Here is a 57,437-nt window from a genome sequence, read left to right as displayed (position 1 = left end):
AGCTCGGCAGCCCGGCGTAGTGGACCACGCGGACGTCGTCGCGTGCCTCCAGCCAGGCGGCCACCTTCTCCGCGTTGGCGACGTGCCGCTCGATGCGGAGCGACAGCGTCTCGATGCCCTGGGACAGGAGGAACGCGTTGAAGGGGGAGATCGCGGGGCCCAGGTCGCGCAGGAGCTGGACGCGTGCCTTGAGGACGAACGCGAGGTTGGCGCCCAGCGGGGAGCCGACGCCGAGGTCCCGCGCGTAGACGATGCCGTGGTACGACGGGTCGGGCGTGTTGTAGTTCGGGAACCGTTCCGGGTCGGCCGCGAAGTCGAAGGACCCGCCGTCGACGATGACGCCGCCGATGGCCGTGCCGTGCCCGCCGAGGTACTTGGTCGCCGAGTGCACCACGATGTCCGCGCCGTGCTCCAGGGGGCGGATCAGGTAGGGCGTGGCCACCGTGTTGTCCACGATGAGCGGTACCCCGGTCTCGCGGGCCACCGTGGCGACGCCCTCGATGTCGAGCACGTCCGAGCGCGGGTTCGGGATGGTCTCGCCGAAGAACAGCTTGGTGTTTGGGCGGACGGCGGCGCGCCACGCGTCGAGGTCGTGCGGGTCCTGGACGAAGGTGGTCTGGATCCCCAGCTTCGGCAGCGTGTAGTGGAGCAGGTTGTACGTTCCGCCGTAGAGGCTCGCGGAGGCGACGACGTGGTCACCCGCCTCGGCGATGTTGAGGATCGCAAGCGTCTCGGCTGCCTGGCCGGAGGCGACGAGCAGGGCGCCGACGCCGCCCTCGAGGCTGGCGACGCGGTCCTCGACCACCTGCTGGGTCGGGTTGCCGATGCGCGTGTAGATGGGGCCCAGGTCCTGCAGGGCGAAGCGCGCGGCGGCGGTACCGGCGTCGGGGAAGACGAACGACGTGGTCTGGTAGATCGGCAGCGCGCGGGCGCCGGTGGTGGGGTCGGCGGTCTGGCCGGCGTGGATCTGGCGGGTCTCGAACGACCACTGGGGCTGCGTCATGGCTCTTGCTCTCCTGGCGTGAGGTCTTCGGTAGGGACGAGACGTGCCGCGGCACGAGCCCGGGAGGGGGCCTGCGCTCAGGGAGACGAGCCGCGGCGGCTGGGGAGCGCGCACGCGGTGCGCGGCCGGACGGGTCCGGCACGCGGGCAGGCGAACGTGCGCTGAGGTCAGCAACACATTCGACGAGTCATGGGCTTGACGGTAGACGGGCGCGTCGATCGCCGAAAGAGGCGTCTTAAATCCTGAGATTCGAAAATGAGACGGCGTGTCGCTTGCCAATGGCGCCCTTGTCGGACTCTTCCGGTCGCGGAAGTCGGGTGCCCGGGTGAACCTGGGGCGAGGAGCGAGGCGAGGAACGTCCGGGCGTCGTATGCGTCAGGGCTGGTCAGGAAGGTCGAGGGGGTAGACATGGGCACGAACCGGGTGCGACGACGGTTGGTCCTGATCGTGACGCTCACCGTAGGCCTGACCCTCCCCTGGGGCACCGTGGCCTCCGCCGACACGCCCAGCGAGGACGACCTCGCCGCCGCGCAGGCCCAGGTCGCGGCGGGCGAGCTGGACGTCGCCGGGGCCGACGCCGCCCTCGACGCCCTGCGCGCCGAGCTCGCCGCCGCCCAGCTCCGCGTCCAGGTCGCGGGCGAGGACCACGCCCAGGCCCAGGTCGCCCTCGAGGCGGCCACCGCCGCGGCCGACCAGGCCGCGGACGACGCCGTCGCCGCGCGCGCCGGTGAGGTCGCCGCCCGCAGCGCCCTTGCCGAGGTCTACCGCAGCACCGACCGCGCGGGCGGCCTCTCGGGCGTGGCCCTCCTCCTCGACGCCCAGGACGTCGCCGACGTCGTCAGTCGCGACGCGGCGTCGCGCGCCGTGAGCCGCAAGCTCGGAGCGGCCCTGCGGACCTACCAGGACGCGCGCGCCGCCGCCGACTCCGCCGAGTCCCGGTGGGTCGCCGCGAGCGAGATACAGCGGGAGGCGGCGGCCGCCGCGGAGCGCTCCTATGACACGGCCCGGCTCGCCGCCGCCGACCTCGAGGCCCGCACGGTCGCCGCCGAGCAGCAGCGCACGGAGCTGGTCGAGCGGCTGGCCGAGCTGCGCGCCACCACGGTCGAGATCGAGCGTCGGCGGGAGGCCGCCCGAGCGGCCGAGGCCGAGGCTCGGCGGGAGGCGGAGGCCCGGGCGGAGATCGAGGCCGCGGCGGGTGAGGGGGCGCCGGCTGAGGGGGCGGCAGATCCCGGGCCGACGGCGGAGCCAGGCCCGGTCGTGGACGGCGCCGAGGCTCCGGCAGGGGAGGCGCCGGCTGCTGCGCCTGCTCCTGCTCCGGCGCCCGTGCCGGCTCCTGCTCCCGCGCCTGCTCCCGCGCCTGCTCCGGCTCCTGCTCCGGCTCCTGCTCCTGCTCCGGCTCCACCCCCGGCCCCCGCCCCGCCCACCAGCGGTGTCTCCGTCGGAACCGCCGCCCAAGGCGCCACGGCGGTCTCGTGGGCGCGGTCCAAGATCGGCACGCCCTACCAGCTGGGCGCGACCGGGCCGGACGCCTACGACTGCTCGGGCCTGACGTCGGGCGCCTGGTCGAGCGCGGGAGTGTGGATCACGCGCACGTCGCGGTCCCAGTACCTTGCCGTCGGCAAGATCGGCTACGACGCGCTGAGACCCGGCGACCTCATCTTCTATGCGACGAACCGGAGCGACCCGTCGACGATCTACCACGTGGCGATGTACTCGGGCGGCGGTCGCATGATCGAGGCGGTCTACCCCGGGACCCCGGTGCGCGAGACCGCGCTCCGGCTGTCGAGCGCGATGCCGTATGCGGGCAGGCCGTAGCCCACGGCGGGTAGCGTGAGGCCATGCTCGGATCAGTCATCCACGGACCGCGGGACGTACGCGCGGACGACCTGCCGGAACCTACTGTCCTCACCTCGAACGACGCCGTCGTGCGGGTTGTCGCCGCCTGCGTCTGCGGCTCCGACCTGTGGCCGTACCGCGGCGTCACCCCCACCAGCGAGCCCCACGGCATCGGGCACGAGCTCGTCGGCGTCGTGGAGGCGCTCGGCGACGACGTGACGAGCGCGAAGGTGGGCGACCTCGTCGTCGTGCCCTTCTCGTTCGGCTGCGGCGAGTGCCAGTCGTGCCTCGCGGGCTTCCCGTCGGCGTGCGACCGCGTGACGTTCTACGGCGGACAGGATCGCGACGGGCTTCCCGTCGAGGGCGCCCAGAGCGCGCGGGTCCGCATCCCGTTCGCGCAGTCGACGCTCGTGCCGGTCCCGCTCGACGTCGACGAGGCGGAGGCCGAGGGGCTCATCCCCTCGCTGCTCACCCTCGCCGACGTGATGTCCACGGGCCACCATGCGGCCGTGTCGGCGCGTGTCGGGCAGGGCTCCACGGTCGTGGTGGTGGGCGACGGCGCCGTGGGCCTGTGCGCGGTCGTCGCCGCGAAGCGGCTTGGTGCGTCGCGCATCGTCATCATGAGTCGGCACGCCGACCGCACGGCGCTCGCGCGGGAGCTGGGCGCGACCGACGTCGTCGCGGAGCGCGGCGAGGCGGGGATCGCCGCGGTGCGCGAGATCCTTGGCGGCCTCGCCGACTGCGCGCTGGAGTGCGTCGGCACCGACGTGTCGATGCAGCAGGCGCTCGGCGTGGTGCGGGGCGGCGGTTCGGTCGGCTTCGTGGGCGTGCCGAACGGCGGGGCGGAGCTGCCCATCGGGCAGATCTTCCGCAAGAACCTCACTGTGGGCGGCGGGATGGCGCCGGCCCGCTCCTACATCGAGGAGCTGCTGCCCGACGTGCTGTCCGGCGCGATCGACCCCGGCCGGGTCTTCGACCTCACGCTCCCGCTGTCGGAGGTTGCCGAGGCGTACGCGGCGATGGACGAGCGCCGGGCGACGAAGGTGCTCCTGCGCCCGTGACCGGGGTATGCGGGTTGGAGGCCGACGGCGGTCCTGTGGATGGAGTGGTTGTCCACATCTTTGCAGGTCAGCGAGCGAAAAGAACGCGTGTTCGATAGGCTTGAGGGGTCGGGCAGGGGGTCCGGCGGGGCCGCTCTTGCGGCCCGTTCTGGGTCGCTGGGGGGTGGTCGTGGTGGTGCTTTCGGCAACGAGTGTGCCCGACGGCGCCCGCTCGGGCCCAGGTGCTCCCGGCACGCCGCTGGACGGCCTGGACGGCCTGGACGGGCTCGACGCGCTGGACGGGCTTGGTGGGGGTCCGGGGCTCGCGGCGGCCCTGGCCGCCCTGTGCGGCGCGGACACCGGCGGCACCGACGCCGGCGGTGCGGACGGCGGTGATTCGGCCCTGGGGCGTCTGGACGACGTGGTCCTGCTGGATGCTGCGGCGGGGTGGTCGCGGTTGATCGGGTGGGCCACGACTCGTCAGGCTGCGGTCGCGGGTGAGCTCGGTCGGCGGCGGGGCTGGTCGGTCCCCAGGGCCCAGGCTGCGGTGGAGCTCGGTGCCCGGCTCGGGGTGCCGACGTACAAGGCGGACAAGGTCATGGCCCGCGGCGCGGGCCTGGCCCGCCACCCTGCCGTCGGGGTGGCGCTGGTCGCGGGGGTGGTCGACGTGGTCAAGGTGGACCTGCTGCTGACCGCGGGCAGCACGATGACCGTTGAGCAGCGGGTCGAGGCGATCGCCGAGGTCCTGCCGCAGGCCGGGGAACGGTCCCGGTCCTGGGTGCGGGACCAGATGCGGGCCCACGCCCGCCGTCACCTGACCCCCACTGAGGTCGTCAGGGCCGAGCGGGACCGGCGGGCGGTGTACCTGGACCCGGTCGAGGGCGGCACCACCGCGTGGCTCACGGCCCGGCTGCCCGCGACCGACGCGGTCGCGGTCTGGGAGGTCCTGGACACCGCCGGGCGGGCCATCAAGCGCGCCGGGCGCAAGGACCGCACCCTGGACCACGCCCGGGCCGACGCGCTGGTCGCGATCCTGACCGGCCACCTGGTCGTCCCGACCACCCCCACCTGCGCCCCCACAGCACCCGCGCCCGCAGTGCCCACGGTGCCCGAGCCCACGGTGCCCGAGCCCACGGCGCCCGCAACACCCGAACCCGCAGCACCCAAGACCGCAGCCCCCGAACCCGCGGCGCCCGAACCCACGGCGCCCGCGGTGCCGGGGTTCGCCCCCGGTGTGCCGCGTACCACCCTGCCCGCCCCCGGCACCTCGAGCCCCGGCCCCGCGAGCCCCGGCGCCTCGGACTCCGGTGACTTGGGCTCCGGCAACCTGGTCGCGGGTGGGTGCGTGTGCGGGGGGTGCCTGTGCGACGCCACCAAGGTCACCGTCCTACCGGTCCGCGCGTCCGTCCACGTGACGGTCGCGGCCTCGACGCTGCTGGGCCAGGACGACGAACCCGGGTTCCTGGCCGGGTTCGGCCCGCTGGACGCCGAGACCACCGCCCGCCTCGCCCAGGACGGGACGTGGCAGCGGCTGGTCACCGACCCCCTCACCGGGATCCTGACCGACTACTCCACCCACGCCTACGTCCCCGGCCCGGTGCTACGCGCCGCGGTCACCGAACGCGACCGCACCTGCCAGTTCCCGCAGTGCGACCGCCCCGGCACCACCGCAGACCTGGACCACATCGACACGTTCGACCACACCCTGGACCCCGCCACCCACCCGCCCGGTACCCCGGGGCAGACCCGGGCGGGCAACCTGCAGGTCCTGTGCCGCCGGCACCATAACGTCAAGACGCATCATGGCTGGTCGGCGACCCGGGACCAGGGCTCAGGGCTCACCGTCTGGACCGCCCCGACCGGCCATACCTACACCCACCCCGCCCCGCAGACCGCCACCACCACCGCCACCACGCTCACGCGCAGAGCGGCACCCAGCCTGCGCGCCCACGACAACGCCCGGCTCAACGGCCCCACCACCAACATCTCCACCGGTGCTACAGCGGCACCGCCACCGGACTCAGGCGGACCACCCTTCTGAGCTGCCGGGGCCCGGGTGCGACGACGGCCCCGGGTCGCCTCCTGTGCGGGAGGTGACCCGGGGCCGCCGTCGGACGACTCAGTCTTTGTGACGACTCAGTGCTTGGTGTTGTAGCCCGTGTCGATGGCGCGCTGGATCGAGCGCTCGATCTCGGCCTCGGCCTCGGTGCGGCCGACCCAGTGGGCGCCCTCCACCGACTTGCCAGGCTCGAGGTCCTTGTAGACCTCGAAGAAGTGCTGGATCTCCAGACGGTGGAAGTCCGAGACGTCGTCGATGTCCTGGCGCCAGGCGGCGCGCTGGTCACCCGTGGGGACGCACAGCACCTTGTCGTCGCCGCCGGCCTCGTCGCGCATGCGGAACATGCCGAGGGCGCGGCAGCGGATCAGGCAGCCGGGGAACGTGGGCTCCTCCAGGAGCACCAGCGCGTCCAGGGGGTCACCGTCCTCGCCGAGGGTGCCCTCGATGAAGCCGTAGTCGTCCGGGTACCTCGTGGAGGTGAAGAGCATGCGGTCCAGCCGGATGCGACCCGTCGCGTGGTCCACCTCGTACTTGTTCCGCTGACCCTTCGGGATCTCGATCGTGACGTCGAACTCCACTGAACATCCTCCAGTTTTGGCTGCACTGCGCGGGAACAGTCTGCCATGCGAACAGAATGTCGGAGCGCGGACGCCAGCCCCTCCCGCGACCGATAAAGTGATAAAACGCACTGTGCGCGAGACCGTCTGATCCGCGGTCCGGGGGTACACCACGGCACATTGCCTGCACTAGAATCAGGTATGGCCGTCGCATGACGATCGAGAGGATGCCCATGGCGTGGGGGTCGCGCTCCGGCGCCACCGTCCTGGTGGTCTGCGCGCTGCTGGGTGGATACCTGACGGCTGACTCGATGGACGTGGTCCCCGGCATGCTCACGACCGCCGCGCCGTGGCCTGAGCCCGCGCCGTTCCCCACCGCGCCGGGCGCCGTCGAGGGACCGGAGCTGGCGCAGTCCGTGCAGACCCTGCCGGCGGACGCCCCCATGCCGGACGCCGCAGACATCCAGACCCTGGTGGACGGTGTCGCCCGCGACACCAGGCTCGGCTCGCGCGTGGGCGTGGTCGTGCTGGACAGCCTCACCGGTGAGGTGCTGGGCTCGGCCGCGCCGGACCAGCTCATGATCCCGGCCTCCACCCAGAAGGTCCTCACCGCCGCCGCGGCACTCACCCTGCCGGAGCTCGCGGAGCGCACCCTCGACACCCGGGCGGTGCTCGCCGACAACACGCTCTTCCTCGTCGGCGGGGGCGACATGATGCTCTCGTCCGGGGTTGGTGACCCCGCCGCGGTGAACGGCCGCGCGGGCCTCGCGAACCTCGCCGACCAGGTCGTCGCCCACCTGTCCCTGGCCGGGCGCACCGAGGTGCGCCTGGCGGTCGACGACACGCTCTTCTCCGGCCCGCCGGTGGCGGCGACGGTCAACCCCGCGAACGTCGCGGCGGGCTACATCTCGAACGTCTCGGCCCTCGGCGTGAACGTGGGCCTCCTGAAGGACACGTACGACGACAGCGGCCCCCGCGCCTCGGACCCGGCCATGGCCGCGGCGCAGGCGTTCGCGGAGCGGCTGGCGGAGCGAGGAGTGACGGTCTCGGGCAGCGTCCTCAAGGACAAGGCGCCGTCGAGCGCCCGGGAGCTCGGGAGCGTGAGCTCGGCCCCGGTCAATGACGTGGTCGAGTTCTTCCTGCACACGTCCGACAACACGATCACCGAGGTCGTCGGCCGCCTGGTCGCGGTGGAGAGGGACCTGCCCGGGACCGCGGAGGGGGCGACGCAGGCGGTCACCAGCGTCGTGCAGAACGACCTCGACGTCGACCTGGCGGGCGCGCGTCTCGCGGACCTCTCCGGGCTGGGCGACAACTCCCGCCTCACCCCCGCCCAGCTGGCGGAGGTGATCCGGCTCACCATGGACCCCGAACGCCCGATGCTGCGCGAGGTCGCGGTGGGCATGCCGGTGGCGGGCCTGAACGGCACCCTCACCCGCCGCTTCGGCCAGAACGTCGCCGAGGCGGGCCTGGGCATGGTGCGGGCCAAGACGGGCAGCCTGCCGGGGGTCACGGCGCTCTCGGGCACCGTCGTCACAAGTGACGCGCGGCAGCTCGTCTTCGTCCTCATGGCCGACTCCTACACCGGGGTCTCGCTGGACGCCCAGGCCGCCGTCGACCAGTTCGTGGCGAAGCTCGCCGCCTACTCCGCAGGCTGAGACCCACCCGGGCCCCGGAGCCGGAGATCGCAGCGACGCGCTTTCCGCCCCGGGCTGAACCCTGCCGGGGGCGTGCGCCGGTTGGTTACGGTGGGGCGGTGACGTCTCCCTCCGCCGGAAACGGCGTCGTCGACTGGCCCGCCGCCGCACAGATCGCCGCGCGCCTCGCACCGCCCGGGCCACAGGCGTCCCGGGCCGACCTGGACGCGCTCGTCGCCGGGCTGCGCACCGCCGCCGGCGACGCCGTGGAACACGTGCTGGAGGTCACGAGCATGGTTCCGGTGGTGGCCGACGCCGGCTCAGGGAGCCCGGGCGCGTCCGGCACCCCCGCCCTGGGCCGGGTGGTCGTCGTCGACCGCGCCTCCTGGGCGAAGGCCAACACCCAGGTGATGGCCGCCATGACCGAAGGCCTCGGCGACGCGGTGGCCGCCGCCGTCAAGGCTCCGGTGAGCGCAGCAGGACAGCTCGCGGGCGCCGCTGAGGTGGGCGCGGTCCTGGCCCTGCTCAGCGGCCGGGTGCTCGGCCAGTTCGACCCGTACAGCCCGGCCAGGCCGGGCTCGGCCGCGGGCTCGTCGGCCGCGGGCTCAGCACCGGCCGGGCCGGGCCGCCTGCTCCTCGTGGCGCCCAACGTGCTCCAGGCGGAGCAGGCGCTCGGCGTCCCCGTGCACGACTTCCGGCTCTGGGTCTGCCTGCACGAGCAGACCCACGCCCTCCAGTTCGCCGCCGCTCCCTGGCTCGCCGGGCACCTGGCAGGCCGCACGCAGACGCTGGTCGCCGGGCTCACCGAGACGTCCGCGGAGCTGGCCCGGGCGCGCCTCGACCGCAAGATCGCGATGGCCGGCCGAGCGGTGCTCCATGTGCTGCGCGGCGAGGGGGGCTCCCTCGCCGAGAGCTTCCTCACCCCGGGGCAGAAGGAACAGCTCGCGGACATCTCCGCCGTCATGGCGCTCCTCGAGGGGCACGCCGACGTGATGATGGACGCCGTCGGCTCCTCCGTGGTGCCGTCCGTCCGGCGCATCCGGGCCCGGTTCGAGCGGCGACGCGACGGCGAGGGGAGGCCGGGGGCCGACGTCGTGCTGCGGCGCGTCCTGGGCATGGACGCCAAGCTGGCGCAGTACCGCGACGGCGCCCGGTTCGTGCGGTCGGTCGAGCGCAGGGTGGGCCGCGACGGGCTGAACGCCGTCTGGGCCGACGCGGCGCACCTGCCCACCGCCCGCGAGATCCACGACGCGCGCGCGTGGGTGCGCCGGGTCCATGGCTGAGATCACCTGAGAACAGGAGACGCTGTGGCATCGGTCGACCCGGCGGTGGCTGCCGCACGGTCCGCGGTCCGGTCGGCGCTGGCCGGCCTCCCGCCCGGCGCGCTGGTGCTCGTGGCGTGCTCCGGGGGTGCGGACAGCCTGGCGCTCGCGGCTGCGACCGCCCACGAGGCGCGGCGTGTCGGGCGCTCCGTCCGGTCGCGTGGCCACGCGGTCCGGGCGGGTGCCGTCGTCGTGGACCACGGTCTGCAGACCGGATCGGCCCAGGTGGCGGAGACGGCCGCCCGGCAGTGCCGGGAGCTGGGCCTGGACCCCGTGGTGGTGCGCAGGGTCGTGGTCGGCGCCACTCCGGAGGGGCCCGAGGGGGGAGCGCGCCGCGCGCGCTACGACGCGCTCGGGGCCGTCGCCGCCGAGTCCGGGGCGCTGGCCGTGCTCCTGGGCCACACGCTCGACGACCAGGCGGAGCAGATGCTCCTCGGGCTGGCCCGCGGGTCGGGCGCTCGCTCGCTGGCCGGCATGCCGCGCGAGCGGGGCATCTACCGTCGGCCCTTCCTCGGCCTGCGGCGGGCGCAGACCGAGGCCGTGTGCGCGGCGCTCGGGCTCGAGTTCTGGACGGACCCCACCAACCTGGTCCCGCCGGACGGGGGAGACGACGGCGGGGCGCCGCTGCGCACCCTGGTGCGCGGCGTGGCCCTGCCGGCCTTGGAGGACGTCCTCGGTCCAGGTGTGGCCGAGGCGCTGGCTCGCAGTGCGGACCAGCTGCGCGAGGACGCCGACGCGCTGGACGAGCTCGCGGCGGCGCTCCTCGGCAGGGCCGAGTCCGCCGCGGTGACGGCCGCCGTCGACGGCGGCGGGGCGCTCGCGCTCGACGTCCGGACGCTCGGCGACGCGCCCGCGGCATTGCGCCGGCGTGCCCTGCGGCTGGCCGCCGCCTGGGTGGGCGCGACCACCACCGCGCGCCACGTCGACGCTCTCGACGCGCTCGTCGTCTCATGGAGCGGGCAGGGTCCCGCTCACCTGCCGGGCGATGCACGGGCGTGGCGCGCGTGTGGCAGTCTGTTCCTGCGCCCAGCCCTGCAGCCCGGATCCTCCGGGTCTGTTGACGAGCCCGGCGTCAGGCCAGCCCGCAGACAACAGGAGTGACCCGTGGACCAGTCCGACGTCGGTGACGACCTCGCGAACATCCTTCTCACCGAGGAACAGCTGCGGGAGCGGCTCTCCGAGCTGGCCTCCCGGATCGATGCCGACTACGCGGGCAAGGACCTGCTCCTGGTCGGTGTTCTCAAGGGCGCCATCATGGTGATGGCCGACCTCGCCCGCCACCTGCACAGCTCCGTGACGATGGACTGGATGGCGGTGTCGTCCTACGGGTCCGGCACCAAGTCGTCCGGCGTCGTCCGCATCCTCAAGGACCTGGACTCCGACCTGACGGGGCGGCACGTCCTGATCGTCGAGGACATCATCGACTCGGGCCTGACCCTGTCGTGGCTCGTGTCGAACCTCCGGTCGCGCGGACCGGCGTCGGTCGAGGTCGCCGCCATGCTGCGCAAGCCCGACGCCGCCAAGGTGGACGTCGACGTGCGGTACGTCGGCTTCGAGATCCCCAACGAGTTCGTTGTGGGATACGGCCTGGACTATGACGAGAAGTACCGTAATCTCCCCTTCGTGGCGACGCTCGCACCGCACGTGTACGGGGGCTGAGCGCCGCCGGGGGACACCTGGCCCGCCGTCGACTACGCGCTGAGCGCAACGGCAGGCTTCCTCACAGGCTCAGCGTGTAGTTTCGACGGACAGACGTTGCGCGAGCGGAGGGATGCGGGGAGTAGTCCCCGTCGCCGATGAACATCAAGAAGATCCTCAGCGGGCCCCTGATCTGGGTCGTGGCCGCGCTGATTCTCATCGTCCTGGCCTTCACCACCCTGCAGGGCCCGAGGGTGTCCCGGATCGACACGTCCGAGGGGCTCGAGCTCCTGGACGGCGACACGGTCACCAGCGCCCTGATCGTGGACACAGAACAGCGCGTCGAGCTGGAGCTGTCGAAGGAATTCACCACCACCGAGGGCGAGGGCGAAGACTCCCGCGAGGTGGAGCACGGCAAGCTGGTCGAGTTCTACTACGTGGCGCCGCAGGGCGAGCGCGTGGTGGAGGCGGTCTCGTCCGCCGACCTTGCCGACGGCTTCAACTCCGAGGTGCCCCGGCCGAGCTTCCTGTCGTCGCTGCTCCAGATCATGATCCCGTTCATCATCATCGGGCTCATCTTCTGGTTCCTGTTCTCCCGCATGCAGGGTGGCGGGTCGCGCGTGATGGGCTTCGGCAAGTCGCGTGCCAAGCTGATCACCAAGGACACGCCGCAGGTGACGTTCTCGGACGTCGCGGGTGCTGACGAGGCGGTGGAGGAGCTCCAGGAGATCAAGGAGTTCCTGGCCGAGCCGGCCAAGTTCCAGGCCGTGGGCGCCAAGATCCCCAAGGGCGTGCTGCTCTACGGCCCGCCCGGCACGGGCAAGACGCTCATCGCGCGGGCCGTGGCCGGCGAGGCCGGCGTGCCGTTCTACTCGATCTCCGGCTCGGACTTCGTCGAGATGTTCGTGGGCGTCGGCGCGAGCCGTGTGCGCGACCTCTTCGAGCAGGCCAAGCAGAACTCCCCGGCGATCATCTTCGTCGACGAGATCGACGCGGTGGGCCGCCACCGCGGCGCCGGCATGGGCGGCGGTCACGACGAGCGGGAGCAGACGCTGAACCAGCTCCTCGTCGAGATGGACGGCTTCGACGTCAAGACGAACGTCATCCTCATCGCCGCCACCAACCGGCCCGACATCCTGGACCCCGCGCTGCTGCGTCCCGGTCGCTTCGACCGCCAGGTCGCGGTGGAGGCCCCTGACCTCAAGGGCCGCGAGGCGATCCTGCGCGTCCACGCCCAGGGCAAGCCGATGGTCCCGGCGGTCGACCTGGGGGCCGTGGCCCGCCGGACGCCCGGCTTCACCGGCGCCGACCTGGCGAACGTCCTCAACGAGGCCGCGCTGCTCACGGCCCGGAGCGGTGCGCAGCTGATCGACGACCGTGCGCTCGACGAGGCCATCGACCGGGTGGTCGCAGGCCCGCAGAAGCGCACGCGGGTCATGAACGTCAAGGAGCAGAAGATCACGGCGTACCACGAGGGTGGTCACGCCCTGGTCGCCGCGGCGATGCGGTACACCGACCCGGTCACCAAGGTGACGATCCTGCCGCGCGGTCGCGCCCTCGGCTACACGATGGTGATGCCGATGGAGGACAAGTACTCCACCACGCGCAACGAGCTGCTCGACCAGCTCGCGTACGCGATGGGCGGGCGGGTGGCCGAGGAGATCGTGTTCCACGACCCCACGACCGGCGCCAGCAACGACATCGAGAAGGCCAGCGCCATCGCGCGCAGGATGGTCACCGAGTACGGCATGAGCGGGCGGGTCGGGGCGATCAAGCTCGGCACGAGCGCCGGCGAGCCGTTCCTCGGCCGCGACATGGGGCACCAGCGCGACTACTCCGAGGCCGTCGCCGGCACGGTGGACAGCGAGGTCCGCGTGCTCATCGAGGCGGCGCACGACGAGGCGTGGGAGGTGCTCACCCAGTACCGCGAGGTGCTTGACGAGCTCGTGCTGCGCCTGCTGGAGAAGGAGACGCTGAACCAGGCCGAGCTGGCGGAGGTGTTCTCGGCGGTCGAGAAGCGCCCCGCCCGTGACGTCTGGCTCTCGAGCGAGCAGCGCACCGTCCACACGCGTGGACCCGTCCTCACGCCGACCGAGAAGGCTGCCTCGAACGGCAGCCCGCAGGTCCCGCAGGACGAGGCGGTCGTCGACTCCGCCTACATCCCCGGGCAGGACGCGACGCCGGGCGCGGTCGAGGGCCCTGGGACGGTCGACGGATGACCTCGCGCGAGACGATCGATCCCGTGTCGGTGGCCGGGCGGCCTCCGGCCGAGGTGCCGCCGTACGACGCCGTCCGGGTCGAGGCCGCCGTCCGCGAGCTGTTGCTCGCGGTCGGCGAGGACCCCGAGCGTGAGGGCCTGCGCGAGACGCCCGCGCGCGTGGCCCGCGCCTACGAGGAGATCTTCGCCGGGATCCGCCAGGAGCCGGGCGACGTGCTGACCACCACCTTCGACCTCGGTCACGAGGAGATGGTGCTGGTCAAGGACATCGAGGTCTACTCGACGTGCGAGCACCACCTGGTGCCGTTCCACGGCGTGGCGCACGTGGGGTACATCCCGAACGAGGACGGCCGGATCACCGGCCTGTCCAAGCTCGCGCGCCTGGTCGACGTGTACGCACGGCGGCCGCAGGTCCAGGAGCGGATGACCACCCAGATCGCCGACTCGCTCGTCGAGCTCCTCGAGCCGCGGGGAGTGCTCGTCGTGGTCGAGTGCGAGCACCTGTGCATGTCCATGCGTGGTGTCCGCAAGCCCGGCTCGCGGACGGTGACGTCCGCCGTCCGCGGCGTCATGCGGGACGTCGCGACCCGCGCCGAGGCGATGAGCCTCATCCTCGGGCGGTGACCTCCCTCATGAGCGAGGCCTCGACGGTGCGGCCCGGCAGCGCCCGGGACGTGGCTGTCGCCGGTCTCCCGGAGCTGTCGGCCAGGGGCCGCGCGCTCGTGATGGGCGTGGTCAACGTGACCCCCGACTCGTTCTCCGACGGGGGCGAGTGGTTCGAGCCCGACGCCGCCGTGGCCCACGGTCTCGAGCTGCTCGGCGAGGGCGCGGACCTGCTCGACGTGGGCGGGGAGTCGACCCGGCCGGGCTCGAGCCGCGTGCCGGTGGAGCAGGAGCTCGCGAGGGTCCTGCCGGTGATCCGCCGCCTCGCGGCGCACGGCGCTGTCGTGAGCGTGGACACCACGCGCGCGCAGGTGGCCGAGCAGGCCGTCGCCGCGGGCGCCCGCCTCGTGAACGACGTCTCGGGCGGCCTGGCAGACCCCGCCATGGGACGGACCGTGGCCGAGACCGGAGTCGCGTACGTGGCGATGCACTGGCGTGGCCATGCCGACGTGATGGACCAGCTCGAGGTGTACGACGACGTCGTGGCCGACGTCCGCGACGAGCTCTCCGCCCGGCTGGACGCCCTCCTCGCGGCCGGCGTGCGCGAGGACCAGGTCGTCCTCGACCCGGGCCTCGGCTTCTCGAAGGCGGGGGCCTTGAACTGGCCGCTGCTCGCGCACCTCGACGCGTTGCACGCGCTGGGCCGGCCGGTGCTCGTCGGCGCGTCGCGCAAGCGCTTCCTGGGGCACCTGCTGGCCGACACCTCGGGGGACCCCGCGCCGCCCCGCGCGCGGGACGACGCCACGGCCGCCGTGTCGGCGCTCTCGGCCGCGGCCGGCGCCTGGTGCGTGCGCGTGCACACCGTGCGCGCGAGCGCGGACGCGGTCCGGGTGGCAGCCGCTTGGACGGCCGCTCAGGACACGGTTTCGCCTGTGGGCAAGGACACATCGGACGTCTCGGGCTCGGAAGGGCTTGCACCGACCTGGCAGGATGCGAAGGCAATCAACGACGACGGGGGGAGACCACGGTGACCATCGCCTTTGGTGCCAGCGTCCCAGCACCGGACGGGCTGCCGCTCGACCAGATCCGGCTCACGGGAGTCAGTGCCCGTGGCAACCACGGGGTCCTCCCGTCGGAGCGTGCCACGGGCCAGGAGTTTCGCGCGGACGTGGTTCTCCACGTCGACACGCGGGCGGCGGCCGCGGGGGACCGCCTCGAGGACACGATCAGCTATGCCGACGTGGCGCAGGACGTGCACGCGGTGCTGTCCGGTGACCCGGCGGACCTCATCGAGACCGTCGCGGAGCGCATCGCGGCAGCAGTGCTCGTCCGCCCGCAGGTCCACACGGTGGATGTGACGGTGCACAAGCCGCACGCCCCGATCCCCGTCGCGTTCAGCGACGTCGAGGTCTCCATCCGTCGCGACCGGAACCGGGCGCCCGTGGTTGCGGCGCCGCCGCTCGCCTCGGAGCAGGGCGCGTCCGACGACCTGCAAGGTCCCGCCGAGACGTCGCCCGTGGAGAGCTCTCCTGCCGGGGGCTACGGCGAGCGGTACGCCGACGAGGCCTACCCGGAGCAGGCCTCGTACGCGGAGCCCGCGTTCGCGGAGCAGCCGGTGTTCTCCGAGCAGCCGGCCTACGCGGAACCCGCCTACGAGCAGCCGGCCTACGCCGAGCCCGCGTTCGCGGAGCAGCCCGCCGCGGCCGAGCGGCACGAGCAGCAGTACGAGCAGCAGCCGTACCCGGAGCAGGCTCTCTATGCGGAGCGGCCCTCCGTGCAGCCCTCCTTCGAGCAGCAGCCCGCGCAGCAGGAGGACCACCGCGAGGAGTCGCGTCACGAGCAGCCGCGGCAGGAGGAGCCCTCCGCCGAGGAGTACTGGGCGAGCGTGCAGTCCCCGGTCTGGGAGCCGGCGGCCGAGCCCGCCCCCGCGGAGGTGACGGGCGCCCCCGAGGCGACCGCCGACGCCGAGCACGAGGGGCGCCCGCACGACCGGATGGACGAGGTCCCCGCGGGCTGGGTCGACGTGGTGCTGGCGCTGGGGGCCAACCTGGGCGACCCCCAGGCGACCCTGCGTGCCGCGGTGACGGATCTGGACCGGGTGGCAGGCCTGGAGGTCACCGACGTGTCGCCGCTGGCGCGGACGGCCGCCGTCGGCGGTCCCGACCAGCCCGACTTCCTGAACACGGTGCTCCTGGCAAGGACCACGCTGTCGGCCCGCGACCTGCTGCGGGCCTGCCAGACGGTCGAGGCGGCGCACGGACGTGTCCGCGACGAGCGGTGGGGGCCCCGCACGCTCGACATCGACCTCATCGTGTACGGCACCCTGACCGCGACGGCCGACGACCTCGAGCTCCCGCACCCGCGTGCGCACGAGCGCGCCTTCGTGCTGGAGCCCTGGTCCCAGGTGGAGCCGGACGCGGTGCTCCCCGGCCTCGGCGGCGGCCCGGTCGCGGCGCTGGCCGCGACGGCCCCGGACAGGTCCGGCATCCGCTGGCTCGCCCTGGACTGGCTGACCGACCCCGAGTCCGCAGCATCCGACGGCGGTGGCGCAGCGCCCTCCCCGGCCGAGGTACCGACGAACACCGTCGCGCCGGTGCCCGCCACGGCGCAGGCACCGGCCCAGCAGCCCCATCACCAGCAGCCCCATCACCAGCAGCCTCAGGCCTCGGCGCAGGTAGCGCCCCCGGCTCAGGCCCCTGTCCAGCAGTCGGCCGTCGTCCCGATGCCGCCGGTGGTCGAGCCGGGCGGTCACCCGCAGGGCTACTCGAGCGGTTCGGTCAGCCTCCCGCAGGCGTTCGTGACCGGCTCGCCGGCACACCCGCAGATCCACACGAGCGGCCCCGTCGCACCGGCGGTGCCCGGTTCCGTGCCGGTCAGCCCGCAGGGCGCCGGAGACCCGGGTCTCGCGTCCTCGGGTCTCCCGACGCGAGCCTCGCAGGCCTATCCGGCGGGAGGGACCGTCCCCGCGCCGCAGGAGGCGTTCGTCCCGGCGCCGCCGGCCGCGACGGTTGCCCCGCAGCCCCCGGCGTCGTCCCTGCCGCAGGCCCCGCCCGTGCCGATGGCGGTCCGCGAGACGGCCCACCAGGACGTCACCTCCGAACCGATGAGCCACCCGGGCTCGCCCGTGATGGCGCCCTCGTTCGCCCCCGTGACAGCCCTGCAGGCCACCAGGCCGAGCGCGCCTCAGCAGGGAGCGCCTCAGCAGGCAGCGCCTCAACTGGCAGCGCCTCAGCCCGGCACGGTCCCGCAGGGAGCTTCCCAGCAGGGCCTGTTCCCCCCGGTGAACCAGGCCACCGGGCAGCCCCCGGTGATCCCGTTGCCGGACGGTCTGGTGACCGGCGTCCCCGGCGGGCCACCTGCTGCCCCGTCGGGTGGCGGGTCGGCGGACGTCGTCGACTCGCTGCCGTCGTGGTCCCCGGTCCGCCAGGACGACGGCCGAGGGCGCGACGCCTGACATGCGGAGAACTCCGGTCCGAACGCTGCTGCTCGCGCTGGTCGGCGTAGCGGTCGGTGGGTGGTTGGTGCTCCGGGCCCTCGAGGGGCGCGGGGTCCACCTGCCTCCCGTGCCGTGGGTGGTCGACGTCGCGATCCTCGTGCTCGCCGGCCTCGCCCTTCGTCTGGGCTGGGCCGTCCGCGCCTACCAGCGGGGCGACCGGCCGTCGCTGGACGGCCTCCGGGCCGCCCGTACCCTCGTGCTGGCCAAGGCGGCGTCCCTCACGGGGGCGCTGCTCAGCGGCTGGTACCTCGCCCAGGTGCTCGTGATGCTGCCCGACCTGGCGATCGAGCCGCGGCGGGACCGCGCCGTCGCGGCAGGTGTCGCCGTGCTGTGCTCCCTCGTCCTGGCCGGGGTGGGGCTCGTGGTGGAGCGGTTCTGCGAGCTCCCGCCCCCGGGCGACGACAACGGCGGGCGGCGTGGGGACGGCGAGCCGGGGGAGTCCACGGTCCCGGCGTGACGCGTACCTCCCGCAGGGTCCTGCCCTCTGCGACCTCTTGATGGGAGAATGACGGCATGACCAGCCCGTTCGAACCGCCGGACGTGACCTGGAGCCGCGTGTCGCCGCGGCTCGTGACGGCACGGCTGGTCCCGGCCGCGATCACGCTGGGCATCCCGCTGCTCGCAGGCGCAGCCCTGGCCTTCACCGTGTCCCCGTGGTTCTGGCTGCTCGCCGGCTTCCCGGCCGCGATCCTGGCCCTCACGGCCTGGGTGGTCCCGCGGCAGGTGCACGCCCTGGGCTACGCCGAGCGCGACGACGACCTGCTGATCCGCAAGGGCGTCCTCTTCCGGTCTCTCACGGTGGTGCCGTACGGCCGGATGCAGTACGTGGACGTCGAGGCCGGCCCGCTCGACCGCAGGCTGGGGCTCGCCAAGGTGCAGCTGCACACGGCCTCCGTCGGCACCGACGCGCAGATCCCGGGCCTTCCGCCGGACGAGGCGGCGCGCCTGCGCGACCGTCTCGCCTCGCGGGGCGAGGCCCGTCTGGCGGGCCTGTGACCACCCCGGCGGCGGAAGACCTGGCCTGGCGCCGGGTCCACCCGATCACCCCGGTGGTGCGCGGGTGGACGATCCTGGCCGCCGCGCTGTTCGTCGTGGGCCAGCAGTCCATCGACGACTCCGCACGGGGCGGGGGCATCGTCGAGCTCCTGCGCAGCGACTTCTGGTGGATCGTGCCGGCAGCGATCGTCCTGGTGGCGCTGGTCGGCTTCGGCTACGCGGCCGTCGCCTGGCGCATGACGTCGTACGCCGTGGGCGAGGACACCGTCCACATGCGCAAGGGCGTCCTGTTCCGGACGCAGCGCCACGCCCGCCTGGACCGGGTCCAGGCGGTCGACATCCGTCAGCCTCTCGTCGCACGCCTCTTCGGGCTCTGCGAGCTCACGCTCGAGGTCGCAGGCGGCAGCGACTCCGGCATCGCGATCGGCTTCCTCCGCGACGGCGACGCGCGCGCCCTGCGTGGCGAGCTCCTCGCGCGCGCGGCAGGCCTCAAGGCACACCGGACCGGCGAGCCGCTGCCCGACGTCGGCGCGCGGCCCCCTGCGGACGCCCCGCTCCCGGCGGGTGCGGACGGTCCGGTGGACACCGCCCAGGCAGCGGACCACGTGCCCGGGGTGGTGCACCCGGGCGAGCCGACGGCGGACCAGGGCTTCGCCCCCGAGCTCCTCGAACGTCCCGGGCTCCTGGAGGCGCCTGAGCAGTCGGTCCTGACCGTCCCGCCGGCGCGCCTGATCGTGTCGCTGCTGCGCAGCGGCGCCGCGATCTTCACGTTCGTCTTCGTGGTGGCTCTCGTGGTCCTCGTGATCACGACGGGCCGCATCGGCATCGCGTTCTCCGTGCTGCCCGCCCTTCTGGGCGGTGGCGGGTACCTGTTCAACCGGTTCACGGGCGAGTTCGACTTCCGGGTCGCGATCTCGGCGGACGGGATCCGGCTGCGCCACGGTCTCCTCGAGACCCGCGCACAGACCATCCCGCCCGGGCGCGTGCAGGCCGTGAGCCTCACGCAGGGCCTCCTGTGGCGCGGGCCGGACTGGTGGCGCGTGCAGGTGAACGTGGCGGGGTACGGGGACAAGAACGAGACCAACGCCGTGCTGCTGCCCGTCGGCACGCGCGAGGACGCGCTCGCGGTGCTCTCGCTCGTGCTGCCCGAACTCGGCGTGGACGAGCCGCGCGCGCTGCTCGACGAGGGCCTGGAGGGCGACTCGTCGTCGGCCGGCCGGTTCGTCGGGAGCCCGCGCCGCGCTCGGATCCTCGACCCGGTCTCCTGGCGGCGGCACGGCTTCAGCGTGACCGGCCGGGCCCTCCTGCTGCGCCGCGGCCGGCTCGTGCGCGCGCTCGACGTGGTGCCGCACGAGCGCACCCAGTCGCTCGCCGTGACCCAGGGACCGTGGCAGCGACGGCTGGGGCTCGCGACCTTCACGGTGCACTCGACCCCCGGTCCGGTGAGCCCGGCAGCGCCCCACCTCGACGCGGCCGACGCCGCGCGCCTGCTCGACGAGCAGGCCCTGCGGGCCCGGAGCGCCCGGGCAGCCGCAGGACCCGAACGATGGATGGAGACCTCATGACCGCGAACGAGCCGCGGAAGCCTGGCCGCCTGGGAGTCGGGATCGTCGGGGCGGGCCGGGTGGGCGCGGTGCTGGGCAGCGCGCTCCGGGCCACGGGCCACGCGGTCGTGGGGGCGAGCGGCATCTCCGACGCCTCGCTCGAGCGCATCGCGACGCTCCTGCCGGGCGTGCCCGTCCTCGAGGTGGAGCAGGTCGTCGAGCGGGCGGAGCTGGTCCTCCTCGCGGTGCCCGACGACGCCCTGGCCGGCCTGGTCTCGGGCCTCGCCGAGGTGGGGGCCTGGCAGCCGGGACAGCTGGTGGTCCACACGTCGGGGCGCTTCGGCGTCGGCGTGCTGGAGCCGGCCCGGGCCGCTGGTGCCATCCCGCTCGCCGTCCACCCGGCGATGACCTTCACCGGCACGTCGCTGGACCTCGCCCGGCTGGAAGGCTGCACGTTCGCGGTGACGGCCCCCACGGTGGTCCAGCCGATCGGTCAGGCGCTCGTGGTCGAGATCGGCGGCGAGCCCGTGGTCGTGGCCGAGGAGGCCCGTGGTCTCTACCACGCGGCCCTGGCGCACGGCGCGAACCACCTGGTCGTGCTCGTGGCACAGGCCGCCCAGGCGCTCGAGGCGGCCGGGGTCGCCGCACCCGGACGGGTGCTGCAGCCGCTGCTCGGCGCGGCGCTCGACAGCGCCACGCGCGCCGCGGACGCCCGTGAGGGCGTGGGGCCCGGAGCCATCTCGGCCCTGACCGGCCCTGTGTCGCGGGGCGACGTGGGGACCGTCGAGGAGCACCTGGCGGTGCTGGCCGAGCTGGCTGCGCGCTCGGGCGCCACCGACGTGCCTGACAGCTACACGGAGCTCGCCCGCGGCGCCACGCGCCGCGCGCTCGCGAGCCATCGCATCGACGACACCGCGGCCCAGGCGCTGCTGGACGTGCTCGGCGGGCCCGAGTCGCACGCAGGAAGGAACCCTCGATGACCACTCCGACGCCGGCCGTCGTCAGCTCCCGTGAGGAGCTGCGCGACGCGCTCCTCGCGGCCACCCTGGGTTCGCCCGGCGCGGCCGGGGGTCCTGCCCGCCGGGCAGTCGTCATGACCATGGGCGCGCTGCACGACGGCCACCTGGAGCTCGTCCGGCGCGCGCGCGCCGAGGCAGGGCCCGACGGCCAGGTGCTGGTGACGATCTTCGTGAACCCGCTCCAGTTCGGGAAGGGCGAGGACCTCGACACGTACCCGCGCGACCTCGACGGCGACGTCGCCAAGCTCGGCACGGTCGGCGCGGACCTGGTCTTCGCCCCGACGCCCGACGTGATGTACCCGGACGGCGATCCCGTGGTGCGGGTCTCCGCGGGCTGCGCCGGCCAGGTGCTGGAGGGTGTCCACCGCCCGGGCCACATGGACGGCGTGCTGACCGTCGTGCTGAAGCTGCTGCACCTGACCCGGCCCGACGTGGCCCTGTTCGGGCAGAAGGACGCCCAGCAGCTGCTCGCCGTGCGGCGCATGGTCCGCGACCTCGACCTCGACGTCGAGATCCTCGGCGTGCCGACGGTCCGGGAGCCGGACGGGCTGGCGATGTCCTCCCGGAACGCCTACCTGTCGCCCGAGGAGCGCGGGCAGGCGCTCGCCCTGTCGCGCGCGCTGCGGGCAGGGGCGGAGGCCGGGCCCCGAGGGGGCGCCCCCGCCGTCCTGGCGACCGCGTCGGGAATCCTGAACGCGGCGCCGGGCGTTGTGGTGGATTACCTGGCTCTCGTGGATCCGGATACCGTTGAGGACGTGCCGGCGGACCGTACAGGTCCGGCGTTGCTCCTCGTGGCGGCGCGCGTGGGCACCACCCGACTGATCGACAACCAGGCCGTCGACGTGGTCGCGGCGCCGGAGACCCCGGCCGTCGTGCCTCTGACCGGCCAGGAGGCAACCCCGTGACCGAGCACCTCTCGTCCGTCGCCGGCCCGCACGCGGCCCCCGCGAAGCGTCCCGCGTCCCTGCAGCGACCCATGATGATCGCGAAGATCCACCGGGCGACGGTGACCCAGGCGGACCTGCACTATGTGGGGTCCGTCACTGTCGACGCCGACCTGCTCGACGCCGCGGACCTCATCCCGGGCCAGCAGGTCGACGTGGTCGACGTGACGAACGGGTCCCGCCTCACCACCTATGTGATCCCCGGTGAGCCCGGTTCGGGCCAGATCTGCATCAACGGTGCGGCCGCGCACCTCGTGCACCCCGGCGACGTCGTGATCCTCATCGCGTACGGCCTGCTCTCCGACCACGACGCGCGCACCTTCCTGCCGAACGTCGTGTTCGTCGACGAGAACAACCGCATCGTCGAGGTCCACGACGAGCCGGGCCACGTGCCCGACGGGTACGGGCTCGAGGAGAGCGGCATCGCGATCGAGCCCTTCCAGTCGGCGGGGCTCGTGCGCACCGCCGCGGGCCGCGGGTGAGCGCGCCCGCCCCCGGGGCGCCGTGGCCGCGCCTCGCGCGCGCCCTCGCAGCGCCCGCGCCGGGCTGGACCACGACCGTCGACGCGATCGTCGTGGGGTCCGGCATCGCCGGGCTCACCGCCGCCCTGGAGCTGCGCACGCGCGTGCCGCGCGTGCTGCTGGTGACGAAGGGGGAGCTCTCGTCGGGGTCCACCGTCTGGGCGCAGGGTGGCATCGCGGCCGCCCTCCACCCGGAGGACTCGCCCGATGCGCACCTCGCCGACACGCTCGCCGCAGGCGGCGGGCTGAGCGACGCCGACGCCGTGAAGGTGCTGGTCACCGAGGGCCCGGAGCGGGTCGGAGAGCTGGTGGCCCGCGGCGCCGTGTTCGACGTCGGCGGGGACGGCGAGATCGCCCTGACCCGCGAGGGCGGGCACCACGCGGACCGGATCGCGCACGCGGGCGGCGACGCGACCGGCGCGGAGATCTCCCGCGCGCTCGTGGCGCAGATCGAGGCGGTCCGGCACGACCCCGGCATCGAGGTCGTCGAGAACGCCCTCGTGATCGACATCCTCACCGGGGCGCCCGATGCCGAGGGCGGACGCCCCGTGGCCGGTGTGACGCTGCACGTCCGAGGGACCGGTACGCGCGACGGCGTAGGTGCCGTGCTCGCGCCCGTGGTGGTCCTCGCGACGGGCGGCATCGGGCAGGTGTTCCGGTCGTCCACGAACCCGGCGGGTGCCACCGGCGACGGCATCGCTGCCGCGCTGCGGGCCGGTGCGGTCCTGGCCGACCTGGAGTTCGTGCAGTTCCACCCCACCGTGCTGTGGCTGGGGTCCGGGGCCAAGGGGCAGCTCCCGCTGATCTCCGAGGCCGTGCGCGGCGAGGGCGCCCTGCTGCTCGACGTCGACGGCCGCCGGTTCATGCCCGGCGTCCACGAGATGGCCGAGCTCGCGCCCCGCGACGTCGTGGCGCACGCGATCGTGCGGCAGATGGCGGCGACGTCGTCGGACAACGTGCTGCTCGACGCGCGGCACCTCGGCGCCGGCTTCCTGCGCAAGCGGTTCCCCACGATCACCGAACGCCTGCTGGCGAACGGGATCGACTGGACGGAGGAGCTGGTGCCCGTCGCGCCGGCCCAGCACTACCACTCGGGCGGCGTCGTGACCGACCTGCACGGGCGGTCGTCGGTGGAGGGCCTGTACGCCGTGGGCGAGGTGGCCTGCACCGGCGTGCACGGCGCGAACCGCCTCGCGTCCAACTCGCTCCTGGAGGGGCTCGTCTTCGCCTACCGGGCGGCCCGCGACGTGGCCGGACGGTACGCCGCCGGCGAGCTGCGCACGACCCCCGAGCCGGTGGACCGCCCCGGCGGCACGGCCCTCGTCGCCGCGGCCGCGCGGTCGCGGATCCAGAAGGTGACGTCCGGCGGGTCCGGCGTGATCCGTTCGGCCGCGTCGCTGGAGGCCGCGGACGAGCGGCTCGCCGCCGTACGCCCCGACGCGCACCGCGTCGCCGACGTCATGGCCGAGCCGCAGGTCGCTGAGTGGGAGACCACCAACGTGCACCAGGTCGCGCGGGCCCTCACCCTCGCCGCCTGGGAGCGCACCGAGACCCGGGGCGGGCACTACCGCATGGACTTCCCGTCCACGGACGCGGACTGGGCCCGTCGGGTTCTGGTGTCGCTGGCCGACGACGGCACGGTGCGGCTGCGCTGAGGCGGCCGGGCTTGCCTGGAGGGGTCGGTGACGACGAACCGCCTACGCTCAGCGCATGGGCTGGGAGTTCTGGATCGACCGTGGTGGCACCTTCACCGACATCGTGGCGCGTCATCCTGATGGTGGCTTGTCGACGCACAAGCTGCTCTCCGAGGACCCGAGTCGGTATGACGACGCGGCCGTAGCCGGAATCCGTCGCGTCCTGGCGAGCGCCGGAGACTCGGAGTCAGCCATCGATGCGGTTCGGATGGGTACCACTGTCGCCACCAACGCCCTTCTTGAACGCGCCGGTGAGCCGACCGTGCTGGTCGTGACCAAGGGCTTTAGGGATGCCCTGCGCATCGCGTACCAGAACCGCCCGCGGATCTTCGACCGTCACATCGTGCTCCCGGAGCCGTTGTACTCCCATGTCATCGAGGTCGACGAGCGGGTCACTGCCGACGGCGAGGTCCTTTGCGAGCCCGACCTGGAGGCCCTCGCCCCCGAGCTGCAGCGTGCCCTGGGTGATGGCTTCCGAGCGGTTGCTGTCGTCTGCCTTCATGCTCACCTGCATCCTGCCCACGAGGCGGCGATCGCGGAGCTGGCTGAGGAGATCGGTTTCGCTCAGATTTCCCGGTCGGGCGAGGTGAGCTCCCTGGTCAAGCTGGTGGCGCGCGGCGACACCACAGTGGTGGACGCCTACCTGTCACCAGTCCTGCACCGCTATGTGAACCATGTCGCCGGTGCGTTGCGCGGCGTGCCGTTGCGATTCATGCAGTCGAACGGGGGCTTGGCAGAAGCCGAGCGCTTCCGCGGGAAGGACGCCGTCCTCTCTGGTCCGGCCGGCGGCATCGTGGGGATGGCGCGGATGTCTGCGCTCGCCGGACTCGACCGGGTCATCGGGTTCGACATGGGCGGGACGTCGACCGACGTATCGCACTACGCCGGAGCCTTCGACAGGGTTTTTGACACGACCGTCGCGGGCGTTCGTCTTCGCGCGCCCATGCTCGACATCCATACCGTCGCGGCGGGAGGCGGCTCCGTCCTGCATTTCGACGGGGGCCGATACCGCGTCGGTCCCGACTCTGCTGGAGCGGCTCCTGGCCCTGCGTGCTACCGCGCGGGTGGACCGCTCACGGTCACCGACGCGAACGTCCTGCTCGGTCGCGTGCAGCCGGATTACTTCCCTGCGGTCTTCGGGCCCCGGGGCGACGAGTCGCTCGATGTCGACGTGGTGCGGCAGAAGTTCGCGGAGCTGGCCGCCGCGATCGCTGACGGACGCACGCCCGAGGCGGTCGCCGAGGGCTTCCTCGCGGTCGCCGTCGCGAACATGGCAGGAGCGGTCAAGAAGATCACGGTCCGCAAGGGCCACGACGTCACCCGATATGCGCTGACGACGTTCGGCGGTGCGGGAGGCCAGCACGCGTGTGCGGTCGCCGACGGTCTCGGGATCGAGACAGTCCTGGTGCCGCCCATGGCCGGCGTGCTGTCAGCACTTGGCATCGGCCTCGCTGACACCACCCTCATGCGGGAGCGGGCAGTCGAGCTGCCACTCGTCCCCGGCTCGCAGGCTACGATCCGGGAGGCCGCAGCAGCCCTGGAGCGCTCGCTGCTCGCTGAGATCGCCGGAGAACTGTCGGGGCCCGACGGCGATCGCACGTCACCTGAGGTCGTGGTCACCACTCAGGTGCATCTGCGCTACGACGGCACCGACACGACGATTCCCGTGCGGTTCTCGGATGTCGCCACGATGGTTGCTGAGTTCGAGCGGGCACACCGCGCCACATACTCCTTCCTGCTCGACCGGCCCTTGATGGCGGAGGCCGTCGCGGTTGAGGCAGTAGCGCCGAGCAAGCAGCCCGACCTGTTCGTGGACGCAGGTGATCAGGGGACAGGCTGCGAGACCGAGCCAGTAGCCACGGTCCGGGTGTTTGCCAGCGGGGCGTGGCAGGAAAGTGCGCTGTACCTGCGCGAGTCGCTGCAGCCCGGTCAGGCCGTCCTTGGGCCCGCCGTCATCGCTGAGCCCAGCGCGACGACCTTCGTCGAGCCCGAGTGGCGGGCCGAGGCTACGGACACCGGACACCTGATTGTCAGACGTGTGATGCCCCGCCACAGGCCTCGTCTGGAGGCCGCCGCCGATCCGGTCATGCTCGAGATCTTCAACAACCTGTTCATGTCGATCGCCGAGCAGATGGGCGCGCGGCTGGAAGCGACGTCGCAGTCGGTGAACATCAAGGAGAGGCTCGACTTCTCCTGCGCGGTGTTCGATCCCGTCGGCAATCTTGTGGCGAACGCGCCGCACATCCCCGTCCATCTCGGCTCCATGGGGACCTCGGTGAAAGAGGTGATCGCGAGGCGCCGGGGTGGGATGCGCCCTGGTGACTCCTACGCGGTCAACGACCCGTTCCACGGCGGGACCCACCTGCCGGACATCACGGTGGTCACACCGGTGTTCTCGGACGACGGAGCCGAGATCCTCTTCTACGTCGCGGCGCGTGGTCACCACGCCGAGATCGGCGGGATCACGCCCGGATCGATGCCTGCGGACAGCAGGGAGATCGACGAGGAGGGCGTGCTGTTCGACAACTGGCTCCTGGTGCAGGACGGAGTGCTCCGCGAGCGTGAGACGCGCGAGCTGCTCGCCTCGGCCCGGTACCCATCGCGCGACGCGGACACCAACTTGGCGGACCTGCGCGCGCAGCTTGCCGCGAACGCAAAGGGGGCTGACGAGATCAAGGCGATGGTCGAACACTTCGGGATCGACGTCGTGCAGGCCTACATGCGCCACGTCCAGGACAACGCGGCGGAGGCCGTCAGGCGGGTCATCGACTCGCTCACCGACGGCGAGTACAGGTATGAGACCGACAGTGGCGCTGTGATCGCTGTCCGCGTCACTGTGGACCCTACGGAACGGCGAGCGACGATCGACTTCACGGGCTCGTCGCCGCAGCTCGCGACCAACTTCAACGCACCATCGTCGGTCGCGACAGCTGCGGTGCTCTACGTCTTCCGGACGCTGGTCGCCGACGACATCCCCCTCAACGACGGGTGCCTTCGTCCGCTGACCATCGTGATCCCGCCGGGGACGATGCTCTCTCCAGAGCATCCAGCTGCCGTGGTGGCAGGGAACGTGGAGACGAGTCAGGCGATCACCGGAGCCCTGTACGGTGCGCTCGGGGTGCAGGCCGAGGGGTCAGGAACGATGAACAACCTGACGTTCGGCGACCGGACGCGGCAGTACTACGAGACGATCGCGTCAGGGTCTGGTGCTGGTGAAGGGTTTGACGGTGCATCGGCGGTCCAGACCCACATGACCAACTCGCGGCTGACGGATCCGGAGGTGCTGGAGGCGCGCTTCCCGGTCCTGGTCCGGGACTTCTCGATTCGTGCGGGCTCGGGCGGCGCGGGCAGGTGGCGTGGCGGTGACGGCGTCGTCCGCGCCCTGGAGTTCCGAGAGCCGATGAGCGTGAGCCTCCTTTCGGGGCACCGTGTCGTACCGCCGTACGGTGTACAGGGCGGGATGCCCGGCGCGCTGGGTCGGAACGTCGTCCACCGCGCGGACGGTACGGTCGAGGTGCTTGCCGGTTGTGCACGAGCGGAACTCAACCCAGGAGACGTCCTGACGATCGAGACGCCCGGTGGTGGAGGTTTCGGATCGTAAGGTCATCCGCGGATGCGCCGCCTGGCTTCGGTGGTCATGGCGTCTGCCAGACGGCCCAGCCGGGTCGGAAGGATTCCCAACCGGTCCAACCCGCGAGCGATGGTCCCGACGAGAACGGCCCACGCAAGGGCGGCGGGAATTGTTGTGAGCTGCGCGATATCCGGCCAGTGCCACGACCAGACGATCGCGACGACGCCTGCGGCGGCGAGAGCGGTGGCGAGTACCCAGAGGAGTGTCGCGCCTGCGACAAAGACGGGCAGGCGACGCTGCGCCTTCCGCTGCTCGTCAGTCAGCTGACCGAGAAGCTCACGATTCCTGGCGGCGAGGGCGGTGGCGTACCTGGGCTCTCCCGCCAGCCCAGGATCGGTGTCGGGACGGCTCTCGGCCACCGAGACGACTGGCGCCAGCGAGTCCAGGACCAGCGGTGCGATGCGTTCCACGGCGGCGATGGCTTGCGTGTACCGCGCGGCCGCGCTGAGGTGACCGCCATCGGCTGTTGCCGCGTGATACTCGGCGCGGAGCCGCGCCAGCGCGCGTGCCACCCGTCCGAGATGGGCAGGGTCACCGCCCGCAGCCGCCACCGCCAGCGCAACCGTGGCGGTCCCCTCGTGACTGAGCCAGAGATCTCCCGTGCTCGCCGGCTCCGCCAGGTCCAGCAGACGCGTGACGGCGGGGCGGAGCGAGGGGCCGCCGGCGACCTCCAGCACGAGCACCAGAAAGCCGATCCAGTCCAGGATGCGCAGCGCGTCGGGCGGGGTGGCCTCTCCGGGACCGAGGCGGTTGATCTCCTCGACGAAGACCTCCATCGGGGCCTCTCCCAAGGCAACCTTGCCCGCGTTGACGAGCACGTCGGAGATCGGGTCGCCCGGCGCGAGGAGCGCGACCCGGGCGAGTACGTCTCGGCGTAGCGAGATGTCTGCGTCGGCTGCGCACAACACCTGCAGCACCGCGAGGGCCGACGTCATCGTCATCCCGTCGTACACGAGCGCCCCCAGGCGGGCGTGCAATGCGGCGTCCCGCCGCGGGTCCCAGGTCTCTGTCACGATGGTTGGCGCGCTGCGGAGGAGCTGGCGCGCCGCGACCACGATGTTCCGGGTGGGGAACGGGTCCAGGGTGTCTGCCCGGAGTGCGGTTGCCGGGTCCGCTGCGAAGAAGTCGCGCGCGAGGATGCTCTCCCGCGCGCTGACGCGACCTGTGAACTGCACTGTCCCGTGGCGGTCCACAGGGCCCGCTGCGAGAACGACACCTCCGCGTTGGGTGGCTGTCACGAGGGAGTCCGCGGTGCTGCGATCGACCGGTGACACGAGGTGGAGGCTAGGTCGTCGGGACAGCCAGCGTGTGGCGGGGTCGTCCGCGCCTACCCGGTGCGTCCTTCGCAGGTGGCCGAGTGTGGCTGCCATAGGGCTCTGGGCGCCGGAGGGCCAGAGAATGACGTCGGGGAGGCCAGTGCAGGCGAACTCGATGCAGTTCGCGAGCAACCGTGTTGCCCCGTGCCAGTCGAGGGGTAGCGCCGAGTGGACGACGCGCCATGCGAAGTGCTCGGCACTCACCGCCATGAGCGCCTCGCCGTCGACACCACGCACCACCGTCTCGAACTCCTGCAACAACGTGTTCGGCACCGACAGCCACGAGCCCAGCTCACCCAGCTGACCCACGGTGCTCAGGTCGGTCGCGAGGTCGATCGGGAACGGGTAGTTCAGGAGTGTGCTCTCGGCATCTGCTGGCACCGGCCGGGCCGGTCCGGCGGGGCGCCTGTCGAAGCTGAGAACTGGTCCCTCGGGCAGAGCGATGTTCGTGTCGGCGGTCGCGTACTGGTGGAGCAGCACGAGCCCCCGGCCGCGCCGGAGGAACTCTGTAATGGCCCCCGAGTTCTGGCGGACGGCTGCAGCTGCACGGCCGTCCGCGTGTCGGAGCGCGTTCGAGGCGATGACGATCGCGTCGTACGCCGAGTCCGGGAGGGTGGACAGGATAGGCGCACACTCTTCGTCATGGACGACGTCGACCGACACCGGCTTGCCGATCGCAGTGAGCATGGCTGCCGCATCGACCATCGCCTGGCCGTCGTCGGCGTGGAACTGACGGGTGGACTCGAGACCGTCGACGATCACCGCGATGCGCACCACGTGAGGCTATGTGCCCGCACGACTCTCGCCGGGGTCCTGGACCGCGTGTCGACGGCAGCGGCTACCGTGGCCCCGTGAGCACTCCTGGCACGCTGCCCGTCTTCGCCGCCCCGTCCACGGTCGAGCCGGGGCTGGACCCCGCGTGGGTCGCCCACGTCGTCGAGGTCGCCCTCGACGAGGACCTGGGCCCCGCGCCGGGCCGGGACGTGACCACCCAGGCGACCATCCCGGCGTCGGCCACGGGGACCGCGGACCTGGTGGCGCGGGCCGACGGCGTCGTGGCCGGGCTGGTCGTGGTGGAGGAGGTCCTGCGCCAGGTGGCCGGGCGGCTGGGGCTGCCGGAGCCCGAGGTGGTGTTCCACGCGCAGGACGGTGCCCCGGTGACCACGGGCCAGGTGCTCGCCGCGCTCAGCGGCCGCACGCAGGTGCTGCTGGTGGGGGAGCGGACGCTGCTCAACCTCGCGAGCCGGGCGTCGGGCGTGGCCACCGCCGCGGCGGCGTGGTCGCGCGAGCTCGCCGGCACGGGCGCCCAGGTGCTCGACACGCGCAAGACCACCCCCGGGCTCCGGGCGCTGCAGAAGTACGCCGTGCGGGCCGGAGGCGGCACCAACAAGCGCATGGGTCTCTACGACGTGGCGATGATCAAGGACAACCACGTCGTGGCGGCGGGCTCCGTGCGGGCCGCGATCGAGGCGGTGCGCGCCACGTTCCCCGACGTCCTCGTCCAGGTCGAGGCCGACACCACCGCTCAGGCGCTCGAGGCGATCGGCGCCGGGGCCGACTTCCTGCTCCTCGACAACATGCCCACGCCCGTCCTCGCGGCGACGGTCACCGCCGTGCGCGAGCGCGAGGGGCGCGACGGCGTGCCCGCGCACGTCGAGCTGGAGGCCACGGGGAACCTCACCCTCGACCGGGCCCGCGAGGTGGCCGGCACGGGCGTGGACTACCTGTCCGTGGGTGCTCTCACTCACAGCGCGCCGATCCTCGACCTGGCCCTGGACCTGCGCCCCGCCTGACGCCCCGGCGAGGCCGGGTGCACCGGAGCGCCTCGGTAAGATTGGCGCGTGACCACAGATCCCAGCACGCCGGGCGTGCCCGACGACGCGCCCGAGACCGACGACCTGCCCGAGCAGCTGCGGATCCGGCGCGAGAAGCGCGAGCGTCTGCTGGAGCGCGGCGTCGAGGCGTACCCGGTCGGTGTCCCTGTGACGCACACGATCGCCGCGGTCCGCGAGGCGTACGGCCATCTCGAGGCGGGCCAGGAGACGCAGGACGTCGTCGGCCTGGCCGGGCGCGTGGTCTTCCTGCGCAACACCGGAAAGCTCTGCTTCGTCACGCTTCAGGACGGCGAAGGAAATCGCCTTCAGGCGATGCTGAGCCTCGCCGAGGTGGGCGAGGAATCCCTTGCGGACTTCAAGAGCGACGTGGACCTCGGAGATCACCTCTTCGTGCACGGCCGGGTCGGTTCGTCGCGCCGCGGAGAGCTGAGCGTCTTCGCCGGCGAATGGCGCATGGCGGCCAAGTCGCTGCGCCCGCTCCCGGTGCTGCACAAGGACCTTTCGGAGGAGGCGCGGGTCCGTCAGCGATATGTGGACCTCATTGCCCGCCCCGCCGCCCGTGACATGGTGCGTGTCCGTGCAGGCGTGGTGCGCTCGCTACGGGAGAATTTCCACCGTCGGGGCTTCCTCGAGATCGAGACGCCGATGCTGCAGACGCAGGCGGGCGGCGCGACGGCGCGTCCTTTCTCCACCCACATGAATGCCTTTGACATCGAGCTCTTCCTGCGCATCGCGCCGGAGCTCTTCCTCAAGCGTGCGGTGGTGGGCGGCGTCGAGAAGGTCTTCGAGATCAACCGCAACTTCCGGAACGAGGGCGCCGACTCCACGCACTCGCCGGAGTTCGCGATGCTCGAGGCGTACGAGGCGTACGGCGACTACGACACCATCGGGGCCCTCACCCAGGACCTGGTGCAGACCGCCGCGCAGGAAGTGTTCGGCAGCACCACGGTGACTCTCCACGACGGCAGCGAGTACGAGCTGGGCGGCGAGTGGCCGCGCCTGCGGATGTACGAGTCGCTGTCGCAGTCCTTGGGCGAGGAGATCACCTCGGACACATCGGTGGAGCACCTCGAGAAGCTGGCTGACCGGCTCGGTATCGACCTCGGGAACAAGCGCTTCATCAACCACGGCAAGCTCGTCGAGGTGCTGTGGGAGCACCAGGTGGGCGACCACCTGTTCGCGCCCACCTTCGTCTGCGACTTCCCGGTGGAGACGTCGCCGCTCACGCGCGACCACCGCTCCGCGAAGGGTCAGGTCGAGAAGTGGGACCTGTACGTCCGTGGCTTCGAGCTGGGGACGGGCTACTCCGAGCTGGTCGACCCGGTGATCCAGCGGCAGCGGTTCGAGGCGCAGGCCCTCCTGGCCGCCGCAGGCGACGACGAGGCCATGCGCATCGACGAGGACTTCCTCGCCGCGATGGAGCACGCCATGCCGCCGTCGGGCGGAATGGGCATGGGCATCGACCGTCTGCTCATGGCGCTCACGGGTGTCGGGGTTCGCGAGACGATTCTTTTCCCGCTCGTCAAGCCGCAGGGCTGACCGCAATCGTGAGGAACTCGTGATGGAAACGTTCTGGGCAGGCGCGGCGGCCCTCGTGCCTTCTGCCGGGCTGGGCCTCATCTTCTGGTTCGTGATGAGAAAGATCGTGCGCGCAGACCGTGACGAACGTCTCGCTCTGGAACGAATGGACCGCGAGGCGGCGGAACGCGGGGAAAAGTAGCCCGCGGCGATTTCTCTCTTCACACCCGCGCATTCGCGCGCTGTAATTGACATGTGATCACCGGATAGGGCATGCTCCAGAACTGCACATGGTAAAAGGTGGCGTGGAAAGGTGGGTCCGATGGTTCAGAAGGTTCAGGTTGTTCTCGTGGACGACATCGACGGCGGCGTCGCCGAGGAAACCGTGACTTTCGGCCTTGACGGCGTGAGCTACGAGATCGACCTCAGCACCGCGCACGCCGCTGAGCTGCGCGAGGCGTTCGCCCCCTGGGTGGGCCACGCGCGCAAGGCCTCTGCCCGCACCTCGACGGCCCGCCCCGCGGCCCGTCGTTCGCGCGGCTCGTCGAACACCGGCGAGATCCGCGAGTGGCTCAAGGCGAACGGCTTCACGGTCAGCGACCGCGGCCGCATCTCTGCGGAAGGCCTCGAGGCCTACAACAAGGCTCACTGACACGCACTTCCCAGGCGCCCCGGTCGCCCGCCCACGTGGCGGAACGGCCGGGGCGCCTGTCTGCGCGCGCCTAGGCTTGGTGCATGACCTCCTCCTTGCACCGGTCGCTGTGGATCGGCACCTACCCCCGTCCCGGTGCCGCCCCCGGCACGGGCGAGGGCGTGTGGCGTGCCGACCTCGACCTCGCGTCCGGCACGTTCGGTCAGGCCGCGCGCGCGGCTGACGTGGCGTCGCCGTCGTTCCTGGCCCTGCACCCGTCCGGCCGGACGCTCTATGCGGTCACCGAGACGCAGGACGGCGCTCTCGCGGTCCTGGGCCTCGGCGCCGGCGGCGCGGAGGCCGCCGGCCCGGCGCTCGTCGGCTCCGTCACGTCCGGTGGTGCGGACCCGTGCCACGTCGTGGCGACCATGGACCACGTCTGGGTCGCGAACTACTCCAGCGGCACAGCCACGGTGTGGCCGGTCGACGACGACGGCCGCCTCTCCGGCACCTGGCGCACCTTCGGGCACGCGGGCAGCGGGCCGGTCACGGACCGCCAGGAGGGGCCGCACGCCCACTTCGTGCACGTGCAGGCGGACCGGGTGCTCGTCAGCGACCTCGGTACCGACGAGCTGCGGGCCTACCCGCTGAACGGTTGCGGAGACGGCGCCGTCGTCGCCACGCTCCCGCCCGGTACCGGCCCGCGGCACGTCGTCGAGCTCCCCGAGGGCGTCCTCGTGGTCGTGGGCGAGCTGGACTGCCGCCTCCACGTGCTGGTGCCCGACGGCGTCGAGGGCGGCCTCCTGCGCCATGCCGGCTCGGTCCCGGTGACCGGCGCGATGTCCGACGACGGCTCGCCCGGCTTCCCGTCGCACCTCGCCCTCAGCCCCGACGGCAGCCGCCTCTACGTCGGCGTGCGGGGACCCGACGTGCTCGCAGTGCTCGGGGTCGACGGCGTCGTCGGACACCCGCGGCTGACGCACCTGGCCGACGTTCCGCTCGGGGAGCGCGTCTGGCCCCGGCACCACGCCGTGCTGGACGCGCCGGAGGCGGACATCGTCGTGGTCGCCGCCCAGGGGACCACGCCCGAGGGCACGTTCGGGCTCGTCGCCGTGCGCGTCGACCGGACCACCGGCAAGGGCGAGGTGACCGGCACCCTGGACCTGCCCGTCCCCGCGGCCTGCGTCCTGGAGGCGTAGTGCGCGACTCCCTGCCCGCGTCGGTCACGGAGCCGGACCCCGGCCACGGGCGTCCGAAGGTGCTCCGCGTGGCGATGGTGTCCGTGCACACGTCGCCGCTGGAGCAGCCGGGCACGGGCGACGCGGGCGGCATGAACGTCTACGTGCTGGAGCTGTCGCGGGCTCTGGCGCGACTGGGTGTGCAGGTGGAGATCTACACGCGGGCGACCATGTCGGCCCAGCCCAAGGTCCTCGACGCCGAGCCGGGCATCCGGGTGGTGCACATCTCCGCCGGGCCGTACGAGGGGCTCGACAAGAACGACCTGCCCGGCCAGCTCTGCGCGTTCACCGCCGGGGTGCTGCGCGCCGAGGCCCACCGCCCCGAGGGCTGGTACGACGTGGTGCACACGCACTACTGGCTGTCGGGCCAGGTGGGCTGGCTGGCGGCCGAGCGCTGGGACGTGCCGCTCGTCCACACCATGCACACCCTCGCCCGCGTCAAGAACGCCGCGCTGGCGCCCGGGGACGCGCCCGAGCCGCTGGGGCGCATCATCGGCGAGGAGCAGGTGGTCGCCGAGTCGGACGCTCTCGTGGCCTCCACGCCGGAGGAGGCCGAGGATCTGGTCCGCGGGTACCACGCCGACCCGGCCCGGGTGCACGTGGTGCCACCCGGGGTGGACCTCGACGTGTTCACGCCGGCCGGGGCCGGGCCTGCCGGTCCGGTGCCGGGCCTGGCCGACCTCGCCGCCGACCGGCGGTCCCTGCGCGAGCGGCTGTCGCTCCCGCCCGACCGGCAGATCGTCCTGTTCGCCGGCCGCGTGCAGCTCCTCAAGGGGCCGGACGTGCTGGTGCGCGCCCTCGGCGAGATGGACGAGCCGCCGCTGCTGCTCGTCCTGGGCGGCCCCAGCGGCCGCCGCACGGCGGTGCGTGAGCTGGAGGCGCTCGCCTACCAGACGGGCGTCACCGAGCACCTCGTGGTGCGCCCGCCGGTGCCACGGGAGGTCCTCGTCGACTACTTCCGGGCCGTCGACCTGGTGGCCGTGCCGTCGCACAACGAGTCGTTCGGCCTGGTCGCCGCCGAGGCCCAGGCGACGGGCACGCCCGTCGTGGCGGCCGCCGTCGGCGGGCTGCGCACCGTGGTGGAGGACGGCGTCTCCGGCGTCCTCGTGCCCGACCATGAGCCGTCCACGTGGGCGCGTGTCCTCTCCGACCTCCTGGCGGACGCGCCGCGCCGTGCCGTCCTGGGCGCGGGCGCCCGGCGGTCCGCCGAACGGTTCGGCTGGGAGCGCGCCGCGCGGCAGATGATCGAGGTGTACGAGCATGCGGCAAAGGTCCGCGCCGGGCGCTGAACCCGCCGTGCGGGCCATGGTTGCCGCAGGCGAGCACCGGCGTCGTCGGGGCAGAATGGGCGCATGCCCATCACCGGTGAGTATGTCCCGAGCCCGACCGAGCACGCCGCCAAGCAGGTCGAGCTGTACGAGTCGTCAGGCGGCACCAAGGGCCTCACGCTCATGGGCAAGCCCTGCGTGATCCTGACGACCCTGGGTGTGAAGAGCGGCAAGGTGCGCAAGGTCCCGCTCATGCGTGTGGAGCACGACGGGGACTACGCCGTCGTCGCCTCCCTCGGCGGAGCCCCCAAGCACCCCGTCTGGTACCACAACGTCAAGGCCCACCCCGAGGTCGAGCTGCAGGACGGCCCGGAGAAGCACGACTATGTCGCCCGGGAGGTCACCGGCGAGGAGAAGGCCGCCTGGTGGGAGCGGGCCGTCGAGGCATGGCCCGACTATGCGCGCTACCAGGAGCGGACCGACCGCGAGATCCCGGTGTTCGTGCTCGAGCGCAAGGACGGCTGAGCGTCGGTGACCACCCTTCGGGACCGTCTGCCCCGGCCGGGATCACAGGGCAGGATGGAGCCATGACCTACACCCTCGTGCTGCTCCGCCACGGCGAGAGCGAGTGGAACGCCAAGAACCTGTTCACCGGCTGGGTGGACGTGGCCCTGTCCGAGAAGGGCACCGAGGAGGCCAAGCGCGGTGGCCTGCTCCTCACGGACGCCGGGGTCACGCCGGACGTGGTGCACACGTCGCTGCTGCGCCGCGCCATCATGACCGCCAACCTGGCCCTCGACACGGCCGACCGGCACTGGATCCCCGTGAAGCGCAGCTGGCGCCTCAACGAGCGCCACTACGGCGCGCTCCAGGGCAAGGACAAGAAGCAGACGCTGGCCGAGTTCGGCGAGGAGCAGTTCATGCTCTGGCGTCGTTCGTACGACGTGCCGCCGCCCGAGATCGAGCTCGGCTCGGAGTACTCCCAGGACGCCGACCCGCGCTATGCGGACGCCCCGGTGGTCCGCACGGAGGCCCTGAAGCAGGTTCTCGAGCGGGCTCTGCCCTACTGGGACGCGGAGATCGTCCCGGACCTCAAGGCCGGCAAGACCGTCCTGGTCGCCGCCCACGGCAACTCGCTGCGCGCCATCGTCAAGCACCTCGACGGGGTCTCCGACGAAGCCATCGCGGGCCTGAACATCCCGACGGGCATCCCGCTGCTCTACGAGCTGGACGAGGAGACGCTGGCCCCCGTCACGCCGGGCGGCACGTACCTCGACCCCGAGGCCGCGAAGGACGCGATCGCGGCCGTGGCGAACCAGGGTCGCTGACCCGATACGTCGTCGGTCCGTCCGTCCGCCCGGGTGACCGGGGTGGGACGGACGGGCCGACTGCTTCGCGCGGGCGTCTCCGGGGCCTCAGCCCAGGTGCAGGTGGTCCTCGGGGAAGTCGCCCGTCACCAGGAAGGTGACGCGGCGGGCCACGGACACGCCGTGGTCGCCGAAGCGCTCGTAGTAGCGGCCCAGGAGCGTGACGTCGATGGCCTCCTGCACGGTCCCGTCCCAGGACGGGTCGAGCAGCTTGGCGAACGTCTCCTGGTGCAGCTCGTCGAGGAGGTCGTCATCGCGCTCCAGCGCCTGCGCGACCTCGAGGTCGCGCGTCACCAGGAGCTCCGTGGTGCGCTGGGCCACGCGGACCGCGGCCTCGTTCATCGCGGCGAACGTGTCCTGTGCGGCGGGCACGACGGCGTGGGCCGGGTACCGGCCCCGCGCCACCTGCGCCACGTGGCGGGCGAGGTCGCCCATCCGCTCCAGGGACGCGCTCATCCGCAGGGCGCTCACGACGACCCGCAGGTCGGTCGCGACCGGTGCCTGCTGGGCCAGGATGTGCACGCACCGCTCGTCCAGCGAGGCCTCGATCTGGTCGATGGTCCGGTCGGAGGCGATGACCTCCTGGGCCAGCTGCAGGTCGGCCTCGAGCAGGGCCTTGCCGGCCCGGCTGATCGCCGACTCGACCAGGCGGCTCATCTCGGCAAGGTCGTCACCGACCTGACGCAGCTCGGCGTCGAAGATCTCTCGCATCAGTGTCCTCTCGGAGGGTTCGCACGGGTCTGGCCGGCGCCACGAGGGCGGGCCGGGCCCGCACAGCGCGCGGCACGGTCGAGCCGCACGCGACAGTAAGGCTCGCATCGCCGGGTGAACCGGAAAGTGAACGACACCCGCCCCACTGATGAACACTAGGCGACGCGCGTCCAGGACCGCACTCTCACGGCCGTGACCTGCTCGTGACCGGACCTACTCTGGAGTCGTGGACGGAATCATCTCCGGGGTGACGGCCCTCGCGGCCGGGATCCTCGGCCTAGTCGTTGGCGTGGTCGCGACCGTCGCGTTCCGCATCTCCGACCGCCAGCAGCACAGGCTGCCGGGGACGGAGCCGGTGGAGCTCGACGAGGGCCTGGTGCGCGTGCTCTCGGTGCTGCGCTCGGCCGCCGTCGTGCTCGCGGAGGACGACGAGGTGGTGCGTGCGTCGCCGCCGGCCTACGCGCTGGGAGTCGTGCGCAACGACGCCCTGGTGCACCGCGCGATCCTCGACATGGTCCGGGACGTGCGCCGGGACGGCGTCATCCGCGAGCAGGAGCTGGAGCTGCCCCGCGGGCCGATCGGCTCGGGTACCGTCCTGCTCCAGGTCCGCGTCGCGCCCCTCGGGCTCGACCGGCTGCTGGTGCTCGCCGAGGACCGGACGGAGGCGCGACGCGTCGAGGCGATCCGCCGGGACTTCGTGGTGAACGTGTCGCACGAGCTGAAGACCCCCGTCGGGGCGCTCGCGCTCCTCGCCGAGACGCTCGGCGACGCCGCCGACGACCCGGTGGCCGTCCGGCGTTTCACCCAGCGGATGCAGACGGAGGCCCAGCGGCTGTCCGCCCTGGTGCAGGAGATCATCGAGCTCTCCCGCCTCCAGGTGGCCGGCGCCGCCGAGAAGGCCACCCCCGTCCCTGTCCGCGACGTGGTGGAGGAGGCCGTGGACCGCGCCCGGATCACCGCGCAGGGGAAGAACATCACCATCACCGTGGGCGGCTCCACCGACTGCGTCGTCTACGGGGACCACAACCTCCTGGTCACCGCGGTGCGTAACCTTGTGGACAACGCCGTGGCGTACTCCGCCCACGCCACGCGTGTGGGCGTCGGCGTCAGCGAGCGGGACGGGCTCGTGGAGATCGCCGTGGTGGACCAGGGCATCGGCATCGCCGAGGACGAGCAGGACCGGGTCTTCGAGCGGTTCTACCGCGTGGACCCGGCCCGCTCGCGGGACACCGGGGGCACCGGGCTCGGGCTGAGCATCGTCAAGCACGTGGCCGCCGACCACGGCGGCGACGTCACCATGTGGTCCGAACCCGGCCGCGGGTCTACGTTCACACTGCGGATCCCCGCCGCGGACCTACCGGCCCACGTCGGCAGGTCCAGCACCGACAGGCCGGCAATCACGCCGGCGCACACCGCAGCACACAAGGACGAGGAGGTGGGTGCGTGACGCGCATCCTGGTGGTCGAGGACGAGGAGTCGTACCGGGACCCGTTGACGTACCAGCTGGCCCGTGAGGGGTTCGAGGTGGTGGAGGCCGCCAACGGCCCGGACGCGCTCGCCCTGTACGACGCCGGTGGTGCCGACCTGGTGCTGCTCGACCTCATGCTGCCCGGGCTCTCCGGGACCGAGGTGTGCCGGGAGCTGCGGGCCCGCGGTGACGTGCCGGTCATCATGCTCACGGCGAAGGACTCCGAGATCGACAAGGTCGTGGGTCTCGAGCTGGGGGCCGACGACTACGTCACCAAGCCGTACTCGTTCCGCGAGCTGCTGGCCCGCGTCCGGGCCGTCCTGCGTCGCCGCCAGCCGGGCGACGGGCTCGGCGAGGGCGAGGAGGACGGCGTGCTCGAGGTGGGCCCCGTCCGGATGGACGTGGAGCGGCACACCGTGACCGTGAGCGGTACGCAGGTGCCCCTTCCGCTGAAGGAGTTCGACCTGCTCGAGCTCCTGCTGCGCAACGCTGGCCGGGTCCTCACCCGTGGCCAGCTCATCGACCGCGTCTGGGGTGCCGACTACGTCGGCGACACCAAGACGCTGGACGTGCACGTAAAGCGGATCCGGTCCAAGATCGAACCGGATCCGGGGGCGCCGCGCTACCTGCTCACGGTGCGAGGTCTCGGCTACAAGCTCGCCGACGCGAACGAGCAGTAGGAGCCGCAGTGGCGCGGCTCACCCGCTCCTGAAGGACTGTTCATCTCGCGTTCACCTCGTCCTGGTGATCAGGTCATCCTGCGTGCCTACCGTCCCGGGTGTTGCCGGTGCTTGCCGGTACGCAGAAGACTTCTTCCGAACAGGATGGAACGACACGTGAAGCTCAGCCGATTCACCCGCGCTGGTTCTGCCGTCACGGTCGGCGTGCTCGCGCTGACCCTCGCAGCCTGCAACCCCGACGCTGCCGAGCCGGGTACGGAGACCTCGGAGTCGGCCGCCGCCGAGCTGACGGGCGAGTTCGCCGGCGCCGGCGCGTCGTCGCAGGAGTCGGCCATGGCCGCCTGGACCGCGACGTTCGGTGCGCAGCACCCCGACGTCACGATCAACTACGCCGCCGACGGCTCGGGCGCGGGCCGTGAGGCCATCACCGCCGGCACCGTCGCGTGGGCCGGCTCGGACCGCGCGCTGAAGGACGAGGAGATCACCGAGACCGCTGAGTACTGCGGCCCCGACGGTGCCTGGAGCCTCCCGGTCTACGTCTCGCCGATCGCCGTGGCCTTCAACCTGCCCGGCGTCGAGACGCTGAACCTCACGCCGGACACGGTGGCCAAGATCTTCGCCGGCACGATCAAGACCTGGAACGACCCGGCCATCGCCGCGGACAACCCGGACGCCACGCTGCCGACCACGGCCGTCGTGCCGGTGCACCGCTCCGACGACTCGGGCACCACCGAGAACTTCACGGACTACCTGGCCGCGACGGCTCCCGACGTGTGGACCTGGGAGCCGGACGGCGTCTTCCCCGAGGACATCGGCGGCGAGTCGGCCGGCCAGTCGTCCGGCGTGATCGGCGTCGTCGAGAGCACCGAGGGTGCTGTCACCTACGTCGACGCCTCGAAGGTCGGTGCCGGGATCGGCACCGCTGCGATCAAGGTCGGCGAGGAGTTCGTCGCCTACACGCCGGAGGCCGCCGCTGCCGCCGTCGACGCCTCGCCTCTGGCCGAGGGTCGCCACGAGCACGACCTCTCCTACGAGATCGACCGCACCACGACCGCTTCGGGCGCCTACCCAATCGTCCTGGTCTCCTACGCTCTCGTCTGCTCCAACTACTCGGACGAGGCCACCGGCACGTTCGTGAAGGAGTTCGTGGGCTACATCGCGTCGGCGGAGGGCCAGGAGGTCTCCGCCTCGGAGGCCGGCTCCGCGCCGATCTCGTCCGACCTGCAGGGCAAGGTCGCCGCCGCCCTCGAGGCCATCACGGTCGGCTGACCTCTGCCGCCCGTAGCACCACAGCAGTACCCTGCATGACGCCAGCCGGTGGCCGGGCCACACACCTCGACAACGAGGCGGTCCGGTCACCGGCATGGCCGTATGGTCAAGAATTGATCTCGCACCACCAGTGAACGCGACCACCTCGAGGAGCTCGGAGTGACCACAACCGACAGCCCGCCCGCCCCAGCGGCGGTGCGCCCCCGCCAGCGGCGGAGCGGTGACACCGAGCGGGGGTTCAGCCGGGTCTTCCGGTGGATCTCCACGGGTGCGGGAGCTCTCCTCCTGGGGGTGCTGGCCGCCGTGGCGCTCTTCCTGATCGTCCGGGCCTTCCCGGCGTTCACGGCCGGCGCGGAGCAGCTGCACGACGCGGGAAAGGTCCCCGGGTCCTTCGGCTCGCTCCTCGGCTACGTGGGCCCCCTCGTCTTCGGCACGCTGCTGGCGTCCGTTCTGGCGCTGGTGGTCGCCACGCCGATCTCCGTCGGCATCGCGCTGTTCATCTCGCACTACGCGCCGCGTCGCCTCGCCTCGATCATCGGCTACGTGGTGGACCTGCTCGCCGCGATCCCGTCGGTGGTCTTCGGGCTCTGGGGCGTCTACGTGTTCTCGGGCCTGGTCGGTGACCTCTGGGTGTGGTTCGCGGACGTGCTGAACCTGATCCTCGGGGCGAACGTCGAGGCGTCGCCCACCGGCCGTTCGCTCGCGACGGCGTCCCTCGTGCTGGCCGTCATGATCCTGCCGATCATCACCGCGGTCTCCCGCGAGGTGTTCCTGCAGACGCCGAAGCTGCACGAGGAGGCGGCGCTCGCGCTGGGCGCCACCCGCTGGGAGATGATCCGCACCGCGGTGCTGCCGTTCGGGCGCTCCGGCGTCATCTCGGCCGCGATGCTGGGCCTCGGCCGGGCGCTCGGCGAGACCATGGCCGTGTTGATGATCCTCTCGCCCGGCCTCAGCTACTCGTTCCAGATCTTCGACTCAGGTCGCCACACGACGATCGCCGCCAACATCGCCTCACGGTTCCCCGAGGCGAACGGCCTCGCGATCGACGTGCTGATCGCGACCGGCCTCGCACTGTTCGTCATCACGCTGGCGGTGAACATGCTGGCCCGCTGGATCGTCGCCCGCCGCAAGGAATTCTCGGGAGCCAACTGATGAGCACCTCGACCGCACCGACCCTGGACGCCGTCGAGCGCACCCGGGCGCTCCTCGTCTCCGTCGACCCGGGTCGTCGACGCATAGACCGGATCATGACGGTCCTCGTCTACGGCGCGTTCGCCCTGGCGATGGTGCCGCTGATCTCCCTCCTGTGGACCGTGATCGACAGCGGCCGCGTGAGGTTCACCCTCGAGTTCCTGACCTCCACGATGCGCGGCATCTACGGCGGGATCGACGCAGGCGGCGTCTACCACGCCATGATCGGCACGCTGGTGATCACCCTGCTGGCCGCGGTGATCTCGGTCCCGGTCGGTCTGCTCACGGCCATCTACCTCGTCGAGTACGGCCGTGGCCCGCTGGCCCGGGCGGTGACGTTCTTCGTCGACGTGATGACGGGCATCCCGTCGATCGTCGCGGGTCTGTTCGCCTTCGCGCTGTTCACCCTGATCCTCGGGCCGACAGGAGCCCGCACGGGCCTCGTGGGTGCTGTCGCGCTCTCGGTCCTGATGATCCCCGTGGTGGTGCGCTCCTGCGAGGAGATGCTGAAGCTCGTCCCGAACGAGCTGCGTGAGGCCTCGTACGCCCTGGGCGTGCCGAAGTGGCTCACGATCGTCCGCGTGGTGCTGCGCACCTCCGTGGCAGGTCTCACGACGGGCGTGCTGCTCGCGGTCGCCCGCGTGATCGGCGAGACGGCGCCTCTCGTCATCACGGCAGGCACCACCGACTCGTACAACGTCAACCCGTTCGACGGGCGCATGATGACGCTGCCGGTGTACATCTACAGCCAGTGGCGCCAGGGCGTCGTCCCCTGCCGGGAAGGGCAGGCCGACTGCCTGGCCGACATCAACGAGCTGCGGGCCTGGGCGGCCGCCCTGCTGCTGATCCTCATCGTCATGGGGCTCAACCTGATCGGCCGCCTTGTCACCCGCTGGTTCTCCCCGAAGCTGCGCTGACGCGCAGACTCCGCCGCAGGCTCAGCCCAGACGCAGCTCACACCGAAGGATGTACCCCCGATGGCTCAGCGCATCGACGTGAAGGACCTCAACATCTACTACGGCGACTTCCTCGCCGTGCAGGACGTCTCCATGACGATCGACCCCAAGTCGGTCACCGCGTTCATCGGCCCTTCGGGCTGCGGCAAGTCGACGTTCCTGCGCACCCTGAACCGCATGCACGAGGTCATCCCCGGTGCGCGCGTGGAGGGCTCGGTCGAGCTCGAGGGCGTGGACCTGTACGGCGCCGACGTGGACCCGGTCGCCGTGCGCCGCACGGTCGGCATGGTGTTCCAGCGGCCCAACCCGTTCCCCACGATGTCTATCAAGGAGAACGTGCTGGCGGGCGTCAAGCTGAACAACCGCAAGATCTCGAAGAGCGACGCCGACGAGCTGGTCGAGCGGTCCCTGCGGGGCGCCAACCTCTGGAACGAGGTGAAGGACCGCCTCGAGAAGCCGGGCTCGGGCCTCTCCGGTGGTCAGCAGCAGCGTCTCTGCATCGCCCGCGCCATCGCCGTGAAGCCCCAGGTGCTCCTCATGGACGAGCCCTGCTCGGCCCTGGACCCCATCTCGACCCTCGCGATCGAGGACCTGATCCAGGAGCTCAAGAAGGACTACACGATCGTCATCGTCACGCACAACATGCAGCAGGCCGCGCGCGTGAGCGACCGGACGGCGTTCTTCAACATCGCGGGCACGGGCAAGCCCGGCCGCCTGATCGAGATGAACGACACGGCCACGATCTTCTCCGCCCCGGGCGAGAAGGCCACGGAGGACTACGTCTCCGGCCGCTTCGGCTGAGTCTCTGCCCGACGACGCCGGTGCCCGCCTCCCGTACGGAAGGCGGGCACCAGTCTTTACCGGGCGATGCCGGCCATGGTGCCCGTCACGGGCTCGGTGGAGGTGACGAGGCACTGGACGAGGCGGTCGTCCCGCGAGATCCAGCTCTGCTCGCTCGGCTGAAGTGCGAGGTAGCTCAGGACAGAGCCTGCCGTGGGCAGCCCGACGAACTCCTCGAACTGGTCCGAGCAGAAGGTGTCTGCGGTAGCCGCGACGACCGCGTCGCCGGGATGGTAGTCACCGACGAGCTCGGTGATCGCGTAGACCTCGCTGTCGTGCGGGTGCGAGCACGGGACCAGCGGGACGGACGAGACCTCGGCGGTGAGGACCGAGGCGTCCAGGCAGTCGCCGACGTCGATCATGAAGACGTCGACGACTGCCGCGGCGGTAGCCGCACCGCTCTCGTCGCGGGCGGGTTCGGCAACCTGAGGGCCGAACATCTGGCCCAGGCCCAGCGCGCCGAACCCGACGAGCGCTGCGAGGCTGGCCGCTGTGGTGCCGGACATCCCACGCTTCCGTGGCATGTCGTCGTGCTGTGCAGTCACGGGCTTCCTGAGGTCGTTGTCGGCAGCGCCCCGGAACCCGGACTGCGCGCTTGTTACTGGGCGATGCCGGCCATGGTGCCCGTCACGGGCTCCGTGGACTCGATCACGCACTGCATCACGCGGTCGTCGGCCTGGGTCCAGCCGTCGGACGTCGGCACGAAGTACGTGAAGTCCAGGGCGGACTCCTCGTACGAGAGGCCCACGAACGTCCCGAACTCGGCGACGCAGTACTCCTCGGCCTGGGTGGCCAGCGCGTCGTCGCCGGGGAAGTCGCCCTCGGGCAGCGTCAGCTCGGCGAAGATCTCGCCGGTGTGGGGGTCGGTGCACGGGATGACGGGAGCGGTCTCGAACTCCGTCGCGACGCTGCTGAACGCGGCCATGTCGAGGCAGTCGCCCAGCTTGATCGAGAAGATGTCCGCCTCGGCCGACGCGGTGATCTCGCCGCCCGGCTCGTCGCGGGGGGCCTCCTGCGGGCCCCCGATCTCGTCCAGGATCGCGCCGCAGCCCGTGAGGAGCGCGGCGGACAGGGCGGCGGCAGAGACGGCGATGAGGGTGCGCCGGGTGGTGCGTCGAGGTGCGGAAACCACGCTGGTCCTTCGTTCGGACGACTGCGACAGGGCGTCGCGACGGCCCGGGAGCGGGCCGCACGGAAATCCTACCGATCCTGAAAGTTTCCTGAGGGAGCGCGCCGCAACGATTCGATACCGAGGGTGCGAAGGAAACGTGTGGCGGTTCGGATTTCAACCCTCGCCTCGCCTCGCGTCCGGCATCACGGCAGGTAGTCGGCGTACTCCGGCAGCGAACCGTCGAACACGGGGAGCGAGAGCTCCTCCTCCTCGCCGCCGACGCTGAGCACGGCGGGGAGGTTGCTGCCCGGGATGCCGTCCACGGCGTCGAGCTGGACCTGCTCCCCGTCCTCCGTGCCCAGGAGCACGGTGTCGCCGGCCTCGACCCGGACGGTGACGGGCGCCGCGCCCTCGGCCGTCAGGGTGAAGGTCGCGTCGTCGGAGGTCTGGTTCGTCAGCGCGCCGAGCAGCGTGCCCGGCGCACCGTCGCCCTCGGAGATCACGAGAAGGTTGATGCCGCGCAGGCGGGCATCCTTCGAGACCTCGACGCGGGCGCCGTCGGAGGGCGCGTAGTCGAGGGTCGTGGTCGTGGGGGAGCAGGCCGCCAGGAGCAGGACCGCCGTTGAGGCGCCGGCGAGGGCGACGGCGCGAGCGGTGACGGTGGCACGACGGGGCACGGTGAACTCCCTGGTCTACATGGTCTCGAGCGGTGCGCCGGGCGCACCCGGGGCGGTGGCTCGACAGCCACGCAGCACCCCGCGCCATCTTAGTGCGGGCCGTGCTGTGCGTGTCCCGGGCGAGCCGGGCATTTCCGGCGCTTACCGCCCGGAATGCCGCGACGTTACCTTCGTGCAGCGTTCTGACCTGCAGTTATGCCTCGATGGTGGCGTGGGGCAAACGTCCAGCGGGTGAGTTGTCCAGATCGTGCCGTGGTAAGATGGTGACCTGGGAAAGGGGACATCTGCAGATGACGTTCACAGTAGGCGAGACGGTTGTCTACCCGCACCATGGAGCGGCTCTGATCGAGGAGATCAAGACGCGCACCATTCGCGGCGAAGAGAAGATGTACCTCAAGCTCAAGGTCGCTCAGGGCGACCTGACCATCGAGGTCCCGGCGGAGAACGTCGATCTGGTGGGCGTGCGCGACGTGGTGGGCCAGGAAGGGCTCGACCGCGTCTTCGAGGTTCTGCGCGCCCCCTACACGGAGGAGCCCACGAACTGGTCCCGCCGGTACAAGGCAAACCTGGAGAAGCTTGCGTCGGGCGACGTCATCAAGGTGGCCGAGGTCGTCCGCGACCTCTCCCGTCGTGACGCCGACCGCGGTCTGTCCGCGGGCGAGAAGCGGATGCTCGCCAAGGCCCGTCAGATCCTGGTCTCGGAGCTCGCACTTGCCGAGCACACCGAGGAGGAGAAGGCCGAGGCGATCCTCGACGAGGTGCTCGCCAGCTGACGACCCTCGCAATCCTCACGGCCGCCGGGTCGGGGAGCCGGCTCGGCCGTGACCTTCCCAAGGCGCTCGTGGAGCTCGGCGGCCTGCCGCTGCTGCTCCACGCAGCCCGTCGCCTGGCGGCCTCGGGCGTGGTGGACGCCCTCGTAGTGACCTCCCCTCCTGGGCTCGTCGACGTCGTCCGCGGTCTGGTGGCCGCTGATCCCCATGTGGAGGTACCTGTGCGCGTCGTCGAGGGCGGCGCCACCCGTCAGGCGTCCGTGGCGATCGGCCTGGGTCTGGCCTCACCGGCCGACGACGTCGTGCTCGTCCACGACGCAGCGCGCCCGCTGGTCCCTGTCACCCTGGTGCGTCGCGTCGTCGACGCGGTCCGCGCGGGACACGGCGCCGTCGTCCCCGGACTCGCTGTCACCGACACGGTCAAGCAGGTCGAGCCGGGCCCGGGTCCTGAGCTGGTGGTCGGCACCCCCGAGCGCAGCGTGCTCCGGGCCGTGCAGACGCCCCAGGGCTTCGACCGCACCCTGCTCGAGCGGGCACACACCACCGGCGCAGCACGTGCCGTCGCCGAGCATCTCGCGGCCACGGACGACGCCGGGCTCGTGGAGGCTCTCGGCGAGCCGGTGCACGTGGTCCGTGGCGACGAGGCGGCCTTCAAGATCACGACCGAGCGCGACCTGCGGCTCGCGGAGCTCGTCCTGCAGGACCAGGCATGACCCAGGAGCTCGCATGACCGAAGGCCTCCGTACGACTCCGCTCCCGCGGGTCGGCACCGGCGTGGACGTCCACGCCTTCGCCCCCGAAGGATCTGACCGCCAGCTCTGGCTCGGCGGCCTGCACTGGCCGGGCGAGCGCGGGCTGGCGGGCCACTCGGACGCGGACGTGGCGGCGCACGCCGCCGCCGATGCCCTGTTCTCGGCGGCCGGGATCGGCGACCTCGGCTCGCACTTCGGCACGAGCCGGCCGGAGTGGTCGGGTGCCTCCGGGACGGCGCTCCTCGCCGAGGCCGCCAGGCGCGTTCGCGCTGCTGGGTACATCATCGGGAATGTGTCAGTCCAGGTGGTCGGCAATCGCCCGCGCATCGGAGCGCGGCGTCCCGAGGCGGAGGCGGCCCTCTCCGCCGCGGCGGGAGCTCCCGTGTCCCTGTCGGCCACCACGACCGACGGCCTGGGTCTCACGGGGCGGGGGGAGGGCGTCGCGGCGCTCGCCACCGCCCTCGTGGTCCCGGCGCCCGGCGGCCCCGGAACCCCGGCGCCCGGCGGCCCCCAGGGAGAGGGCGAGGAGTGAGCCCGCACACGCGCAAGCCGCTCGAGCAGCGGCGCGCGGAGATTGTCGACGCCGGTCTGCGGGTCGCGATGCGCGACGGTGTGGAGGCGGTCACCGTGCGGCAGGTCGCGCGTGAGGCCGGTGTCTCGCTCGGCACCGTGCACTACTGCTTCGACGACAAGGAAGCCCTCCTGCGGGCCATGGGCCGCGCCATCGCCCTGGCAGCCTCGCAGCCCGTCCTGGACGCGCTGGAGGCCAGCGACGACGCCTTCGGCATGGCTGCCGCAGCGGCCAAGTCGCTGCTGGTCGGGCTCAAGGACAACCGCCACATGCGGCTGCTGACCTTCGAGTTCGCCACCGCTGGTGCCCGGCAGCCCGTGCTGCGCGAGGTGGCGCTGGCGCACCTCGAGCAGAGCTACGCGATGACGCGGTCGTACCTCGAGGTGTTCGCCGAGCGGGGTGGCGTCCGGTATCGCGTCGACATCGAGTTCCTCGCCCGGATGGTCGCGGCGCTGATCGACGGCATCGAGATCGCGTGGCTCGTCACCGAGGACGACGAGTCGGCCCAGGAGGCGTTCGACGAGCTCGCGCGGATGGTCCTGTCCTACGTGGTCCGGGACCCGAGCACGCGGTCCGTGTAGGCGTTGCTGAAGACGCCGTCGGGGTCGGCCGCGGCCCGGACGCGCCCGAAGTCCCCGAACCGGGGGTAGAGCGGCGCCAGGTCCGCGGCCGTGCGCGTGTGGAGCTTGCCCCAGTGCGGCCGCCCGCCGGCCGCGGTGAGGATGCGCTCGGCTGCGGTGAAGTACCGCCCGAACGGCAGCCGCCAGTACTGGTGCACAGCGACGTAGGCCGTGTCGCGGCCGTGGGCGGTGGACAGCCAGACGTCGTCGGCGGCGGCGAACCGGACCTCGACCGGGAACGGGACGTTCTCCCCGGTCTCCCGGAGCCAGGCGTCGAGCTCGGCGAGGACGCCGAGCAGCGCAGCCCGGGGCAGCGCGTACTCCATCTCCCGGAAGCGGACCCGGCGCCGCGAGCAGAAGACCTCGTGGGACGGGGCGGTGTACGTCCGCGCCGACAGCACGCGCGCCGACAGGTCGTTGAGCCGCGGCGTCGACCGCGGGAAGTTCGTCGCTACCTCGTTCACCAGCGCGAACGCTCCGTTGGAGAGCACCTCCTCGTCCACGAACGTCCGGACCCGGGAGGCCGCCTGCGCCACGTCGCGCAGTCCGCGGCGCGGACGCGGGTCTTCGCCCGAGGCGCCCGGCAGGTCCGCGGGGTCGCGCGGCAGCCGGGTGTTGCGGAGAGTCAGGGCGCGCCGGGTCAGCGGAAACCAGTAGAGCTCGAAGTGGTCGTGGTCGGCGACGAGGTCGTCGAGCTCTGCCAGGACGCGGTCGAGGGGCCAGGGCTCCTCCTGCGCGCGGAGGTCGTACGCCGGCGCGACCTCGAGGGTGACCGCCGAGAGGATCCCCGTGGCGCCGAGCCCGAGCCGGGACGCCTCGAACAGGTCCCGGTCGCGCTGGTCCTCGGACCGGGCGGACACGTCGCGGACGGTCCCGTCCGGGCCCACCACCCGCACACCGCGCACCTGGGTGGCCAGGCCGCCGAACCGTGCACCTGTGCCGTGCGTGCCGGTCGAGATGGCGCCGGCGACCGACTGCCGGTCGATGTCGCCCAGGTTCCACAGGGCCAGCCCCCGGGCGTCGAGCAGCCGGTTGAGGGCGTGGAGGCGCGTCCCGGCGCCGACGGTGACCAGCGTGTTCCCGGTCGCCGCGTCACGCTCGATGCGCTCGATGCCGGAGAGGTGGTCCAGCGTGAGCAGAAGGCCGTCGGTGGCCGCGGCGGGCGTGAACGAGTGCCCGGCGCCCACTGCGCGCACCCGGAGACCCTCGGCGGCCGCGTCGGCGACGGCCGCGGCGAGCTCGCTCTCGTCCAGGGGCGCAGCGGTGCGCGCAGGGGTGAACGTCACGGTGCGCGCCCAGTTGGTCCAGGTCCGCGCTGATGAGCCGGCTGCCACGGGAGCACTATCCCACGCGACGTGGGGCGCCGACAGGGCCGCGATCAGCCGAACGTGCGGCCCTCGCCCCGGTACGTCGGGACCGAGCCCACGACCTCCTCGCCCTGGACGAGGCGGACCACGTCGAACCGCTCCATGAGCTCTCCCGCCTTGGCGTGCCGGAACCAGACGCGGTCGCCCACGGCCAGGTCCTCGGCCGCCCCGCGGGCCAGTCCCGTGCGGCGGAGCGGCGTCTGCACCTCGCCCGCGCCCTCGGTGCCGCTCAGGGCCCAGCCCGGCGTGACCACGCGTGGCAGGCGCGACGTCGCCGCGGGCCCCGACGCGACGTACCCCCCGCCGAACACCGTGACCCAGCCCGGCGCGGGAACGCGCACCACGTCGAGCCCGAAGTACGCGGCGGGCCGGGAACGGAAGGCCCGGTACCCGTCGAACAGCCCGGGCGCGAAGAGTCCCGACCCCGCGGTCACCTCCGTCACGGCGGGCGCCGCGGAGCTCGCCTCGAGCGAGCCGGTCCCTCCGGCGTTCACGAGCTCCAGCGGGTGCCCGACGGCGGAGCTCGCCTCCGCCACGACCCTCGCCCGCCGCTCCCTCAGCTCGCGCAGCGAGAGCCGCTTCACGGCCCGGACCGCGGGGCTGCTGTCGGGGAGCCCGGCCACCTGCGCCTCGTAGAACATGACCCCGCGCAGCCGCAGGCCGGGCGTGGCCGCGACCTGCGCCGCCAGCGCCGCGACCTCGGCGGGCTCGCGGAGGGGCGACCGGCGCACGCCGAGGTGGGCGGTGAGGCGGCCTGCTCCGAGCCGCAGCGACGCGTCCACGTCGAGGCAGACCCGGATCGGCGGGAGGTCCCGGTCGTCCGCCCCGATCCCCTGCGCGACCGCACCCACCAGCGCGAGGTGCGCTCCGCCGTCGGCCATCAGGGTGATCTGGTCGCGGGCGACGGGGTCCGCCACCAGGCGGGCGAGCGCGGCGCGGTCCGTGGTGGGGTAGCCGACCAGGACGTTGCGCACGCCCTCGCCCACGAGCCACAGGGCCTCGCGGAGGGAGAACGCCATGACCCCGCTGAAGCCGGCCTCGAGGCCGCGCCGGATCAGCGGGAGGACGCGGACGGACTTGGTGGCGAGCCGCACCGGGACGCCCCCGGCCCGGCGGAGCAGGTCCGCGGCGTTGGCGTCGAAGGCGTCGAGGTCCACGACGGCGACCGGCGCCGGCAGGTGCGCGGTCGCGGTGGAGAGCCGCGCGGTGTGGAGGCGGGGCGAATCGGGCGCCGACATGTCCTGACGCTACCGCGCCGGAGCCGCGCCGTGGCCACCCCGGAGGGCACGATATGCCTATGACTCACCTCGGCCCCGCCCGGACCCGTCGCATGACGGGACGCGACCCGCACGAGCCGGCCCGCTCGGCCACGCCGCTGGAGCTCCTGTTCGACCTGGCGTTCGTCGTCGCGTTCGGGGTGGCCGGCGAGCAGGCGGCGCACGCCGTGGTCGAGGACCACGTGGGGGTGGGGCTGCTCGGGTTCGTCTTCTCGATGTTCGCGATCGTCTGGGCCTGGATCAACTTCTCCTGGTTCGCGTCCGCGTTCGACACGGACGACCGGTTCTACCGGGTCACCACGATGGTCCAGATGATCGGCGTGGTGGTGCTGGCCCTCGGGCTCCCCGACATGTTCCACTCGCTCGAGGAGGGCGACCGGGTCCACAACGAGGTGATGGTGGCCGGTTACGTCGTGATGCGCCTGGCGCTGCTGGTCCAGTGGCTCCGCGCCGCGCGGCAGGCGCCCGAGTACCGGGCCACCTGCCACATGTACGCCCGGGTCCTCGTCCTCACCCAGATCGGGTGGATCGCGCTCGCGATCGCCCCGGTGGACGTGCCGACGTTCTTCGTCGCCGGGGCGATCCTCGGCGGCATCGAGATGACCGGGCCGCGCCTCGCGGAGCGGATCCCGGGCGGGGGCGGCGGGCTGCGCGGCACGCCCTGGCACGCGCACCACATCGTCGAGCGCTACGGGCTGCTCGCCATCATCACGCTGGGCGAGGGCGTCATCGGGACCGTGGCGTCGCTCAGCGCCGTCGTGGAGGACAGCGGCTGGACCGTCGACGCGGCGCTCGTGGCCGTGGCCGGGATCGGCCTGACGTTCGGGCTGTGGTGGACGTACTACATCACCCCGGCGTCCACGATGCTGCACCGGCACCGGGAACGGTCGTTCGCCTGGGGGTATGGGCAGATGGCGGTGATCGCCTCGCTCGCCTCGGTCGGGGCGGGGCTGCACGTGGCAGCGTCGTACCTGGGCGGCGAGTCGCACCTCGGAGCGGTCGGCACGGTCGTGGCGGTGGCGGTGCCGGTCCTCGTGTTCGTCGTCGCGGACTACACCCTCCACTGGGTGGTGATGCGCACGTTCGACGCGTTCCACGTGTGGCTGGTGCTCGGCGCGGTGGCGCTGCTCGCCGGGGCGGTCGTGGCCGCCGGCCTGGGCGTGGACATGGCCTGGGCGCTGCTGCTGGTCATGCTGGCGCCGGCGGTCTCCGTGGTGGGGTTCGAGACGGTGGGCCACCGGCACCAGGAGCGCGCGCTGGCGGCGGACGCGGGCTGACCGCGCCCGGTACCCTTGGCTGGTGAGCCTCCGACTGTACGACACCGCGACACGGGACGTGCGCGACTTCGAACCCCTGACTCCGGGCGAGGTCGGTATCTACCTGTGTGGCGCCACCGTGCAGTCGGCCCCCCACGTGGGGCACCTGCGGCCCGTGATCGCGTTCGACCTGCTGCGGCGCTGGCTCGAGCGGAAGGGCCTGCGGGTCACGATGATCCGGAACGTCACGGATATCGACGACAAGATCCTGGCCAAGGCGGCGGCGGCCGGCGTCCCCTGGTGGGCCCACGCCGCGCGGTACGAGCGCGTCTTCACCGAGGCGTACGACGCGATGGGCGTGCTGCCCCCCACCTACGAGCCGCGAGCCACCGGCCACGTGCCCGAAATGGTGGCGCTCATGCAGCGCCTCGTCGAGCGCGGGCACGCCTACGCCACGGGCGACGGCGACGTGTGGTTCGACGTGCGGTCCTGGCCGCACTACGGCGAGCTCACCCGCCAGCGGCTCGAGGACCTCAACCCCGAGGACAGCGAGTCCTCGCCCAAGCGCGACCCGCACGACTTCGCGCTGTGGAAGTCGGCCAAGCCCGGCGAGCCCGCCACGGCCGCCTGGGACACCCCCTACGGCCGCGGCCGCCCCGGCTGGCACCTCGAGTGCTCCGCCATGGCGCACCGCTACCTGGGCGAGCGTTTCGACATCCACGGCGGCGGTCTTGACCTGCGCTTCCCGCACCACGAGAACGAGCAGGCGCAGTCGCGCGCGGCGGGCTACGGCTTCGCCGAGCGGTGGCTGCACTGCGCGTGGGTCACGCAGTCCGGCGTGAAGATGAGCAAGTCCCTCGGCAACGGGATGCTCGTGAGCGAGCTCCTCGCCCAGGCACCCGCACCGGTGGTCCGCTACGCGCTCGCGTCCGTCCAGTACCGGTCCATGCTCGAGTGGTCCCCGGACACGCTCGACGAGGCGGGGGCCACGTGGGAGCGGCTGTCCGGGTTCGTCGCCCGCGCCACCGAGCGCGTGGGACAGGTGCCCGTCGAGGAGATCGCCAAGGCCGAGCTGCCCGAGGCGTTCACCGCCGCGATGGACGACGACCTGAACGTCCCCGCCGCGCTCGCCTCCGTGCACGAGCACCTGCGTGCCGGGAACTCGGCGCTCGCCGCCGGGGACGACGAGGGCACGCGGGCGGGCCTCGTGGCCCTGCGTGCGATGCTGGACGTGCTGGGCCTCGACCCCGTGGTCTGGTCCGGCCCCGCCGACACCCGGTACGCCGACGCGCTCGACACGCTGGTCCGGGCCGAGCTCGACGCGCGGGCGGCTGCCCGCGCCGCCCGCGACTGGGCGGCGGCGGACGCCATCCGGGACCGGCTCCTCGCGGCCGGCATCGAGGTCCAGGACTCCGCGGACGGCGCCCGCTGGGCGCTCGCGGCCAACAACTGACATCTGATATCTGACACACCCGGCGGCACCGGCGTAGTTCCGTGGCCGCCCTCAGGAACCGAGGCACCCATGGCAGCCACACCCAAGCGTCCCGGCGCAGTCCGCAAGGCGGGCAGCAAGAAGGGCGCCACCGTCGGCACCGGCGGCCACGGCCGCAAGTCCTTGGAGGGCCGCGGCCCGACGCCCAAGGCGGAGGACCGGCAGTACCACCCGGCGCACAAGCGCAAGGCCGAGGCGGAGAAGCGCGCCGCGACCGAGGGCCGACGTCGTCCGGGCGGCGACCGGAGCGTCGCCGGCTCGTCCCGCGCGGGCAAGGCGGGCGCCAAGGAGACCGAGCTCGTCACGGGCCGCAACTCCGTGCTGGAGGCGCTGCGCAACGAGGTCCCGGTGTCGGCGCTCTACCTGGCGACGCGCCTGGAGGCCGACGACCGCACGCGCGAGATCCTCCAGATCGCGTCCGGCCGCGGGTACAACCTGCTCGAGGTCACCAAGCCGGAGCTCGACCGGATGACCGACGGCGCGGTGCACCAGGGCGTCGTCCTGCAGGTGCCGCCGTACCAGTACGCGGAGGCCGAGGACCTGCTCGACGCCGCGGCGGCGGCCGGCGAGCCGGCCCTCATCGTGGCGCTCGACGGGGTGACCGACCCGCGCAACCTCGGGGCCGTCCTGCGGTCCGCCGGGGCGTTCGGCGCGCACGGCGTGCTGGTGCCCGAGCGGCGGGCGGCGGGCGTGACGGCGTCGGCCTGGAAGGTTTCCGCGGGCGCGGCGGCGCGTGTGCCGGTGGCGCGAGCCACCAATCTCACGCGCGACCTCGAGACGCTGAAGAAGGCGGGCTGCTTCGTGGTGGGCCTCGACGCCGACGGCGACACCCAGGTGGGCGAGCTGGCGTTCGCCACCGACCCGCTCGTCATCGTGGTGGGCTCGGAGGGCAAGGGCCTGTCCCGCCTGGTCCGGGAGACGTGCGACGCCGTGGTGTCCATCCCGATCTCGTCGGACACCGAGTCGCTCAACGCGGCCGTGGCCGGCGGCATCACGCTGTACGAGGTTGCGCGGCTGCGCAAGGCCGCGGCCGAGGCGTAGCGGCTCAGCCGTAGAGCTCGTCGCCCGCCCCGCGCGGGCCGAGCTCGGTCTCGTCCTGGACCTCGCCCGGGGCGAGGCCCAGGAGCGCCTTCTCGTCCGGGCGGTGGCGGAGAACGTTCTCCACGTACGAGGCGGTGGCCTCGGGCAGAGAGACGTCGCGCTTCGCGCGCTCCGAGACGAACCAGCGGTGGTCGAGGATCTCGTGGAAGAGCTGCGCGGGCTCGAGCTTGCGGCGGAGGTCGCGGGGCACGGCGGTGATCGTGGGCTCGAAGACGGTACGGAGCCAGTCGTGCGCGACGAACTCCTCCTCGTCGTTCTGCCGGTCCATCGCCGCACGGTACGAGTCGAGGTCGTTCAGCAGGCGTCGCGCCTGATTCTGCTGCACGTCGAGCCCGGTGAGGCGCAGCAGGCGGCGCGAGTGGTGGCCGGCGTCGACCACCTTGGGCTGGATGCGCACGGTGGTGCCGTCGATGTCGGTGGTGATCTCGAGCTCGTCCACGTCGAAGCCCAGGTTGTTGAGCTGCTCGATGCGGGCGGCGACGCGCCACCGCTCGTCGCCCGCGAACGCCTCGGCGACGGTCAGCGCGTCCCACAGCTCGGTGTACCGGGACACGAGCGCGTCGCCGATGCCGATCTCGTCGGTGTCCTCGTCGAGGAGCTCTCCCGCGGCGAGGTCCATGAGCTCGCCGATGATGTTGGTGCGGGCCAGGTCGAGGTCGTACGCACGCTGCTTGGGGCTCAGCTGGCGGTGCAGGTCGCCGGTCTCGGCGTCCACCAGGTAGGCGGAGAACCGGTCGGCGTCGCGGCGGAAGAGCGTGTTGGAGAGCGACACGTCGCCCCAGTAGAAGCCCACGAGGTGGAGGCGCACGAGGAGCACGGCGAGGGCGTCGATGAGGCGCGTGGCCGTGTCGGGCCGCAGTGCCTGGCTGAACAGGGCCCGGTACGGGAGCGAGAACTGCAGGTGCTCCGTCACGAGCACGGCCTCCAGCGGCTCACCGGTGGGCGACCGCCGGCCGGTGATCACGCCCAGGGGAACCACGGACGGCACGTCGATGCGGCGCAGCTGGCGCAGCAGCTCGTACTCGCGGTACGCCACCGACTCGCCGATCTCCTTGATGGCGATGACGCGGCCGGACAGGCGCACGAACCTGACGATGTGCCGAGAGATGCCGCGGGGGAGCGCGGCAAGGACCTCCGACGGCCAGTCCTCGAGCGGGACGTCCCAGGGGAGGTCGAGCAGCGCCGGATCCGGCGCCGCCGCGGTGATCTGCAGGTTCTGAGGCTTCATGTGTCCCTCCGTGATTACGCCGGAAGGGCCCGGCACACCGATGACGGTGTGCCGAGCCCTTCCGGCGTCAGTGCCGTCAGCTCAGGCGCTCGCCCGAGGTGGCGGAGAAGACGTGCTGCTGGCCCGGCTTGATGGCGACGGAGATGATCTCGCCCTTCTCCGGGACGTGGCGCGGGTTGATGCGGACGATCAGCTGGTCCGTCGAACCGGCGTGCAGGTCCGTGGCCACGTCGTCCTTCAGCGAGCCGTAGACGTACGCGTCCGAGCCGAGCTCCTCGACGAGGTTGACCTCGACGTGGAACGCACCGGCGGTCGAGGCGTCCACGACGTCCAGCGACTCGGGGCGGAAGCCCAGGGTCACCCGGTTGCTGTCGAGGTTGCTCGCGATGGTGCGGTCGATCGGGAGGGTGGCGGCGCCGACCTGGACGCTGCCGTTGGTCACGGTGAACGTGCCGATGTTCATGGCCGGGGAGCCGATGAAGCCCGCGACGAACACGTTCGCCGGCTTGTCGTACATCTCGCGCGGCGTGCCGACCTGCTGCAGGATGCCCGCGTTGAGGACCGCGATGCGGTCACCCATCGTGAGCGCCTCGGTCTGGTCGTGGGTCACGTAGACCGTGGTGACACCGAGGCGGCGCTGGAGCGACGCGATCTGCGTACGGGTCTGGACACGGAGCTTGGCGTCGAGGTTCGACAGCGGCTCATCCATGAGGAACACCTGCGGCTGGCGCACGATGGCACGGCCCATGGCGACGCGCTGACGCTGACCACCGGAGAGCGCCTTCGGCTTGCGGTCGAGGTACTCGGTGAGGTCGAGGATCTTCGCGGCCTCCTCGACACGCTGGCGGATCTCCGCCTTGGGCGTGCCGGCGATCTTCAGCGCGAAGCCCATGTTGTCGGCGACCGACATGTGCGGGTACAGCGCGTAGTTCTGGAAGACCATCGCGATGTCGCGGTCCTTCGGCTGCACGTCGGTGACGTCGCGCTCGCCGATGAAGATGTGGCCGCCGTTGACGTCCTCCAGGCCCGCGAGCATGCGCAGGGAGGTGGACTTTCCGCAGCCGGACGGGCCGACGAGGACGAGGAACTCGCCGTCCTCGATGTGCAGGTTGAGTGCGTCGACCGCGGGGCGCTCAGTCCCCGGGTAGATCCGCGTCGCGTGGTCGAAA

General features: G+C 72.4%; 51 protein-coding genes (2 of these 51 cut by a window edge). 40 read left to right on the top strand and 11 right to left on the bottom strand.

The features are described 5' to 3' along the window. A protein-coding gene (locus tag D1350_RS12380; protein WP_125776294.1) for a bifunctional o-acetylhomoserine/o-acetylserine sulfhydrylase crosses the window boundary here: on the bottom strand, positions 1–1,003 show its 5' portion. It extends 350 nt beyond the left edge of the window; the window shows 1,003 of its 1,353 coding nt (coding positions 1–1,003); the start codon lies at positions 1,001–1,003; its stop codon lies beyond the left edge, outside the window. A gap of 408 nt (positions 1,004–1,411) precedes the next feature. Here D1350_RS12380 and D1350_RS12375 point away from each other — a divergent pair, with 408 nt between their 5' ends. The 3 genes from D1350_RS12375 to D1350_RS12365 all read left to right on the top strand — a co-directional run bounded on the left by D1350_RS12375 (position 1,412) and on the right by D1350_RS12365 (position 5,920). Next, complete coding sequence (locus D1350_RS12375) at positions 1,412–2,818, top strand: C40 family peptidase (RefSeq protein ID WP_125776293.1); 1,407 nt, start codon at positions 1,412–1,414, stop codon at positions 2,816–2,818. A gap of 23 nt (positions 2,819–2,841) precedes the next feature. Further along, positions 2,842–3,900, top strand: a complete 1,059-nt coding sequence (locus D1350_RS12370; protein ID WP_125776292.1) for a zinc-binding dehydrogenase — start codon at positions 2,842–2,844, stop codon at positions 3,898–3,900. Between the two features lie 193 nt (positions 3,901–4,093). Then, the gene (locus tag D1350_RS12365; RefSeq protein WP_125776291.1) at positions 4,094–5,920 is read left to right on the top strand and encodes an HNH endonuclease signature motif containing protein; all 1,827 of its coding nucleotides are present in this window, start codon (positions 4,094–4,096) and stop codon (positions 5,918–5,920) included. 95 nt (positions 5,921–6,015) lie between these two features. On the opposite strand, the gene D1350_RS12360 is transcribed toward D1350_RS12365, so the two are convergent. Then, positions 6,016–6,516 (bottom strand): inorganic diphosphatase, encoded by a 501-nt coding sequence (locus D1350_RS12360; protein ID WP_125776290.1) that lies wholly within the window; start codon positions 6,514–6,516, stop codon positions 6,016–6,018. Positions 6,517–6,707: 191 nt separating this feature from the next. On the opposite strand from D1350_RS12360, the gene dacB reads away from it, so the two are divergent. The 16 genes from dacB to D1350_RS12275 all read left to right on the top strand — a co-directional run bounded on the left by dacB (position 6,708) and on the right by D1350_RS12275 (position 27,728). After that, positions 6,708–8,153 (top strand): D-alanyl-D-alanine carboxypeptidase/D-alanyl-D-alanine endopeptidase, encoded by a 1,446-nt coding sequence (gene dacB / locus D1350_RS12355; protein ID WP_240644067.1) that lies wholly within the window; start codon positions 6,708–6,710, stop codon positions 8,151–8,153. Positions 8,154–8,251: 98 nt separating this feature from the next. Then, the gene (locus D1350_RS12350) at positions 8,252–9,415 is read left to right on the top strand and encodes a zinc-dependent metalloprotease (protein ID WP_125776289.1); all 1,164 of its coding nucleotides are present in this window, start codon (positions 8,252–8,254) and stop codon (positions 9,413–9,415) included. A gap of 24 nt (positions 9,416–9,439) precedes the next feature. Continuing rightward, a complete protein-coding gene (tilS, locus tag D1350_RS12345) occupies positions 9,440–10,555 on the top strand; it encodes a tRNA lysidine(34) synthetase TilS (RefSeq protein ID WP_125776288.1) in 1,116 nt (371 codons plus the stop codon). Between the two features lie 3 nt (positions 10,556–10,558). Further along, positions 10,559–11,113 carry a hypoxanthine phosphoribosyltransferase gene (gene hpt / locus D1350_RS12340; RefSeq protein ID WP_125776287.1) on the top strand — a complete coding sequence of 185 codons (555 nt, stop codon included), beginning with the start codon at positions 10,559–10,561 and terminating at the stop codon, positions 11,111–11,113. 137 nt (positions 11,114–11,250) lie between these two features. After that, positions 11,251–13,311 carry an ATP-dependent zinc metalloprotease FtsH gene (gene ftsH / locus D1350_RS12335; RefSeq protein ID WP_125776286.1) on the top strand — a complete coding sequence of 687 codons (2,061 nt, stop codon included), beginning with the start codon at positions 11,251–11,253 and terminating at the stop codon, positions 13,309–13,311. Further along, a complete protein-coding gene (gene folE / locus D1350_RS12330; protein WP_125776285.1) occupies positions 13,308–13,934 on the top strand; it encodes a GTP cyclohydrolase I FolE in 627 nt (208 codons plus the stop codon). The genes ftsH and folE overlap by 4 nt, the downstream gene beginning before the upstream one ends. Positions 13,935–13,942: 8 nt before the next feature. After that, positions 13,943–14,944 (top strand): dihydropteroate synthase, encoded by a 1,002-nt coding sequence (gene folP / locus D1350_RS12325; protein WP_125776420.1) that lies wholly within the window; start codon positions 13,943–13,945, stop codon positions 14,942–14,944. Further along, positions 14,941–17,367: a 2-amino-4-hydroxy-6-hydroxymethyldihydropteridine diphosphokinase gene (gene folK, locus D1350_RS24130; RefSeq protein ID WP_206074521.1), complete on the top strand. Its 2,427-nt coding sequence runs from the start codon at positions 14,941–14,943 to the stop codon at positions 17,365–17,367. Before folP ends, folK begins: the two co-directional genes overlap by 4 nt. Before the next feature lies 1 nt (position 17,368). After that, complete coding sequence (locus tag D1350_RS12310; protein WP_125776284.1) at positions 17,369–17,866, top strand: DUF3180 domain-containing protein; 498 nt, start codon at positions 17,369–17,371, stop codon at positions 17,864–17,866. A 56-nt stretch (positions 17,867–17,922) separates the two neighbouring features. Beyond that, positions 17,923–18,405 carry a PH domain-containing protein gene (locus D1350_RS12305; RefSeq protein WP_125776283.1) on the top strand — a complete coding sequence of 161 codons (483 nt, stop codon included), beginning with the start codon at positions 17,923–17,925 and terminating at the stop codon, positions 18,403–18,405. Further along, positions 18,402–19,970 carry a PH domain-containing protein gene (locus tag D1350_RS12300; protein WP_125776282.1) on the top strand — a complete coding sequence of 523 codons (1,569 nt, stop codon included), beginning with the start codon at positions 18,402–18,404 and terminating at the stop codon, positions 19,968–19,970. Before D1350_RS12305 ends, D1350_RS12300 begins: the two co-directional genes overlap by 4 nt. After that, entirely contained in the window at positions 19,967–20,929 is a 963-nt protein-coding gene (locus D1350_RS12295) for a Rossmann-like and DUF2520 domain-containing protein (protein ID WP_125776281.1), read from the top strand. Before D1350_RS12300 ends, D1350_RS12295 begins: the two co-directional genes overlap by 4 nt. Then, complete coding sequence (gene panC / locus D1350_RS12290; protein ID WP_125776280.1) at positions 20,926–21,873, top strand: pantoate--beta-alanine ligase; 948 nt, start codon at positions 20,926–20,928, stop codon at positions 21,871–21,873. The genes D1350_RS12295 and panC overlap by 4 nt, the downstream gene beginning before the upstream one ends. A gap of 71 nt (positions 21,874–21,944) precedes the next feature. Next, complete coding sequence (gene panD, locus D1350_RS12285) at positions 21,945–22,394, top strand: aspartate 1-decarboxylase (RefSeq protein ID WP_125776419.1); 450 nt, start codon at positions 21,945–21,947, stop codon at positions 22,392–22,394. Next, complete coding sequence (locus tag D1350_RS12280) at positions 22,391–24,088, top strand: L-aspartate oxidase (protein WP_125776279.1); 1,698 nt, start codon at positions 22,391–22,393, stop codon at positions 24,086–24,088. Before panD ends, D1350_RS12280 begins: the two co-directional genes overlap by 4 nt. Before the next feature lie 55 nt (positions 24,089–24,143). Next, positions 24,144–27,728, top strand: a complete 3,585-nt coding sequence (locus tag D1350_RS12275) for a hydantoinase B/oxoprolinase family protein (RefSeq protein WP_125776278.1) — start codon at positions 24,144–24,146, stop codon at positions 27,726–27,728. A gap of 2 nt (positions 27,729–27,730) precedes the next feature. Here D1350_RS12275 and D1350_RS12270 read toward each other — a convergent pair whose 3' ends face one another. Beyond that, complete coding sequence (locus tag D1350_RS12270) at positions 27,731–29,848, bottom strand: hypothetical protein (RefSeq protein ID WP_125776277.1); 2,118 nt, start codon at positions 29,846–29,848, stop codon at positions 27,731–27,733. Between the two features lie 77 nt (positions 29,849–29,925). Here D1350_RS12270 and nadC point away from each other — a divergent pair, with 77 nt between their 5' ends. From nadC to D1350_RS12235, 8 genes are all read left to right on the top strand, one after another. Beyond that, on the top strand, positions 29,926–30,867 hold the full coding sequence (gene nadC, locus D1350_RS12265; protein WP_240644066.1) for a carboxylating nicotinate-nucleotide diphosphorylase: 942 nt from the start codon (positions 29,926–29,928) through the stop codon (positions 30,865–30,867). Between the two features lie 48 nt (positions 30,868–30,915). Next, entirely contained in the window at positions 30,916–32,448 is a 1,533-nt protein-coding gene (gene lysS, locus D1350_RS12260; RefSeq protein ID WP_240644065.1) for a lysine--tRNA ligase, read from the top strand. Between the two features lie 22 nt (positions 32,449–32,470). Continuing rightward, positions 32,471–32,629: a hypothetical protein gene (locus D1350_RS23755; protein WP_164545152.1), complete on the top strand. Its 159-nt coding sequence runs from the start codon at positions 32,471–32,473 to the stop codon at positions 32,627–32,629. A gap of 120 nt (positions 32,630–32,749) precedes the next feature. Further along, the gene (locus D1350_RS12255; protein ID WP_125776275.1) at positions 32,750–33,079 is read left to right on the top strand and encodes a histone-like nucleoid-structuring protein Lsr2; all 330 of its coding nucleotides are present in this window, start codon (positions 32,750–32,752) and stop codon (positions 33,077–33,079) included. An 83-nt stretch (positions 33,080–33,162) separates the two neighbouring features. Continuing rightward, a complete protein-coding gene (locus tag D1350_RS12250; RefSeq protein WP_125776274.1) occupies positions 33,163–34,257 on the top strand; it encodes a lactonase family protein in 1,095 nt (364 codons plus the stop codon). 74 nt (positions 34,258–34,331) lie between these two features. Next, entirely contained in the window at positions 34,332–35,585 is a 1,254-nt protein-coding gene (gene mshA, locus D1350_RS12245; RefSeq protein WP_125776417.1) for a D-inositol-3-phosphate glycosyltransferase, read from the top strand. A 63-nt stretch (positions 35,586–35,648) separates the two neighbouring features. Continuing rightward, entirely contained in the window at positions 35,649–36,089 is a 441-nt protein-coding gene (locus tag D1350_RS12240) for a nitroreductase family deazaflavin-dependent oxidoreductase (protein ID WP_125776273.1), read from the top strand. Between the two features lie 62 nt (positions 36,090–36,151). Next, the gene (locus D1350_RS12235; RefSeq protein ID WP_125776272.1) at positions 36,152–36,892 is read left to right on the top strand and encodes a phosphoglyceromutase; all 741 of its coding nucleotides are present in this window, start codon (positions 36,152–36,154) and stop codon (positions 36,890–36,892) included. An 87-nt stretch (positions 36,893–36,979) separates the two neighbouring features. Here D1350_RS12235 and phoU read toward each other — a convergent pair whose 3' ends face one another. After that, positions 36,980–37,642 carry a phosphate signaling complex protein PhoU gene (gene phoU / locus D1350_RS12230; RefSeq protein WP_125776271.1) on the bottom strand — a complete coding sequence of 221 codons (663 nt, stop codon included), beginning with the start codon at positions 37,640–37,642 and terminating at the stop codon, positions 36,980–36,982. Between the two features lie 226 nt (positions 37,643–37,868). Here phoU and D1350_RS12225 point away from each other — a divergent pair, with 226 nt between their 5' ends. From D1350_RS12225 to pstB, 6 genes are all read left to right on the top strand, one after another. Then, complete coding sequence (locus tag D1350_RS12225; RefSeq protein ID WP_125776270.1) at positions 37,869–39,089, top strand: sensor histidine kinase; 1,221 nt, start codon at positions 37,869–37,871, stop codon at positions 39,087–39,089. Then, positions 39,086–39,790 (top strand): response regulator transcription factor, encoded by a 705-nt coding sequence (locus D1350_RS12220; RefSeq protein WP_125776269.1) that lies wholly within the window; start codon positions 39,086–39,088, stop codon positions 39,788–39,790. The genes D1350_RS12225 and D1350_RS12220 overlap by 4 nt, the downstream gene beginning before the upstream one ends. A gap of 156 nt (positions 39,791–39,946) precedes the next feature. Further along, positions 39,947–41,059, top strand: coding sequence for a phosphate ABC transporter substrate-binding protein PstS (pstS, locus tag D1350_RS12215; protein ID WP_338068165.1), 1,113 nt, complete (start codon positions 39,947–39,949; stop codon positions 41,057–41,059). Positions 41,060–41,218: 159 nt separating this feature from the next. Next, on the top strand, positions 41,219–42,211 hold the full coding sequence (gene pstC, locus D1350_RS12210) for a phosphate ABC transporter permease subunit PstC (RefSeq protein ID WP_125776267.1): 993 nt from the start codon (positions 41,219–41,221) through the stop codon (positions 42,209–42,211). After that, entirely contained in the window at positions 42,211–43,167 is a 957-nt protein-coding gene (pstA, locus tag D1350_RS12205) for a phosphate ABC transporter permease PstA (protein WP_125776266.1), read from the top strand. The genes pstC and pstA overlap by 1 nt, the downstream gene beginning before the upstream one ends. Before the next feature lie 60 nt (positions 43,168–43,227). After that, positions 43,228–44,007, top strand: coding sequence for a phosphate ABC transporter ATP-binding protein PstB (gene pstB, locus D1350_RS12200; RefSeq protein ID WP_125776265.1), 780 nt, complete (start codon positions 43,228–43,230; stop codon positions 44,005–44,007). A 56-nt stretch (positions 44,008–44,063) separates the two neighbouring features. Here the strand turns inward: pstB and D1350_RS12195 are convergent, their stop codons facing one another. The 3 genes from D1350_RS12195 to D1350_RS12185 all read right to left on the bottom strand — a co-directional run bounded on the left by D1350_RS12195 (position 44,064) and on the right by D1350_RS12185 (position 45,834). Then, a complete protein-coding gene (locus D1350_RS12195) occupies positions 44,064–44,552 on the bottom strand; it encodes a septum formation family protein (RefSeq protein ID WP_164545151.1) in 489 nt (162 codons plus the stop codon). A gap of 92 nt (positions 44,553–44,644) precedes the next feature. After that, positions 44,645–45,178, bottom strand: coding sequence for a septum formation family protein (locus D1350_RS12190; protein WP_125776263.1), 534 nt, complete (start codon positions 45,176–45,178; stop codon positions 44,645–44,647). A 182-nt stretch (positions 45,179–45,360) separates the two neighbouring features. Beyond that, the gene (locus D1350_RS12185) at positions 45,361–45,834 is read right to left on the bottom strand and encodes a hypothetical protein (protein WP_125776262.1); all 474 of its coding nucleotides are present in this window, start codon (positions 45,832–45,834) and stop codon (positions 45,361–45,363) included. Between the two features lie 290 nt (positions 45,835–46,124). Between D1350_RS12185 and D1350_RS12180 the strand changes: the two genes are divergently transcribed. The 4 genes from D1350_RS12180 to D1350_RS12165 are packed head-to-tail and all read left to right on the top strand — an operon-like array spanning position 46,125 to position 48,508. After that, entirely contained in the window at positions 46,125–46,607 is a 483-nt protein-coding gene (locus D1350_RS12180) for a CarD family transcriptional regulator (protein WP_125776261.1), read from the top strand. Then, positions 46,604–47,317 carry a 2-C-methyl-D-erythritol 4-phosphate cytidylyltransferase gene (gene ispD, locus D1350_RS12175; RefSeq protein WP_125776260.1) on the top strand — a complete coding sequence of 238 codons (714 nt, stop codon included), beginning with the start codon at positions 46,604–46,606 and terminating at the stop codon, positions 47,315–47,317. Before D1350_RS12180 ends, ispD begins: the two co-directional genes overlap by 4 nt. 13 nt (positions 47,318–47,330) lie before the next feature. Then, complete coding sequence (gene ispF, locus D1350_RS12170) at positions 47,331–47,888, top strand: 2-C-methyl-D-erythritol 2,4-cyclodiphosphate synthase (RefSeq protein WP_125776259.1); 558 nt, start codon at positions 47,331–47,333, stop codon at positions 47,886–47,888. Then, positions 47,885–48,508, top strand: a complete 624-nt coding sequence (locus D1350_RS12165; protein WP_125776258.1) for a TetR/AcrR family transcriptional regulator — start codon at positions 47,885–47,887, stop codon at positions 48,506–48,508. Before ispF ends, D1350_RS12165 begins: the two co-directional genes overlap by 4 nt. Here the strand turns inward: D1350_RS12165 and D1350_RS12160 are convergent. After that, entirely contained in the window at positions 48,472–49,881 is a 1,410-nt protein-coding gene (locus tag D1350_RS12160) for a D-arabinono-1,4-lactone oxidase (RefSeq protein ID WP_125776257.1), read from the bottom strand. The two genes, D1350_RS12165 and D1350_RS12160, sit on opposite strands and share 37 nt — an antisense overlap. Positions 49,882–49,925: 44 nt before the next feature. Further along, positions 49,926–51,152, bottom strand: coding sequence for an alanine racemase (locus D1350_RS12155; RefSeq protein WP_125776256.1), 1,227 nt, complete (start codon positions 51,150–51,152; stop codon positions 49,926–49,928). A gap of 59 nt (positions 51,153–51,211) precedes the next feature. On the opposite strand from D1350_RS12155, the gene D1350_RS12150 reads away from it, so the two are divergent. The 3 genes from D1350_RS12150 (at position 51,212) to rlmB (ending at position 54,980) form a co-directional block, all read left to right on the top strand. After that, positions 51,212–52,468 carry a low temperature requirement protein A gene (locus D1350_RS12150; protein WP_240644064.1) on the top strand — a complete coding sequence of 419 codons (1,257 nt, stop codon included), beginning with the start codon at positions 51,212–51,214 and terminating at the stop codon, positions 52,466–52,468. A 22-nt stretch (positions 52,469–52,490) separates the two neighbouring features. Further along, entirely contained in the window at positions 52,491–53,900 is a 1,410-nt protein-coding gene (gene cysS, locus D1350_RS12145) for a cysteine--tRNA ligase (RefSeq protein ID WP_125776255.1), read from the top strand. 69 nt (positions 53,901–53,969) lie between these two features. After that, entirely contained in the window at positions 53,970–54,980 is a 1,011-nt protein-coding gene (gene rlmB, locus D1350_RS12140; RefSeq protein WP_125776254.1) for a 23S rRNA (guanosine(2251)-2'-O)-methyltransferase RlmB, read from the top strand. A gap of 4 nt (positions 54,981–54,984) precedes the next feature. Here rlmB and D1350_RS12135 read toward each other — a convergent pair whose 3' ends face one another. Both D1350_RS12135 and D1350_RS12130 read right to left on the bottom strand, forming a co-directional pair. Next, on the bottom strand, positions 54,985–56,268 hold the full coding sequence (locus D1350_RS12135; protein ID WP_125776253.1) for a DUF4032 domain-containing protein: 1,284 nt from the start codon (positions 56,266–56,268) through the stop codon (positions 54,985–54,987). A 76-nt stretch (positions 56,269–56,344) separates the two neighbouring features. After that, positions 56,345–57,437, bottom strand: the 3' portion of a protein-coding gene (locus D1350_RS12130) for an ABC transporter ATP-binding protein (protein WP_125776252.1). It continues 14 nt past the right edge of the window; the window shows 1,093 of its 1,107 coding nt (coding positions 15–1,107); its start codon lies beyond the right edge, outside the window; its stop codon occupies positions 56,345–56,347.

This window comes from Antribacter gilvus, assembly GCF_003946865.1.
Classification (GTDB): Bacteria; Actinomycetota; Actinomycetes; order Actinomycetales; family Cellulomonadaceae; genus Antribacter; species Antribacter gilvus.
This window is presented reverse-complemented; position numbering and strand designations above follow the sequence as displayed.

Coding starts and splice junctions, on each gene's coding strand:
- D1350_RS12180 (WP_125776261.1), top strand. CDS start 46,125: ATGACGTTCACAGTAGGCGAGACGGTTGTCTACCCGCACCATGGAGCG.
- D1350_RS12255 (WP_125776275.1), top strand. CDS start 32,750: ATGGTTCAGAAGGTTCAGGTTGTTCTCGTGGACGACATCGACGGCGGC.
- D1350_RS12375 (WP_125776293.1), top strand. CDS start 1,412: ATGGGCACGAACCGGGTGCGACGACGGTTGGTCCTGATCGTGACGCTC.
- D1350_RS12135 (WP_125776253.1), bottom strand. CDS start 56,268: ATGAAGCCTCAGAACCTGCAGATCACCGCGGCGGCGCCGGATCCGGCG.
- mshA (WP_125776417.1), top strand. CDS start 34,332: ATGGTGTCCGTGCACACGTCGCCGCTGGAGCAGCCGGGCACGGGCGAC.
- ispF (WP_125776259.1), top strand. CDS start 47,331: ATGACCGAAGGCCTCCGTACGACTCCGCTCCCGCGGGTCGGCACCGGC.
- D1350_RS12195 (WP_164545151.1), bottom strand. CDS start 44,552: ATGTCCGGCACCACAGCGGCCAGCCTCGCAGCGCTCGTCGGGTTCGGC.
- D1350_RS12235 (WP_125776272.1), top strand. CDS start 36,152: ATGACCTACACCCTCGTGCTGCTCCGCCACGGCGAGAGCGAGTGGAAC.
- pstB (WP_125776265.1), top strand. CDS start 43,228: ATGGCTCAGCGCATCGACGTGAAGGACCTCAACATCTACTACGGCGAC.
- D1350_RS12295 (WP_125776281.1), top strand. CDS start 19,967: ATGACCGCGAACGAGCCGCGGAAGCCTGGCCGCCTGGGAGTCGGGATC.
- D1350_RS12250 (WP_125776274.1), top strand. CDS start 33,163: ATGACCTCCTCCTTGCACCGGTCGCTGTGGATCGGCACCTACCCCCGT.
- D1350_RS12305 (WP_125776283.1), top strand. CDS start 17,923: ATGACCAGCCCGTTCGAACCGCCGGACGTGACCTGGAGCCGCGTGTCG.
- D1350_RS23755 (WP_164545152.1), top strand. CDS start 32,471: ATGGAAACGTTCTGGGCAGGCGCGGCGGCCCTCGTGCCTTCTGCCGGG.
- phoU (WP_125776271.1), bottom strand. CDS start 37,642: ATGCGAGAGATCTTCGACGCCGAGCTGCGTCAGGTCGGTGACGACCTT.
- pstA (WP_125776266.1), top strand. CDS start 42,211: ATGAGCACCTCGACCGCACCGACCCTGGACGCCGTCGAGCGCACCCGG.
- folP (WP_125776420.1), top strand. CDS start 13,943: ATGAGCGAGGCCTCGACGGTGCGGCCCGGCAGCGCCCGGGACGTGGCT.
- D1350_RS12155 (WP_125776256.1), bottom strand. CDS start 51,152: ATGTCGGCGCCCGATTCGCCCCGCCTCCACACCGCGCGGCTCTCCACC.
- panC (WP_125776280.1), top strand. CDS start 20,926: ATGACCACTCCGACGCCGGCCGTCGTCAGCTCCCGTGAGGAGCTGCGC.
- dacB (WP_240644067.1), top strand. CDS start 6,708: ATGACGATCGAGAGGATGCCCATGGCGTGGGGGTCGCGCTCCGGCGCC.
- ftsH (WP_125776286.1), top strand. CDS start 11,251: ATGAACATCAAGAAGATCCTCAGCGGGCCCCTGATCTGGGTCGTGGCC.
- D1350_RS12310 (WP_125776284.1), top strand. CDS start 17,369: ATGCGGAGAACTCCGGTCCGAACGCTGCTGCTCGCGCTGGTCGGCGTA.
- D1350_RS12275 (WP_125776278.1), top strand. CDS start 24,144: ATGGGCTGGGAGTTCTGGATCGACCGTGGTGGCACCTTCACCGACATC.
- rlmB (WP_125776254.1), top strand. CDS start 53,970: ATGGCAGCCACACCCAAGCGTCCCGGCGCAGTCCGCAAGGCGGGCAGC.
- folE (WP_125776285.1), top strand. CDS start 13,308: ATGACCTCGCGCGAGACGATCGATCCCGTGTCGGTGGCCGGGCGGCCT.
- D1350_RS12370 (WP_125776292.1), top strand. CDS start 2,842: ATGCTCGGATCAGTCATCCACGGACCGCGGGACGTACGCGCGGACGAC.
- panD (WP_125776419.1), top strand. CDS start 21,945: ATGATGATCGCGAAGATCCACCGGGCGACGGTGACCCAGGCGGACCTG.
- D1350_RS12150 (WP_240644064.1), top strand. CDS start 51,212: ATGACTCACCTCGGCCCCGCCCGGACCCGTCGCATGACGGGACGCGAC.
- D1350_RS12240 (WP_125776273.1), top strand. CDS start 35,649: ATGCCCATCACCGGTGAGTATGTCCCGAGCCCGACCGAGCACGCCGCC.